The sequence below is a fragment of the Maritimibacter fusiformis genome (assembly GCF_008086115.1).
Lineage (GTDB): Bacteria > Pseudomonadota > Alphaproteobacteria > Rhodobacterales > Rhodobacteraceae > Muriiphilus > Muriiphilus fusiformis.
The window spans coordinates 224,784-281,151 of sequence record NZ_VSIY01000009.1 but is presented as its reverse complement, the minus strand read 5'-3'; the positions used below and the strand labels follow the sequence as shown (position 1 = coordinate 281,151).

Below are 56,368 nucleotides of genomic sequence, written 5' to 3'. Positions count from 1 at the left end.
CAAGGTCTATGTCGAAAGCGACACCAAGGTGACCTTTGCCGATGTCGCCGGGGTGGACGAAGCCAAGGCGGAATTGCAGGAGGTCATCGACTTTCTGCAAAACCCCAAGGAATACGGCAGCCTTGGCGCGCGGATGCCCAAGGGGATCTTGCTGGTTGGGCCGCCGGGCACCGGCAAGACGCTCTTGGCGCGCGCCGTGGCGGGCGAGGCGGGGGTGCCGTTCTATTCCATCTCGGGCTCCGAATTCGTCGAGATGTTCGTCGGCGTCGGGGCCGCGCGGGTGCGCGATCTGTTCGAACAGGCGCGCAAGGCGGCACCGGCCATCATCTTCATCGACGAGCTTGACGCGCTGGGCCGGGCGCGCGGCGCGGGCACGATCCAGGGCGGCAACGATGAGCGCGAGCAGACGCTGAACCAGCTTCTGTCCGAGCTTGACGGGTTCGACCCCAGCGAAGGCGTCGTGCTCCTGTCCGCAACCAACCGGCCCGAGATCCTCGATCCTGCGCTTTTACGCGCCGGGCGTTTCGACCGTCAGGTTCTGGTGGACCGCCCCGACCGCAAGGGCCGGGTGCAGATCCTCGAGGTGCACATCAGGAAGATCGTTCTGGAACCCGGTATCGAGCTGGACGAGATCGCCGCGCTGACCACCGGGTTTTCCGGCGCCGACCTGGCCAATCTGGTGAACGAGGCCGCTCTTCTTGCGACCCGCCGGCGTGGTGACGTCGTGACCATGGACGACTTTACTCACGCGATCGAGCGGATCGTCGCCGGCCTTGAAAAGCGCAACCGGCTGATCAACCCGCGCGAACGCAAGATCGTGGCCTATCACGAGATGGGTCATGCGCTGGTCTCGATGGCGCTGCCGGGGGCGGATACGGTGCACAAGGTTTCGATCATCCCGCGTGGCATCGGCGCGCTTGGCTATACCATCCAGCGCCCGACCGAGGACCGCTTCCTGATGACCGAGGACGAACTGCGCAACAAGATCGCGGTCCTGATGGGCGGGCGCGCGGCGGAAAAGCTGATCTTCGATCACCTCTCGACCGGCGCCGCCGACGATCTGGCGCGGGCGACGAATATCGCGCGATCGATGGTCGCGCGTTACGGCATGGATGCGCAGCTTGGAAGCGTCAGCTACGAGACCGAGCAAGGCAGTTTCCTGGGGGGCCGCACGCCCGGGTATTTCGAGCGCAGTTACAGCGAGGCGACGGCGGAAGCGATGGACGCCGCCGTGCGCGACGTGTTGCGCGAGGTGTCCGAGCAGGCGCTGGAAATCCTGTCGGAAAACCGCGATATTCTGGAGAAGGCCGCACGGCGCCTGCTTGAGGTCGAAACCCTGGACGAGGATGCCTTGCGCGACCTTGCCCGGGGTCTGCGCCGCGGCACGCCGGGCGAAACCGAGGTCGCAATGAATGAGTGATGATCCCTACAAGGTCCTTGGCGTGGCGCGCGACGCGTCACAGGCGGAGATCAAGAAGGCCTATCGCAAGCTGGTGAAGGAACTGCATCCCGATCTGCATCCGGGCGACAAGACCAAGGCGGACCGGTTTCAGGAGGTGTCCGCCGCCAACGACATCATCGGTGACGCGGAAACGCGCAAACGCTTCGACGCGGGCGAGATCGACGCAAGCGGGCAGGAACGGCCCGAGCGGCGGTATTACCGCGACTTTGCCGATGCCGATCCGCAGGGGCGCTACGATTCCGGTGCGGGTTATGGCGATTTCGAGGATCTGTCGGGGGTATTCTCCGACCTGTTCGGCGCGCGCGCGGGGGCCGGAACGGGCCGGGCGCAGGGTTTTTCCGCGCGTGGGGCCGATCTGCGCTATCACCTGGACGTGGACTTCATGGATGCCGTGCAGGGTGCCAAACGCGCCGTTCCCCTGCCGGACGGCAGCGCCATCGACCTGACCATTCCGGCCGGCGTGCGCGAGGGCCAGATCCTGCGACTGCGCGGCAAGGGGCAGCCGGGGCTGGGCGGCGGCCCGGCGGGTGACGCCTATGTCGAGATCGGCGTGCGCCCGCACCCGGTTTTCAAACGTGACGGAAACGACATCGAGGTCGAGGTGCCGATCTCATTCGACGAGGCCGTTCTGGGGGCCAAGGTCGAGGTTCCGACCCTGTCGGGCCGGGTGTCGATGGGCATTCCCAAGGGGGCGTCATCCGGCCAGCGCCTGCGACTGAAAGGCAAGGGGGTCCGGCCTGCGAAAGGGGCTGCGGGCGACCAGTATGTGCGCCTGAAGATCGTCACCCCTGCCAAAATCGACGCCGAGATGGAGGCGATTGCGCAGCGCTGGCGCGACCACGTGACCGAGGGCCCGCGCGCCGGGCTTTGGAGGGCTTTGTGATGCTGGATGAACACGATGTCGTGGCAACGGTTCGGCGCGTCGAGCTGCGCGAACTCAGGCTCTGGGTCCGGCAAGGCTGGATCAAGCCGGCGGTCAGCGAAAAGGGCCCGGTCTTCGACGATCTGGACGTGGCGCGTATCCGGCTGGTCTGCGACCTGCGCAAGGAAATGTCCCTGCCCACGGACGCGGTTCCGGTGGTCCTGTCGCTTGTCGACCAGATCCACAGCCTGCGCCGCGAACTGCGGGGCTTGACCGAGGTGATCGAGGCACAGCCCGATGAGACGCGGCAGGCGATCGTCGACGCCTATCGGACGCGCCGAAACGCGAACGGCTGACGGACGCGGAACTGTCGCGCCCCGGTCGCGGCGGAGACACCACCAGGGCGACGAGGGGCCGGGACCGTTCGGGTTTCGTGCTTCGGCGTGGAAACAGCGACGGTCCGCTGCGTCTTGACCGGCACGAAAGCGCGGGGGCGTCATTCCGCCCGCCCGGGGACTCAGTGATGATGCGCGGCACGATTAGGCGTTTATCGGCCGTGCACGTCAGGCGGCTTTATTAATCTCGGCGTCCGCCGTAAGCTGCCTGCCAGTGCGATCACTTTGAAAGGGGATTGGTATGACCGACGAAATCTTGAACAAGGGCAAGTGCCCGGTGTCATACCTGACAACCGCCTTCGGCGCCCCGGTCGTTGACAACCAGAACTCGATGACCGCCGGCAAGCGTGGGCCCGTGCTGGTTCAGGATGTCTGGCTGAACGAGAAACTGGCCAATTTCGTGCGCGAAGTCATCCCCGAGCGCCGCATGCACGCCAAGGGGTCCGGCGCGTTCGGCACCTTCACCGTGACCAATGACATCACCCGCTACACCCGCGCCCGGATATTCAGCGAGGTGGGCAAGAAGACCGAGATGTTCGCCCGCTTCAGCACCGTGGCCGGCGAGCGCGGCGCGGCGGATGCCGAGCGTGATATTCGGGGCTTTGCGCTCAAGTTCTACACCGAAGAGGGCAACTGGGACATGGTGGGCAACAACACGCCCGTGTTCTTCCTGCGCGATGCCAAGAAATTCCCCGACCTCAACAAGGCGGTGAAGCGCGATCCGCGCACCAACATGCGCTCGCCGACGAACAATTGGGACTTCTGGACGCTTCTGCCCGAAGCCCTGCACCAGGTCACCATCGTGATGTCGGATCGTGGCATCCCCAAAAGCTACCGGCACATGCACGGGTTCAGCAGCCATACCTACAGCTTCTGGAACGAGGACGGCGAGCGTTTCTGGGTGAAGCTCCACTTCAGGACGCAGCAGGGCATCGAGAACCTGACGGATGCCGAGGCTGCAGAACTTGTGGGCCACGACCGCGAGAGCCATCAGCGCGACCTTTTCGATGCGATTGAGCGTGGCGATTTCCCGCGCTGGAAGATGTATGTGCAGGTGATGCCCGAGGCCGAGGCCGAGAGCTATGGCGTTCATCCCTTCGACCTGACCAAGGTCTGGTACAAGGGAGACTACCCGCTCATCGAGGTTGGCGAGTTCGAATTGAACCGCAACCCGGAGAACTATCACATGGATGTCGAGCAGGCCGCCTTCTCGCCGGCCAACCTCGTGCCGGGCATCAGCGTTTCGCCCGACAAGATGCTGCAAACACGGCTCATCAACTATCCCGACTCGCAGCGCTATCGCCTCGGGGTGAATTATCATCAGGTTCCGGTGAATGCCGCGCGCTGTCCGGTCACCAGCAACCACCGCGATGGCCAGGGCCGGGTCGATGGCAACTTCGGCGGCTTGCCGCATTACCAGCCGAACAGCTTCGGCCAATGGGTCGACCAGCCCGAGTATGCGGAACCGCCGCTCAGGATCGACGGCGATGCGGCGATGTTCGATTTCCGCGAGGATGACGACGACTATTACAGCCAGCCGCGCAAGCTGTTCCAGTTGATGACACCGGCACAGCAGCAGGTTCTGTTTGAAAACACCGCACGAAACCTGGGGGATGCGCCGGATTTCATCAAGCAGCGCCACATCGACAACTGCACCCGGTGCGACCGTGCTTACGGTGAAGGAGTTGCCAAGGCCCTGGGAATGTCGGTCAAGTCACCTGACGAGTTGTCGCCCAAGCCCGAATTGGCAGAATGATACCCGCCGCGTGACGGGCCAAGGGGGCGCGGCGATCACGCCGGGCTGATGAACACCCGTTCGGACTGCTCCGGCGGCTGCCGGATGGCGCGGTAGGCGTGCCAGGTGCCGTGGCCGACCAGCGGGAAGACGATGATCAGGCCGAGAAGACCCGTCAGCACCGACAACGCGAACAGGCCCAGCACCAGCGCGCCCCAGACCAGCATCACGCCGAGGTTGTTCCATACCATCGCCATGCTGATCCCCATCGCCGACAGCGCATCCACGTCCTCGACCAGCAGCATCGGCACGGAAAACGCGCTGATCGCGAAGGCGAAGGCGGCGAAGAGCGCGCCGACCGCGCCGCCGACCAGCAGGATCGCCCAGCCGGTGGGCGTGAACAGCAGCATCGGCAGGAGTTCCTGCGTGCCGGGAAACGGTTTGATCCCGAAGAACAGGGCATAGATCAGAACCGCGGCCCTGATCCACAGGGTGAACAGCATCAGCAGCACCACCCCGAGAAACACCCCCTGATAGCGCGACCGCGGCCGCAGGAAGATCATCTGCCAGAACCGGGTTTTTTTGCCGCGCTCGATCCGGCGGCTTTTCACGTAGAGCCCGTTGGCCAGCACCGGCCCGACGACCAGAAAGCCTGCCAACCCCGGAAACAGGAAGTGATCCAGTTCGGTCCGGATCAGCCCGGCGACCACGGCAAGCGCCACGGCAAGGATCATCAGCCCATAGAGCAGACTGGGCAGCGGGTTGGTCCAGAGATCATTCCAACCGGCCCGCAGCCAATCCAGAGCCGCCCGCGCCTCAAGCCCGCGCGCATGGGGCTTGTCGCGTGGCAACGGGGGCACGACCCTGGGCAGGCCTTCGGGCGTGTCGGGAAGCGGATCGGGCTCGGCGGGAATGTCGCTCAGCATGACGGTTTCGCCGCGCGGAAGGTGGCGGCGCCTTCGGATGGCGTTTTCAGATGCGGCACGCAGGCCGGTTGGCTGTCGAAGGCGACAGCGAAGAGGTGGGCATTCGCCGCGACGAAGCCGCCGAGGATGGCGCTTGCCAGAAGGGCGCCCAGTAGGCGGCCCCGCGTCCAGAACGGTTGGCGGGCGGCTTCGGTCATTGCGCTTGCCCTTTCAGGTCTTGGATATAGGCGGCGAGGATCTTGCGGTCGGCCAGGTCGAGGCGGCCTTCCCAGGCTGGCATCCAACCTTCGCGCCCCCTGAGGATGGTGGTGAAGATCGCCGCGTCGTCGCCGCCATAGATCCAGTGATCGTCCGTCAGGTTCGGAGCGCCAAGGTCGGTGTTGCCGGTGGCCGCGTCGCCGTGGCACGAGGCGCAATTGTCCATGAACAGCACCTGTCCCTCGGCCAGCCGGTCCGGGTCGGCCCCGGTTTCCATACCCGAGAGGGACTGGACATAAGCGGCCACCGTCCTGATCTCGTCGCGCGACAGGATTCCGTCGAACGACAGCATCTGCGCGAACCGCGTGTCGGGGTGGTCGGCGTTGATGCCGACGCGCAGGGTCTCAAGCACCGCCTCGGCGTCGCCGCCCCAGAGCCAGGCGTCATCCACGAGGCTGGGGTAGCCCGGCCCACCTTGTCCCTGCGCACCGTGGCAGGCGGCGCAGTTGTCGCCAAACAGGGCCGGGCCGGTCTCGGCGACCTTGGCGGAAAGATCGGGGTCGGCGCGGATGTTCTCGACCGTCGCCGCGGCGATCCGATCCCGCCACGGCGCACGCGCCGCGCGCAGATCGGCCACCTGCCGCTCGACCCGCTCCTGCTGGTCGATGCCCAGGATGCCCTTGGTATAGCCGGTGATGCCCGGCCAGGCGGGCAACAACACCCAGGCGATCAGGGCATAGAGATGCGTCACCAGAATGAACCACCAGATCACGCGCGGCACGCGGGTGTTAAGCTCGGTGATCCCGTTCCACTCATGCCCTGTGGTCTGGTGGCCGGTCAGCGGATCGCGCTTCTTGACGCTCATCGCGGCTCCTCCCCGGTCAGCGGTCCGTCCTCATCCTCGAGGATCGCGTGTTTGGCGTGGGTGAAGCGCGCGCGGTTGCGCGGCCAGAAGGCATAGACGCAGATGCCCACCGACATCGCGATCAGGTAGAACAGCCCGAACGACTTGGCGATCGCGACCACGGCGTCATGTGACAGGCCCATCATTGCGCCGCCTCCATGTCGGCCTCGATCGCCGCGGTTTCGATCCGGCTGGCGGCGTCGGTCAGCTTGCCGAGGATCTGCAGATAGGCGACCAGCGCGTCCATCTCGGTCAGCCGCGCGGTGTCGCCATCGAAGGGTCGGATCTGGGTCGCCTCGCCGTAGCGTTCGGCCACGCCCCCGGCGTCGTCGCTGTCGGGGTTGGCCTGTCCGCGCGCGTCACGCTCGGCATTTTCGATCATCGCCGCGTCATACGGCACACCCACCTTGCCGAGCGCCGCCAGCCGCGCCGGCAGGCTTTCGGTCTCAAGCCGCCGCTGAGCCAGAAAGGCATAGTGCGGCATCACCGATTCCGGCACCACGGCGCGCGGGTCGATCAGGTGGGCGACGTGCCAGTCGTCGGAATACTTGCCGCCAAGGCGTGCAAGGTCCGGTCCGGTGCGCTTGGAGCCCCAGAGCATCGGGTGGTCGTATTTGCTTTCCACCGCCAGCGAATAGGCGCCGTAGCGGTCGACCTCGTCGACCAGCGTGCGGATCATCTGGCTGTGGCAGGCATAGCAGCCTTCGCGGATGTAGATGTCGCGCCCGGCCTGTTCGAGCGGCGTGTAGAGGCGCATGTCGGGCGCCTCCTCGACGGTTTCGTCGATGGTGAACAGCGGCGCGATCTCGACGAACCCACCGATCATCGCGGCGAAGATGATCGCCAGCGTCAGGCCGATCGAGTGCTTTTCCAGCCGGTAATGCCCGGCCTGGATCGGATAATAGAGTTTCTGAAGCCACCGAATCATGTCATCACTCCGCAACCGGAACCGCGGGCTCGCCCGCCTCGCTGTCGGTCGGCACGTCGCGGGCCTTGGCCTCGTGCCCGACCTCGCGGATCGTCATCCAGATGTTGTAGCTGCCGACCACCGCGCCGGTCAGGAACAGCAGGCCGCCGATGGCGCGCGCGATGTAGTAGGGGTGCATCGCCACCAGCGTATCGACAAAGGAATATTGCAGCGTCCCGGCCTCGTTATAGGTGCGCCACATCAGCCCCTGCACAATGCCCGAGTTCCACATCGCGAAGACGTAGATCATGGTCCCCGCCAAGGCGAGCCAGAAGTGCCACTCGACCAGTTTCCAGGAATACATCGTCTCGCGCCGCCAGATCATCGGCACCGCGGCATAGATCGCCCCGAAGGTGATCAGCGCCACCCAGCCCATCGCCCCGGCATGAACATGCGCCACCGTCCAGTCTGTGTAGTGGCTGAGCGAGTTGACCGGGCGGATCGCGAGGAACGAGCCTTCGAAGGTCGACAGGCCATAGAACACCGCCGCCACGAACATGAAGCGCAGCGTGGCGTCGTCGCGCACCTTGTGCCAGGCTCCGTTCAGCGTCATCAGCGCGTTGCCCGCGCTGGCCCAGCTTGGCACCAGCAGCATCACCGAGAACGTCATGCCAAGCGTCTGCACCCAATGCGGCAGGGCGGTGTAGTGCAGGTGGTGCGAGCCGACCCAGATATAGAAGAACGTGATGCCCCAGAACGACAGGATCGACAGCCGGTAGGAATAGATCGGCCGGTTGGCGCGCTTCGGCAGGTAGTAGTAGAGCATCCCCAGAAAGCCCGCGGTCAGGAAGAACGCGACCGCGTTGTGGCCATACCACCATTGCGTCATCGCATCCTGAACGCCCGAGAACAGCGAATAGCTTTTCGCCGCCGTCAGTGACGCGGGCATGGCCAGGTTGTTGATGATATGCAGCACCGCCACGACCAGAATGAAGGCGAGGTAATACCAGTTGGCGACATAGATATGCGGCTCATTCCGGCGCGCCAGCGTGCGGATGTAGAGCACGAAATAGGTGACCCAGACGATCACCAGCCAGATGTCGGCATACCATTCGGCCTCGGCGTATTCCTTGGACTGGGTGACGCCCATCAGATAGCCGCTGACCGCCATCACCACGAAAAGGTTGTAGCCGATGATCACGAACCACGGTGAAACCTGCCCCGCCATCCGCGCACGCGACGTGCGCTGCATCACATGCATCGAGGTGGCGATCAGCGCATTGCCGCCAAAGCCGAAGATCACCCCGGTCGTATGGACCGGGCGGACGCGCCCGAAGCTCGACCAGGCGGCATCGAAGCGCGCTTCGGGATAGGCCAGCATCCAGGCCACCCAGTCGCCCACGCCCATGCCGATCACCGCCCAGACCATCGCCAGAACAAGCCCCAGCTTGATCGGATCGTCGTAATAGGCGCGGCGGCGATCCTCGGTCGGTTCGGGTGCGAACAGCCCGCCGCCGACCACGAAGATCAGGCCAAGGCTGACGATCAGCACGATGAAGCCATGCACCCCCATCGCGTCCCCCGCGCCCAGAGCGGCCATCGCAAGCCCCGCCAGCGCCGTCAGCACCAGCAGCACCAGGGACCATTGCCGCTCGGCGACGGTGAATTTCGCTATCATCCGCACTCTCCCATCTGGTGCGCCCGAGGCTCAGCGGTAGCCAAGGCTCATCGCGTAGTCGCGCAGCAATTCCTCTTCGTGCCGGACCTCCTGCAACAAGGTCTGGAGCGCATCGCGGGCGTTCAGAACCCCCAGCGCCGCGCCGTTGCCGTCCAGCACGGGAAGGTTTTTCAGCCCCCGCTCACGCATCACCTGCCAGGCCTCGTTGAGCCACGCGCCGGGCGTGGTCGTGACCACGTCGCGCGTCATCGCGGCTTCGATCGGGGCGGTGCAGCTTGCGCCTGCGCAGCGCCCGGTCATGCGCACAACGTCGGTCTTGGTCACGATGCCGACCAGCCGATCCTCGCCCGGCGTGCACACCAGCACGATGTCGCGCTCGCCATCGAGCAGGCGCGCAGCCTCGAGCAGCGCGGCCTGCGGCGTGATGCAGGTCAGGCGCGCGCGGATCACGGGCAGGAGTTTTTCGACCAGCATCCATCACCTCCTATCGGGTCGACGTTGTTGCCATGTCCTCACCCCACATCGCCGCGCGTCGCCTTGCGAGGAGCCTCGAGACTGATCGCGATCGGGTCACTGGCCGGGAACGTGGCGTCGAGCGCGGCGTCGAGCAGGGCATCCAGCCGGGCCCGGTCGGCGGCGACGGTGTCGGCATCATTCTGCACCTGTTCGGGGCCGATATCGATTCGGGGGTCGGTCTGTAGCATCGCATTGTCCTCCGGCGCCCCTTCCGCGACGGGATAGGCGCATTTGGCGCCGCGCGGCGCCGGCGTGTTGGCACGTGAACGAATTGGTATTGCCAATGCCGATTAGGGTAGCGCGATCAAATTGACATTTCAAACTCGAATTTCATAGCCGCAGAAAAGCGCCCATCGGTCGCACGCCGATATTGTCATGGTTCTCGCAGGTGATCCGATTGCGAAGATGCCACGTAGACATAGCAAGAAGTTCGGCCGACATGATCTGCGCACCTTTTGTTTGACCTGGCAGATTGATCGCCGGGCCGGGCTCCGGAAGTGCCCAACCGTTTTGAAAGTCCTCGTCCAGATGTCTTCTTCCCGCCTCTATCTGCGTTTGCGCCGTCTTGCCGTTCTCGTGCTTCTCGTGGCCATCGCGGGCGGCTATGCGTGGTGGGCTAAGCCCTGGGTAACCAAGCCGGTGCAGATCACCGTCGAGACCGTGACGCCCGGACCCGCTTCGCAGGTGTTGGCGGTGAACGGCCAGATCGTTCCCGGCAACAAGGTCGACCTGGGCGCTCCCGTTGCAGGACAGGTGCTGGAAGTGCTGGTGAAGGAGGGCGACGCCGTGACGAAGGGGCAGGCGCTCGCCCGGCTGGACGATACCTCTGCCCGTGCCGCACTGGACCAGGCCCAGGCCTCGCTTGAATCGGCCCGGATCGACGCGCAGGCCGCGAAGACCAGCTACGAGCGGGCGCTGGCGTTGGCCGCAACCGTGTCGGCGCAGGCGCTCGATAGCGCGCGTTTCTCGTCCGAGGCCGCGGCGGCCAGGGTTCGCCAGCTCGAGGCGGCGCTTGCCCAGACCCGCCAGCAGCTTTCGCTCTATCAGGTCAAGTCGCCAATCGCCGGAACCGTCCTCGGCGTGGCTGCCGAGATGGGGCAGGTGGTCGGCACCGCCTCGGCGCTGTTCACCGTCGGCGACCTTGCGGCGCCGCTGGTCGAGACGGACGTGGACGAGGTGTATGGTGCCTTGATGAAGAGCGGGCTGGAGGCCCTTGTTGCCCCGGTCGGCAGTCAGGACGAGATGGCGGCGATGGTGTCTTTCGTCGCGCCCACGGTCAACCCCGACACTGGCGGGCGAACCGTCCGGTTGAGCTTCGACGCGCCGCTGCAAGACGTGCTGCCGAGCGGATTGACGATGTCGGTCAACATCGTGGTCGACACCTACGACGAGGCGATAGCCGTGCCACGCACGGCGATCCGCGACCTTTTCGGCAACCCCTATGTGATGCTCGATGACGCGGGCACTTCGCGCAGGGCGCCGGTCCAGGTGCGGATCTGGCCCTCTGATCGGCTGATCGTCACCGAGGGGCTGGCCGCCGGCGACCGGGTGATCACCGACCCGCAGGATGTGGGCGACGGGGTCGCGGTCGCGACCGAAACCGGCGCGTGAGGGCAGACCCGTGCTTTACCAATTCAAGATCGGATGGCGCTATCTGACCTCGAACCTGATCCAGACCGGGTTGCTGGTTCTGGGTGTCGCGGTTGGCGTTTTCGTGTTCGTTTTCATGAGCGCGCTGATCGGCGGGCTGGCAGTCTATCTCATTGACCAGACCGTTGGCGACATTTCGCACGTCACCGTCTCCGAGCCGCCGCTGGCCCCCGCCCAACTCTACCCGGAGAGCGCCGGGGCGCTTTACGCCATTGAAAACGCCACCGGGCGCGAAGCGACGTTGCGCAACACCACCGAGGTCATCGCGACACTGGCGCAACTGCCCGGGCTTGTTGCCGTTTCGCCGCAACTGGTGGGCAACGGCTTCGTGACCCGCGGCGCAGTCGTCAATCCTGTCACCGTGGTGGGGGTCGAGCCCGACAAGGTCTCGGCCATCGCCGATGTTGCCGCCAACCTCGTGGCAGGCCGCGCGGACCTGCCGACCGGGTCGGCACTGATCGGCCAGAAGCTCGCCACCGATCTCGGTGTCGACGCCGGCCAGGGGCTGAGGCTGCGTTCGGATCAGGGCGTGGACATGACAATGACCATCATCGGTGTGTTCGAGTTCGGGGTCGCCCCGCTCGACGAACGAACGGTTTACGTCAACGAAAAGACGGCGCGTGGCCTGTTCGACCTGCGCCACGGCGTAACCCGGATCGAACTGCGGATCGACGATCTGTGGGCCGCACCGAGCTTTGCCGCCGAAGTTGCGGCGGCGACCGGGCTCGAAGCCACGCCCTGGACCGAAAGCAACGGGCAGTTGATCTCGGGTCTCGACGCGCAGGCCCGGTCGGGCGACATCATCAAGGGGTTCGCGTTGGTTACGATCGTGATCGGGGTGGCCAGTGCGCTGCTCCTGTCGACGTATCGGCGCCGCTCGGAGATCGGCATCATGCGGGCGATGGGGGCGTCGAAAGGCTTTGTTGTGATGGTGTTTCTGACCCAGGGTGCCCTGATCGGCCTGGTCGGCGGGCTGTTCGGCGCCGGGCTTGCCTGGCTTGCGCTCTCGCCGTTTCCACCGCCGGGCCAGATCGAGGCCGGCGGCTTTCCGATCGACGTGTCGCAGGGCGGCTTCGGCCTCGCCGTGGGGCTCACGCTTGTGGGTGCATTGGTTGCGTCGATCCTGCCGGCCCGAGCGGCGGCCAAGGTCGATCCGGTCTCGGTGATCAGTCAATGAGCGCGCCCGAGGACATCGTGGTCATCGAAGGCATGACCAAGAATTTCGGCTCGGGCGACGCCACCCAGAAGGTGCTGAAAGGCATAGATCTGTCGTTGGCCAAGGGCAGCCTTGCGGCGCTGCAAGGCCGCTCCGGCTCGGGGAAATCCACGTTGCTCTCCATCCTCGGCACCCTGATGAAGCCGACGGCCGGACAGCATGAGATGCTTGGCCAGGATCTCGGACGGATATCGGAACGCGACCTGACCGAGTTTCGCAACCGCCACATCGGTTTCGTCTTTCAGTTCCACCATCTGTTTCCCGACCTGACCGCGCTGGAAAACGTGATGTTCCCGTCCGCGATGCACATGGGCCGCGAGACCCGGGCGGCGCGGCGGCGGGCGGCCGATCTGCTCGTGCGGGTTGGGCTTGAGGACCGGATCGGCTTTCGGGCCACGGCGCTTTCGGGCGGTCAAAAGCAGCGCGTCGCCATCGCGCGGGCGCTGATGAACACGCCGGAACTGGTGCTGGCCGATGAGCCCACCGGCAACCTCGACCGCGAATCCGCGGACCAGGTGATGGACCTCGTGCGCGAAATCAACGCCGAGGATCACACGACCTTCCTGATTTCGACACACGACGAAAAGATCGCCGACGGCTGCCGGCGCCAGATTCACCTGGACGATGGACAGATCGTGGCCAGCGCCCCGCCGGCAAAGTGATGTTCGGTTTCGAGAAAGACGCCGTGCTTGCAGAAGGCATCCGCCACGGCGCCCGCGTCACCCAAGCGCGTAGCCGGTGCCACGCACGGTGCGGATCGGGTCCGGGCCACCATGTTGCGCCAGTGCCTTGCGCAGCCGTGCAATGTGAACGTCGACCGTGCGCGCATCCACGAATATCGCGGGGCCCCAGACAAGATCGAGCAGTTGCGCGCGGCTGAAAACGCGACCCGGCTTTTCCATCAGCGTGAGCAGCAACCGGAACTCCGTTGGCCCCAGCTTCAGGTCCAGATCGGACCGACTGGCCCGATGGCGCTCGGGGTCGAGGGTGATGTCCCCGAATGTCAGGACCATGCCTGCGGCGGCCGGACGGGTGCGCCGCAACTGCGTGCGGACACGGGCCATCAGTTCGCGCAGGGAATAGGGCTTGATCACGTAATCATCCGCGCCGGTATCCAGGCCGCGCACCGCATCGACCTCTTCGGAACGCGCGGACAGCATGATGACCGGAATGTCGCGCGTGTCGGAGCGGGCCTTGAGTTGACGGCAGACTTCTATCCCGCTCATCCGAGGCATCATCCAATCCAGAATGACCAGATCGGGCATGACCTCTGCGATCGTCATCATGGCGTCTTCACCATTCTCGGCGCTGACCACCTCGAAACCTTCGGCCTCCAGATTGTAGGTCAGAAGCTCCCGCTGCGCGCGCTCGTCCTCGACCAGCAGGATCCTGGGCGGCATGAGGGACATCGTTCAAACCTCGGTTGCTGATGACGTGGTGTCGGCCTTCGGGCGCGGCTCGTCGGGGTGGTTGCCGGTTACCAGATAGGTGACCTGTTCGGCGATGGATGTCACGTGATCGCCCATCCGCTCCGTGTTCTTGGCGATGAAGTGCAGATGCATGCAGGCGGTGATGTTGCGCGGGTCTTCCATCATGAAGGTCAGCAATTCGCGAAACAGCGCGTTGTATATCTGGTCCACGTCTTCATCGCGCGCGATCACATCGGCCGCCAGGGCTGCGTCGCGCTGGACATAGGCGTCCAGCGCGTCTTTCAGCATCGCCTCGACCAGCCGGGTCATGCGCCGGATCGAGGCCCCGCTGTCACCGACCGGCGCCAACTGCGACAGCACACCGGTGCGTTTGGCCATGTTCTTGGCATAGTCGCCGATCCGCTCGAGGTTGCCGCTGATCTTGATCACGGTCAGGATCAGGCGCAGATCAACGGCGGTTGGCGCGCGCAGGGCGAGTATCCGCGCGGCGCGCTGGTTGATCTGGTGCTCGAGCTCGTCGATCGACCTGTCACGCTCACGCACATCGCGGGCCAGTTCCCCGTCGCGGGTTTCGAGTGATTTGGCAGCCAGGCGAATGGCCTCCTCCACCAGGCCACCCATCTTCATGATCTGCGCCTGCACCGCTTCGAGATCGCGATCGAAGACCGACGAGATGTGTTCCTCCTGCATGATCTACCCAATCCTTCCAGTGATGTAGTTTTCGGTCCGCGGATCTTCGGGTGAGGTGAATATCCGGTCGGTCTCACCGAATTCCACCAGACTTCCAAGGTGAAAAAAAGCTGTTTTCCGGCTGATCCTCGCGGCCTGCTGCATCGAATGGGTGACGATCACCACGCAATAGCTTTGCCGCAAATCGTCGATCAATTCCTCGATCTGGGCGGTGGCAACGGGGTCGAGGGCCGAACAGGGCTCGTCCATCAGCAGCACATCCGGCGCCGTGGCAATGGCGCGCGCGATGCACAGCCGCTGTTGCTGCCCCCCCGAGAGCCCGGTTCCCGGCGCGTCGAGCCGGTCCTTGACCTCGTCCCACAGTGCGGCCTTTCGCAACGCATCCTCGACGATGCCGCTCGTCTCTGCCCTGGTTCGGGCCAGACCGTGAATTTTCGGGCCGTAAGCGACATTGTCGTGGATCGATTTGGGAAACGGGTTGGGCTTCTGGAACACCATCCCGACCTTCGCGCGCAACTGCACCGGATCGACCTTGCGGTCATGGATATCCTCATCATCAATGCGGATGCCGCCCGAAACACGGCAGGTATCGATCGTGTCGTTCATCCGGTTCAGGCAGCGCAGAAAGGTGGATTTCCCACATCCCGACGGCCCGATGAATGCGGTGACCGAATTCGCGTCGATGTCGACGCTCACATCCTTGACGGCATGGGTTTCGCCATAGTGCACATTCACGTGCCGCGCCGATATTTTCAGTTGCGTCATGGTGTCGACGCGTTCCGCGAGATGGGTGTCTTTCATGTTCGGCTCCGTTCTTACCAGCGTCGTTCAAACCGACGGCGCAACAGGATGGCCGCCGCGTTCATGGCCAACAGGAACACCAGCAGCGTGATGATTGCGCCCGAGGCCCGCTCGACGAACCCGGGGTCTGCCCTTTGGGTCCAGTTGAAGACCTGCACCGGCAGCGCCGTCGCGGCCTCTGCGAACAGCCCGGCCTCATCGGTGTAGGCGGCCGGATAGTCGCGCACGAAGGCCACCATCCCGATCAGCAGCAGCGGCGCGGTTTCCCCCAGAGCCTGCGCAAGTCCGATGATGGTACCGGTCAGGATGCCGGGGGCGGCAAGTGGCAGGACATGGTGGAACACCGCCTGCATCCTGCTCGCCCCGACGGCCAGTGCGGCATCGCGGATCAAGGGCGGCACCGATTTCAGCGCCGCGCGCGACGAGATGATGATCGTCGGCAGCGTCATCAGCGTCAGCACCAACCCGCCAACCAGCGGCGAGGACTGCCGCAGCCCGGCGAAATTGATGAAGATCGCAAGCCCCAGGATACCGAAGACGATCGAGGGCACGGCGGCCAGATTGCTGATGTTCACCTCGACCAGGTCGGAAAGCCGGTTCCTCGGCGCGAACTCCTCGAGATAGATCGAAGTCGCAACCCCGATCGGCAGGGCCAGCACCAGCACCACCAGCATCATGTAGAGCGACCCCAGGATCGCGACGCCGAGGCCGGCCGCTTCCGGGCGCTGGTCGCTGGCGTCGGGTGCCGTCAGGAACCGCCGGTTGAGCCGCGTCTCGATCACGCCGGCATCCGCAAGACCTTGGGCAATCCGCAGCGCTTCCGGCGAGGTGTTGGCGTCCAGCGCCGCGCTTTCCAGTGTCACCCGGCCTTTGAAATACCCGTCGATGCGGCCTTCGGCCAGCACGTCCAGGGTGACGCTGCCGCCGATCAGATCGGGGTTGGCCAGGACATGATCGCGCAGGGTTGCGGCCGCCTCCTTGCTGATGATCTTGCCGACATCGGCGGCGGACAGGGATGTCGTGATCCCCGACTGCTCCATTGTGCGCAGCAGGGCATCCTGCAGCAGCGGGGCGTAGCCGAATGTCGTGACCTTCGCCATGACCTCGGGGTCGCGCGTACCGGACTTGTCCAGTTTCGCCTCGGGCAATGAGATTTCCAGCGTGATGTAGGTCTGGCGAAAGGCCCCGATCCCGCTGGAGACAACCGAGGACAGCAGCACCACCAGCGCCAGAGCCGCAACGCTGATCGCCCCCAGCCCATAGACGCGAAACCGCGCTTCGGCGGCGTTGCGTCGCCGGGTGCGCGCATCCTGCACCAGCAGGGAATGCGACCGCGCGGTCATTCGTAGTGCTCCCGGTATTTCCGCACGATCACCAGCGCCAGCACGTTCAAACCCAGCGTCAGGACGAACAGGGTGAGCCCGAGGGCGAAGGCGACCAGCGTTTCGGGGCTGGCAAATTCGGTGTCGCCGGTCAGTTGGCTGACGATCTTGACGGTGATCGTCGTCATCGCCTCGAAGGGATTCAGCGACAGGCGCGCGGCGGCTCCGGCCCCGAGCACGACGATCATGGTCTCGCCGATGGCGCGGCCGGCCGCCAGCAGGATGGCCCCGACGATGCCGGGCAGGGCGGCCGGGATGACCACATTGCGGATGGTCTCGGACCGGGTTGCGCCCAAGGCCAGCGAGCCGTCGCGCATCGCCTGCGGCACGGAATTGATGATGTCGTCCGACAGCGAGGATACGAACGGGATCAGCATGATGCCCATGACCAGCCCGGCGGTCATCACCGACGAGGCACTGTCGCCCAGCCCAAGGGGTTGGGCGAAATGATCGCGCAGCAGCGGACCCACGGTGATCAGGGCGAACAGCCCGTAGACGATCGTCGGAATTCCGGCAAGGATTTCGATCATCGGTTTGGCGACGCTTCGCATCCGTTGCCCGGCGTATTCCGACAGATAGATCGCCGCAAACAGACCCACCGGCACCGCGAAGGCAAGCGCGATGAAGCTGACGTAGAGGGTGCCCCAGAGAAGCGGCAGGATGCCAAGTGCGCTGTTGCCGCGAAAATTCGGGGCCCAGTCGGTGGAAAAGAGGAAATCGCGCCAGTCATACTGCCGAAAGAACTGTGTCGCTTCGAACAGCATCGACCACAGGATGCCGATGGTCGTCAGGATCGCGATGGCCGACGCGGCGATCAGCAACGATTTGATCCAGGCCTCGGAAGCCACGCGGGCACGGAAACCGGCCGAGGACCGCAGGATTGCGTCGATGCACCCGATTGCGGCAACGCTCAGTACCAGCCAGAAAATGGATCGGACCGAAAGTGTTTCAACGCCTTGCCGAAGGCCGATCGAGCGGACAAGAGACAAGGCGGCAAAGCTGCCAACCGCCGGGATGAGAACGCTGAAAAAAGCATTCGTTCCATGGGCGCGGGGCTGGGCTGCCAAGGTGCCGAAGTTGCTGCCTGCCGTAGCATGCGCCCGCGCGGTGGCGGCGACGTATCCGAGGATCGCCAGACCGACCACAAGCACGGGCAACGAAAAGATCGCGTCCAAAATCCACATCAAGGCAGCTTTCCTGTTGGTGAGGGCCGGGCCGGTCCGGTGCCGACCCGGCGTCCTTTTCTACATGCCGCCGAGCAGCGTGCGGTTCGCCACCGTCTCCTGGATTTCGGCGAGTTCCGGGTCAGAGACCAGGCCGTAGTCGGCCAGCGGCCCGTCCGGGCCCGCGATGTCGTCGCTGACGAAGAATGCCGCATAGTCCTGCAGGCCAGGTATCGTGTCCAGATGTGCCGCCTTGATGTAGAAAAAGAGCGGGCGGGACACCGGATAAGCACCGCTCGCGATGGTCTCGGTCGAGGGAGCGATGCCGGAAACGGTCGCGACCTTGAGCTTGTCGGCGTTGTTTTCGAAGAACGACAGGCCGAACACGCCGATGCCGTTCGCATCCGCGTCTATACGGGCCAGCGTTTCGGTGTAGTCGCCATCGATATCGACCGACAGGTCGTCGGTGCGCACCGCCATGCAACTGGCCTCGGCGGCATCTTCGTCGCGTCCGTTCATCTGCAGGATCGCGTCCAGGGCGCCACTGTCCTTGCAGCCCTGAAGCAGGATCTTTTCCTCGAAAACTTCGCGGGTGCCGTGCTTGGTGCCGGGAATGAACGCCCGGATCGGCTGATCGGGAAGGTCGGCGCGGACCGCATTCCAGGTGGTGTTGGGATTCGCGCGCATGGTTCCGTCAACCGGCAGTTCGGCGGCCAGCGCCAGATACCAGTCGGCAGGCGTGAACGCGAAGCTGTTGCCGTCGATGTCGCTGGCAAGGACGATGCCGTCAAAACCGATGCGCACCTCGATGATCTCGGTCACGCCGTTTTCGGCGCATACCTCGATTTCGGACGGTTTGATGGCACGGCTGGCATTCGCGATATCAATCGTGTGCTCGCCGACACCTTCACAGAACCGCTTGAGCCCTGCAGATGACCCTCCCGACTCGACGACCGGGGTCGGAAAGCCGAAATTTTCGCCGAACGCCTCGGCAACGATGGAGGCATAGGGAAGCACGGTTGAAGATCCTGCGATCTGCACATTATCCCGGGCAGCGGCTGTGGTGGAGGAGAGGGCTGCAATGGCCAGTGTGGACACCGTGAGGTCTGCAAGTGACATGGTGACTCCTGTCAGGTTCGGTTGGCTGACCACCTTGTCTGTGGTCCCGACCCCGGTTTAGACGCCCCGTGCTTCGCTTTTGTGACAGCTGCGTTACAGTTTCATGACACCCGGTTCCGGGTCTTCTGCTCACGTTTCGGGCTGAAGCAGCGGCAGAATCACAGTGAATTGCGCGCCCTGACCCGGCCGGCTGGTGGCTTTCAGACGGCCGCGATGACGGTTCAGAATATGTTTCACGATGGCCAATCCCAGACCGGTGCCGCCAAGCTCACGGCTGCGGTGGCTGTCGACGCGGTAGAACCGTTCGGTCAGGCGCGGCAGGTGGATCGGGTCGATGCCCGGGCCATGATCGGCAACAACGATCTGCAGGGCCGGGCCGCGCAGAACCGGGTCATGCACACCGGTCTGGGCGGTGATGTCGACGTATTGGTTTTCACCGCCATACTTGATCGCGTTCTCGATCAGATTGGTAAAGACCTGCAGCATCTGATCCGCATCCCCCAGAACACCGAGCGGCGCCGAACCCAGTTGCGGCCGCAATGTCACGCCGCTGTCTGCTGCCAACCGGTCGAGGTTCTGCACCGTGGTTTGCAGCACATCGCGCAGGTCGAGCCGCGTGGTGGGCCGCACCCGCTCGTCAGCCTCCACCCGGCTGAGCGACAACAGATCGCCCACAAGGCGGTTCATGCGCCCGGCCTCGTCCGCCATGATGTTCAGAAAGCGGTCGCGCGCGTCGACATCCTCGCGTGCTGGACCGCGCAGTGTCTCGATGAACCCGATCAGGGAGGCAAGCGGTGTGCGCAACTCGTGGCTGACATTGGCAACGAAGTCGCGGCGCATCCGCTCGGCCTGCGCCAGATCGGTCACGTTCTGAAAGCTCAGCAGCAACAGGCCCGTGTCCGCGATTGCCTGCAGGTGCACATCATAGAGGACATCGCTTCCGTTGACGGTGATCCGATAGGTGGTTCTGCGCGGGGTCCGATCGAGCAGGCATCGCTCCACCGCCTCAACCAGGTCAGGATGGCGAAGGGCCGCGGTAAAGATCTGCCCCACGACGTTCCGACCCAACAGCGTGTCCGCGGCACCATTCAGGGCCACAATTCTCTCCTCCTGGTCGATCACCAGCGTCGGCGCCGGCAGTGCCGAGATCAGATCTTGCACAAGCGTGCCATCGGTCAGGGGGGCGTCGGGCATGATTTTTCCTTCAGTTCACCGGCAGAATACCCCAACCGGCCGTTCGGGGGCAGATCTGGCGGAAGCCGGTGAAATGGGCGGATCGATGTAGCGGCAGTTGGCTGATCCACCGGTTCTCGCTCCGACGAAACATCGCACGGTCACGCGCACGCGATCTGCGCCAGGCGAAACACAGGCGACCGATAGCCTCCGCGCCGACCACGTCGACAGCTAGATGGTGGCTTCCATCGTTCAGTGCGAGCCGGGAACGCAAAGGCAGCGTGAGAACGGCGCAACCGGCAAGACGTGCCCGCTTGCCGCGCTCGCAGGTTTTGGCTTTCCTTCTCCATGCCTTGACCCCGCGGGTTGCAATGCCGAGACCACGGGAACGGTGCCCGCGTTTAACGCCAGGCTAGCGACCGGACCGAGGTCGGCTCGATCCATCGTGGACGATCCACACTGCGAAAATGGGCTTTAGCTTGGCTGATCTAATTCGAAAAGCCCTGATCACCGAAACCGCCTTTTTCTTTGGTTTTCAGCTGGCCAAACTACTTCTCGCGTAAGTGTTCGTGGTCCACGGGATTGAGGCGGAACCGGGCGCGAAGGCATGGTGCAAATAAATGGAAATTCAGAAGGGCGACACTCCGGCAACATGGACCGACGCCAGCCGACCGCGATGCCTTTAAGGCCATAGCCCGCAGACAAGCGTCGCGCGTTCCACGAGACCGAAAAAGTCTGAAGGACTTGGGGTGCGGTCGAAGTGTCGACGCTGCACCCGGTGGTTCGACCAAAACAAATGGTATCTGGTCTAGACCTGAAGCAGGACCCGGCGGCACTGATCCAGCCAAGTTACCAAAGATCCGACAAAATGGGACACACGTGCGGCACGGAGACTATTTCGCCACCGGCGTTTCACCTATTCGGTGTCCGTTCCTCACGAACGCGGTGCCCAGTGGCATTCGGGCTCCGCCGAGGCGCAAATGAAACGCCAATAGCATGACCAACAGGGGGCGCGATGGCGCGCCCGAAGCCTCGGCTTGGGTCCGCGTGTCGGTCATGGCGTCGGAATCCGGCGCAAAGCGATTCCGGGGTTCACAATCAGCGGCGCACCGCCGTATCTGGTGCTGCGTGGCTCGCTTCTGCCGGCAATGATGTTAAGGTGCGGGCAACGGTTGAAAACAGTGCTCACTCATAGACCTCTCACGTACCTCCGGTGTGGAAAATGCCCCTTTTCGGAGCCCGCAACAGGCTGATAAGCCTCGCGATCGCCGCTGCACTCGTGCCAGCGGCCGCGGTGCCGTTGGACCGCTTCGAGTTCGACGTGCAGGGCGGCGATGCAGAGCTGCAAGCCGCGCTGGAGCGCGCGTCGCTGGTGCGAACGGCCAGGGACGACGGCACCACCGACCCACGCGACCTGACCGCGGCGGCGCTGGCTGACTATGCGCGCCTGCTCGATGCGCTTTATGCCGAAGGCTATTACGGCGGGGTAATTCACATCCTGATCGACGGGCGCGAGGCGGCCAACCTGTCGCCGTTTTCCGCCCCGACCCGGATCGACCGCATCGCCATTCAGATCGACCCCGGACCGCAGTTCAGGTTCGCCACCGCCGAGGTCGCGCCGCTGCCGCCCGATGCGACCCTCGCGGCCGAGTTCCGCTCGGGGATGCCCGCGCGCAGCACCCTGATCCGGGGCGCGGTGGAGGCGGGCATTTCCGGCTGGCGCGACGCAGGATACGCGAAAGCCGATATCGCCGGTCAGTCGGTCATCGCCGACCACCGCGATGCAACCCTCGATGCCCGGATCGCGCTCGCGCCCGGCCCGTTGGTGCGGTTCGGCGCGTTGAACCAGACCACGCCCTCCGCCGTGCGCGCCACGCGGATCGCGCGCATCGCGGGCCTGCCCACTGGCAACACCTTTTCGCCGAAAACGCTGGACGAGGTCGCCGCGCGTCTGCGCCGGACCGGCGCGTTTGCCTCGGTCGCGCTGACCGAAGCCGAAACGCTGGGGCCGGGCGATACGATGGACATCGGCCTGGCCGTGACGGACGAAAAGCCCCGTCGTTTCGGTGCCGGGGCCGAGCTTTCTTCGCTCGACGGGCTGACGCTGTCGGCGTTCTGGCTGCACCGCAACCTTCTGGGCGGGGCCGAGCGGTTGCGCATCGACGGCGAGGTGTCGGACATCGACGGATCGTTCGCGGGTATGGACTTCTCGCTCGCCGCCCGGCTGGACATTCCGGCGGCGTTTGGCACCGACACCGGCGCCTATGTCACGGCACGCGCCGAGTATATCGACGACCCGGCCTTTCGCGCCATGCAGGGCGGCGCGGGCGCGGGGGTGAACCGGAGGTTTTCCGACACGCTGGACGGGGAAATCGGCCTCGCCTACCGCTATTCCGTCACCGACGACGACCTTGGACGGCGCTATTTTTCGCTGATCTCGGTGCCCGGCACGATCACCTGGGATCGCCGCGACGACCCGCTCGATGCCACCTCCGGCTTTTATGTCAGCGCGGATCTCGAGCCGTTCTATGACCTCTCCGGCGGTGCCTTCGGCGCGCGCGGCTGGGTAGACCTGCGCGCCTATCGTGCGTTTGCCGATGACTTCGTCATCGCCGGACGCGCGCTGGCAGGAAGCGTTGTCGGGGCAAACGCCGCCGAAGTGCCGCCCGACTACCTGTTCTTCTCGGGCGGCGGCGGCACGGTTCGGGGCTTTCCCTATCAATCGCTCGGTGTCGATATCGGCGGCGGCACGATCATCGGCGGCCGCTCGTTCCTCGGCGCGTCGGGCGAGCTTCGCTACAGCATTAACGACACCTTCGGCCTCGTCGGGTTTGCCGATGTCGGCTATGTCGGCGCGGACGCGTTTCTCGGGGCCGGTGGCGGCTTTCAGGTCGGCGCGGGCGTCGGGTTGCGCTACGACACCGGGATCGGGCCGGTCCGCCTCGACGTGGCCATGCCGGTCTATGGGTCGGGCGGCGACGGGGTCCAGTTCTATGTCGGAATCGGACAATCGTTTTGAAACGCCTCGCCGCCCTTCTCATGCTCCTCATCGCGCTTGCCGCCTTGCCGACGCGCGCGCAGGACGAAGCCTCCGACGACAAGACCTTCCTGGAGAACTGGCTGGAAACGAACCTCTCGTCTGCCGGGCGCGAAGTTCGCGTGACCGGGTTCGCAGGCGCGCTGTCCTCGCGCGCAACCATCGAAGAACTGACGATTGCCGATGATGACGGGGTCTGGCTTGCGCTGCGCGGGGTGCAGCTTGACTGGACGCGCACGGCCTTGCTGGCCGGGCGTCTTGCGGTTGACAACCTTTCGGCCAACGAGATCGAGATCAGCCGGCGTCCGGTCACAGAACCCGCGACACCGCAGGCGACCGCGTCGGAGTTTTCCCTGCCCGAACTGCCGGTCTCGATCGACATCGGCAAGATCGAAGCCGCGCGCGTGATCTTGGGCGAGCCGGTGCTTGGCGTGGCCGCCGAGGTGCGTCTGGAAGGCTCCGGCCAGCTTGAGGGCGGGGCGGGCGCGGCCAAGCTGGTGCTGGAGCGCATCGACGGGGCCGAGGGCGCGCTGACCTTTGCCGGCTCCTACAACAACGAAAGCCGCGTGCTGTCGCTGGATCTGGACCTGAGCGAAGGGCCGGACGGCATCGTCGCGACCCTGACCGGCCTGCCGGGCGGCGCTCCGCTTGGGCTGACGGTTGCGGGCGATGGGCCGCTTGAAGATTTCACCGCCGATGTTGCGCTGACCACCGACGGGGTGGACCGGCTGAGCGGGCAGGTTTTGCTCTCCGCCGACGCCCCCGCGACCGACGCCGCCCTGGGGTTTCGCGCCGACCTTGCGGGCGACCCAAGCCCGCTCTTCGCCGGGGAGTATGGCCGCTTTTTCGGCACCGACGTGCGGCTCGCGCTTGCGGGCGAACGGCACCCCGACGGGCGGCTTGATATCGAGGATTTCGAGATCGCGACCGAGGCGTTGGCGCTTGCTGGATCTGGCAGCCTCAACCCGAAGGGCTGGATCGAGCGGGCCAGCCTGTCGGGCACCATCGCCGCCGCCGATGGCGCGCCGGTGCTGCTGCCGCTGGGCGGCACCCCAACGCGCGTGGATCGGGCCGAGGTCGCGTTCGACTACGACAAGGCGCGCGGCGCCGGCTGGACCGGCACGCTGGTTGTCAACGGAGTCGCGCGCGATGATCTGGCGCTTGCCTCGGCCAGGATAGACGGGGCAGGGACGCTCTATCCGGGCGAAGACGACCAGGTGCCGCGCATCGCCGGACGTCTCGATTTCACCGCAACCGGCATCGCCCCGAGCGACGCCGATCTCGCCGCGGCCCTCGGCCCAACGCTCGCTGGTGGGCTGGACTTCGCGCGCGAGGAATCCGCGCCGCTCCGGCTGAGTGACATCAGCCTGGCCGGAACCGACTACGACCTTGCCGGGGCGACGACTCTGCGCGCCGACTGGAGCAAGCTCGATCTGGTCGCCAGCGGCGACCTTGCGGTCAACGCACGGGATCTGTCGCGCTTTTCCGGCCTTGCCGGGAAGGCGCTGGGCGGGGCCGCGCGGCTTCGGATCGCGGGCGACATGGCGGTTCCGGGCGGGCCGTTCGACCTGACCATCGAGGGCAGTGGCAAGGATCTGGCCATCGGACAGCCGTGGTTCGACCAGCCTTTCGCCGGGGCCAGCACCTTGTCCATCGCCGCCGCCCGCGACGAGACTGCGACCAGGATCGAGCGTTTTGCCATCGCCGCAGCAGGAGCCTCGGCGCGCGGCACCGCGACACTCGCGCCCGACGCCAGCCGGGTCGAGGCGCATGTCGAGGTGCCCGATGCGCGAGTGCTGCACGACGATCTGACCGGCGCGCTCACGCTGGACGGAACCGCGCACCAAACCGGCGAGAGCTGGCAGGTGGTGCTGGACGCCACCGCGCCGGGCGACACCACGGCGCGCCTGAACGGCGTGGTCGTGACGGCGCGATCCGACCCCATCACGATGAGCGGCGAGATCGACGCGCGCGTCGGCAGTCTGGCGCCCTATGGCGGGCTTGCCGGGCGGGCGCTTTCCGGCGGGGCGAGCGTGACCGCGAGCGGGACATTCGCGCCTGACAGCGGCGCCTTCACGCTCGAAGGGCTGGCGGATGGACAAGACCTCCGCTTCGGCCTTGGCGACCTTGACCGGCTGACAGGCGGGGCGAGCCGCGCGGATTTCTCCATTGCCCGTGACGGCGACGGCGATCTGCGCATCGAACGGCTGGTGGTCGAGACGCCGGAACTCACCGCCAGCCTGACCGACGCCAGCACCGACTCCGAGCAGCGCGTGAATGCGCGCGCCCGCTTGCGCGATCTGGGGCTGGTGGTGCCGCGTCTTACGGGGGCGTTCACAGGCGAAGGCAGCGCGGTGCTGAATGGCACCGGCTGGGAGGTTTCTGCAACCGGCGCCGGCCCCGGCGGCACCGAAGTTCGCGCCTCGGGGCAGATCGCGTCGGACGTTTCCCGCGCGACGCTGGCGCTGTCGGGTCGCGCGCCGCTGGCGTTGGCCAACGCATTCATCGCACCGCAACAGGCCGCCGGCATGGCGCGGTTCGACCTCGATCTGAACGGCCCCTTCGCGCTGGCGTCATTGTCGGGCACCGTCAGCACCGACGATGGCCGCCTCGCGGTGCCCGCCTTGCGGATCGCGCTGGAACCGATTTCGGCCACCGCGCGCATTTCAGGTGCGCAGGCAACGATTGACGCCGCCGCGAACGTCTCGTCGGGGGGGCGGATCACCATCACCGGGCCGATATCGCTGAGTGCGCCATACAATGCCGACCTCGCAGTGCGCGCCGAGGCGGTCGGGCTGACGGACCCGGCGCTCTATGACACGGTGGCGAACGGGACCGTCACCATCGCGGGGCCGCTGACCGGCGGCGCGACCCTGTCGGGCCGGATCGCCTTCGGCACCATTGAACTGCGCGTGCCGGAAACCGGTTTCGGCGTCGATGGCGGGTTGCCAGGGCTGCAGCATATCGCCGCGCCAGCCGCGGTGGCGGTGACGCGCCAGCGCGCCGGTCTGACCAATGGGCAATCGGGCAATGGCGGCAGATCCTACGCGCTCGACATCATGCTGTCCGCGCCTTCCCGGGTTTTCCTGCGCGGGCGCGGGCTTGACGCGGAAATGGGCGGGGTGTTGCACCTTGGCGGGACGACGCAGAACATGATCACCGACGGCGGCTTTCACCTGATCCGGGGGCGCCTCGATCTCCTGGGCAATCGGCTTGAACTGACCGAGGGCACCGCCACGCTTCAGGGCAGCCTTGACCCGTTCATCCGGCTGGTGGCCGAAACCCGCGCCGACGACGTGGTGGTGCGCATCACGCTGGAGGGGCTGGCCTCGGACCCGAACGTGACCTTCACCTCGACACCCGACCTGCCCGAGGACGAAATCCTCGCGCGGCTGGTGTTCGGACGCGGGCTCGACCAGATTTCGGCGTTCCAGGCGCTCAACCTCGCGTCGGCGGTGGCCACCTTGTCCGGGAAAGGCGGGGCCGGCGTGATCGGTCGCTTGCGCGACAGTCTCGGTCTTGATGATCTCGATGTGACAACCGATGCCGAGGGCGAGGTTGCGGTGCGCGCCGGAACCTACATTACCGACAATATCTACACCGATGTCACCGTCGGCGCGGATGGCCGATCCGAGATCAACCTGAACCTGTCGATCACGCCGAACATCACCGCGCGTGGGGGGGTGACCTCGGACGGCGACACCGGCATCGGCATCTTCTACGAGAAGGACTACTGAGCGCAGCACGGCCAGCGACGGGGTATCGACGCGCTTGGTGGATTCCGGGGGCAGATCCTTACCGAAACGCCTTCTTGTGCGGGAACTGACCTTCGGTGATGTATGCTTGCTCGGCGGCGGTCGATTTGCGGTTCAGGATTTCATTGCGATGCGGATGCCGGCCGAACGCGGCAATGACCTTGCGAACGTCGCGGGCCTGGTCGGCCAGCGAGGAATAGATCGCCCGCAAGGCGGTGGGCGCGCTGGCGGCAATGTCTTCTCGCAGGCGGATCAGCAGGTCGATGCGCTGCAGATGGTCGGGGCCTTCGCAATGGCCCAATGGCAGGCCGAAGACGATCTGGAACCAGGGCATCTCGAGCGCGGAATAGTGGCCGTTCGAAAGCCCATCCATCACCAGCGACAGCGCATGAGTATCCTGCGCGAACGCGCGCGCATCGTCGCGCCAGACCGAGCGGGAAAACTGGTCGAGAACGATGATCAGGGCGAGGCGTCCGTGCGGGTCCAGCGCCCAGTGCTCAAGCCCGGCCTGTGCCGCCCTGTCGGTGAGGTCGGAGAACCGCGCGATGATCTCATCATCCGCGCCGCCCTGCATCCGCCATCGCCAATGGGCGTGGTGAACCTGCGCCTCGACGCTCAAAAAGCGGCCCTCGGGAAACCAGAACTCGAGAACATCGTCCCATTCCCGACGGTCTTCTGGCGCTGTCATGCCAACTCGCCTTTCGCAATACCGGTTCGGTCTCATCCTTGCCGTTCGGGTGTGGTTTGCAAGGCGGAAGACCGGCTTTCTTCCCGCACGATGCGCCTCGCAGCATGACCCCACGTCGACCGGATATATATCCGCCTTTGTTGCCTGCCGCGACGGATAACGATCGGCCCTTGCGTGAAGCGATCCGCCTCTGGGCTTTCGCCTGCCGGATCGGATACAATGCGGGCAGACGCCGCCGCCAGGAGTCAGGCATGGTGCTGACAAAGCAGCTTGACACCACCCAACCCAGCGAAGGAACAAGCCCATGAGCATGGAATGTGATCCGGAGACCGGAGCCTGCCTTCTGCCGGATGCCGAGACCGCGCGCGACGAGACGGCCACCAGCACGCAGGCGCAGGTCTACTACGTTGGCGATCCGATGTGTTCCTGGTGCTGGGGCATGTCGCCGGAAATCGAGGTCCTGGCCGCGCATTGTGTCGAGCAGGGGTTGGGCTTTCGCCTCGTGATGGGCGGGTTGCGGGCCGGGGGTGGAGATCCCTGGAACGCCGCCTTTCGTGACTTTCTCAGGCAGGAATGGACGCATATCGCGGCGCGGACCGGCCAGCCTTTCGGCTTTCGCCTGCTGGAGCGCTCGGCGTTCTCCTATGACACCGAACCCGCCTGCCGCGCTGTTGTGACGGCCCGAGAGCTTTTCGGCGAGGCACCCGACGCGAGCCACCGGGAGCTGGCCTTTTTCGCGGCGGTTCAGCGCAAGATCTATGTCGAGGGCGAAGACCCCAAGGAACCGGGCTTTTACCGCGATATCTGCACCGCCACGGGCCTCGATCCGGCAGAGTTCGAAAAGAGCTTTTCCAGCCCCGAGGCCGTCGCCGCCACGCAGCGCGAGTTCCAGCTTGCCCGGCAGTTGGGGGTGCGGGGGTTTCCGACCGTGATGCTGCAGACCACGGCGGGTCTGCACGAAATCTCGGTCGGCTACGCGTCCTTCGCCACCCTGTCCAACCGGATTTCCAACCTCAAGGTCACCTGACGGGCACGACCGGGGGTCAGCCCGGGAACCGCGCCCGTGTCCGGTTCGCGATGGCGACGAGGCTCAGCATCACCGGCACCTCGACCAGCACGCCGACCACGGTGGCCAGCGCCGCGCCGGAGTTCAGCCCGAACAACCCGATCGCCACCGCCACCGCCAGTTCAAAGAAATTCGACGTGCCGATCAACGCGCAGGGGGCGGCGACCTTGTGCGGCACCCGCCAGGCCCAGGCCCAGGCGTAGGCGATGGCGAAGATGCCGTAGGACTGGACCAGGATCGGCGCCGCGATCAGCGCGATCAGGATCGGTTGTGCGAGGATCACCGGCCCCTGGAAACCGAACAGGAGCACCACGGTCAGCAGGAGCCCGACGATCGAGGCCGGCTTGATCCGCGCGGTGAACGCCGCCACCGCCGCCTCGCCACCCCGTGCGATCAGCGCGCGCCGGGTGAGCGCCCCCGCGATCAGCGGAATGACGACATAAAGCGCGACCGACAGGATCAGCGTCTCCCACGGCACGCTGATGTCGGTGACGCCCAGCAGAAAGGCCACGATCGGCGCGAAGGCCACCACCATGATCAGGTCGTTCACCGAGACCTGCACCAGCGTGTAGTTCGGATCGCCCCGGGTCAATTGCGACCAGACGAAAACCATCGCCGTGCAGGGGGCGGCCCCCAGGATGATCAGCCCCGCGATGTATTCGGGTGCGCGCTCGGGGTCGATCAGCCCGGCAAAGACATGGTCGAAGAACAGGACCGCAAGCGCGGCCATCGTGAACGGCTTGACCAGCCAGTTGATCACCAGCGTGATGATCAGACCCTTGGGGCGCTGTCCGACGGATTTCAATGAGCTGAAATCGACGGCGATCATCATCGGATAGACCATCGCCCAGATCAGGACGGCGACGACAAGGTTGACCGATGCGTATTCCAGCCCGGCCAGCGCGCCGAACACGCCGGGGGCGAGGGAGCCGAGAGCCAGCCCGGCCACGATGCACAACCCGACCCAAAGGCTCAGCCAGCGTTCGAACAGGCTCATGCGGTGTCCCTTTCATCCGGCACGTGACAGGCATCCCCGGCGGGCGGGGCCAGCGTATCGATGAATGCGACCAGCGGTGCCAGCGCGGCGGGGTTCAGCGCATAGCAGATGCGCGGGCCCGAGATCTCGCCGGTGATGACGCCTGCGGCCTTGAGGATGCGCAGATGCTCGGACACCGTGGATTGGGCCAGACCAACCGCCGCAACGATATCGCCGCCGATGCAGCCGGGGGTGGCCAGCAGAAGGCGAAGGATGCGCAGGCGGGCCGGATGCGCCAGCGCCCGTGCCAGTTCAGCGATGTCTTCATCTGTATCGCGCATCCGCAGCCCCTCTTTTCGTCAATCGTCGATAGACGGTCAAAGGCGTGTGTGCAATGGGTTTTCGCGACCGCGTGCAGGTGGCCAGGGGCGCGAGTTCGGCGCGGCAAGCGATCCACCCGCGCGGCGAAAACCCATACGGAGACGTATGGCCGTATTGCTCAGCCGTCAGTGTCCGGGTGCATGACCATGCGCCTGGCCCTGCAGTGCCATCACGACGGTATAGATCCCGAACAGAACGATCAGCAGGCCGCTCGCCTGACGGAGCAAGGGGTGGCGCACCCATTTGCGCAGTGCGCCTGCGAAGGTGCCGAAGGACAGGAGCGCGGGCAATGTGCCAAGGCCGAAGGCGGCCATGATCAGGGCGCCGCTGAAAGGTGACGCCGAGGCCATGGCTAGGGCCAGCGCCGAATAGACCAGCCCGCAGGGAAGCCAGCCCCAGATCAGCCCAAGCCCGAAGGCCTGCACCGTCGATGTGACCGGCAGGAAGCCGCGACCCAGCGGCTCGATCCTGTTCCACAGGCTCTGTCCGCCCTTTTCCAGCACGGTGATCGCCCGCCACCAGCCCGCCAGGTAGAGCCCCAGCGCGATCATCATCAACCCGGCGATCATCCGACCGATCGGCAGCGCGTTTCCGTAGCTGGCCGTGGCCGCGAGCGCACCGAGCAGACCCGCGATCACACCGGCAAAGGCATAGCTGGTGATCCGGCCGGCGTTGTAGCTCAGGTGAAACCGCATGCGCCCGCCCGCGCGCAACGGTTTCGGGTCGATGCCGACATCCAGGGCGCCCACGATGCCGCCGCACATGCCCAGGCAATGGGTCAGGCCGAACAGACCGATCATGAACGCGGTAGCGAGGTCGAATTGCATGCAGGTGGGCTACCTTCGTGGCTATAGCCGGGCGAGTCTCGCCTTGTTGCGGGTGGAGTCGGCGGGCGGTTCGGCAGTCAGGATCGTCGCGGGCTTGGGCAGGCCGCGGGTCGAATTCCAGACCACCAGCAGGCTGCTCGATGACATGGCCAGCGCCGCGAACAGCGGGTTCAACAGCCCCAGCACGGCCAGCGGAATGGCGGTCGCGTTATAAAGCAATGCCCAGCCGAGGTTCTGCTTGATCCGGCGGCGCGTGACTGCGGCGAGCATGAACGCGTCGGGGATCGAGTTCAGGTCATCGCCCGGAATGACGATATCGGCGGCCTCGGCGGCCAGGGCGGTCGGCGTGCCGAAGGCGACGCTCAGATCGGCCTCGGCCAGTGCCGGGGCGTCGTTCGAGCCGTCACCGATCATCGCGACGGTCCCTTCGCCCCGGTAGTGGCGCACGATGGCGGCCTTCGCCTCGGGCGGCACGCCCAGATGCACCTCGTCAAAGGCATCCTCGTAGCCATGCGCGTGTTCCGCCCCGGACAGCAGCACGACACGGGTGTTGCGGCGCGCCCGCTCGACGATGTCGCGCCAGCCCGCCCGCTCGGTATCGCGCGTCTTGAAGGCGCCGTGCGCGCGGCCCTCCCAGCCGACGAAGGACACGACATCCTCGCCGGGCTTGTCGCCGGAAATCGCGGCGCGCAGCGCGTCGGGGATCTCCCAGCCGAGGTTGGCGAACAACTGCCGGCTTCCCACCGCGACGCGCACGCCGTCGACCGACGCGACGACGCCGCGGCCTGGGTGCGGCTCGATCTCGGTGGCTTCGAGCGACTGGTCCAGCCGGGCAATGGCTTCGGCGATGGGGTGGCGCGAGCGCCGCTCGACAGCGGCGGCCCGCGCAATCGCCTCGGGCGGGCCGACATGGCTGACCACCGACATCTCGCCCGTGGACAGCGTGCCGGTCTTGTCGAAGATGATCGTGTCGAACATGCGCGGTCGGTCGAAAATGTCGGCACTGGTGAAGATGATGCCGCGCCTCAGCGCCGCCGAAACACCGGCGGCGGTGGCCAGTGGAGTTGCCAGACCGAAGGTGCAGGGGCAGGACACGATCAGCGTGGTCAGCCCGATCAGCACCGCCGCGCGCAGCCCGCCGCCCGAAGCGAACACCCAGATCGACACGGTCGCCGCCAGCATCAGCACCGCCGGCACGAAGGCCCGTGCCACCCGGTCGGCAAAGCCGCGCGCCCCGACGGTCGAGCTTTGCACGTCCCACAGGATGCGGGTGAGCGCTTCGAGCTGGCTTTCCGCCTCGGCATCCGCGACCAGGGTGATTTCGCCCTCGACCACGATGGTCCCGCCCTGGGCGCGGTCGCCGACGCCAAGGCGGACCGGGAAGGGCTCGCCGGTCAGGAGCGAGGCATCCACGGCGGCGCTGCCGCGCTGGATGATCCCGTCCAGTGGGATCGCCTCGCCCGGTCCCACCGAAAACGGCTCGCCGGGGTGCAACTCGTCCAGCGGCACGATCTTCTGGCGACCGTCACGGGTGACGCGGGCCACCGGCGTCCAGGCGTCCATCAGCGCTTCGAGCTCGTGCGAGGCGGTCTCGCGCGCGCCGGCTTCGAAATAGCGCCCGACGGTCACGACCGTCAGGATCGCGGCGGCAACGTCGAAATACAACTCGTCCAGATTGCCGCGGAAATACTGGATCGAGGAATAGGCATAGGCGGACAGGATCGCGATGGCCAAGAGGTTGTCCATGTTCAGAACGCCCGCACGCAGCCCCACGAGCGCACCGCGGTAGATCGGCAATCCGACATAGCCGACCATCACGCTTGTCAGCACGAAGATGGCCAGCGGGGCCGCGACATAGGCCAGCCAATGCACCGGCTCCAGATCGGCGGCGTCGACCAGGCCCAGGTGCGAGGGATAGAAAAAGGCCAGGTTGAGCATCATCACCACGGAGGCCAGCGACGTGACCGCGACCACCCGCAAGAGCGCAAGGTTGCTGTCGCGGGCCGCGCGTGGTTGCGAGCGTGGCGTCACCTTGTAGCCCGCCGTGCTGAGCAGTTCCGGCAGATCGGCGGCATTGACCTTTTCGGGGTCATAGCTCACCCGCGCCGTCGAGGTCGCGTAGCTTGATCGCACCTCGTGAATGCCGTCGATTCTTTCCGCCATGTGGTCGATAAGCACTTCGCAGGACGAACAATGCATCCCCTCGATGCGCAGAAACGCCTCGGCACCCTCGACCTTTTCGCCGGGCTCGGCGCGGTCGGTCGCCTTGCGATTGGCCAGGATATCCTCGCCAAAACTCAGAAAAACCTGACGACAACCCGGGCAGCAGAAGATTTTTCCATCCGCCTCGAAGGGCGGCGATGGTGTAGGTAATCCGCAAAGCTGGCAGGTCATGGGTCAGTCACTACCAAATAGCTTGATTTGACGTAAACAAGATACGTATGATCACCATACGATAACGAATTGCAAGAGATGAGAATATGTCAGTCACCCGAGCGCTGAACATCGTTCGCGCCGTCGCCAAGGCCGAAGGCCCCCTGACCCCGACCGAGATCGCGGAACGGATCGGCGTGCCGCGCGCCAGCGTCTATCGCCTGATCAAGTCGCTGGAAGAGGAAAACGTCCTGTCCCGCTCGGCGGACGGGGCCACGATCGAGGTGACATCGGCCTTCCTGCGCACGATGATCGCCGGGGCCAGCACCAACCAGATCATCGCCGGTTTCCAGGAAACCCTGGCCTGCACCGCCAATACCTGGGGGGCATCGGCGTTCCTGGCGCGGCTTGACGGCACATCGGTCGAGGTCGTGCATTCGGTGGCGCCCTGCGATACGAAATCGGGCTATGTCCATCCCGGCAGCGGCGTGCGCCCCGCCCACGCGTGTTCGGCCTCGCGCGCAATCCTGGCGTTCTTGCCGGAGGCGAAGGCGGCGGCGATCATGGGTGACGACTTCGAGGCGTTCACCGACAAGACGCTGGTCGACAAGGATGCGATCCAACGCGAACTCGCCCTGACGCGCGAACGCGGCTACGCGATCTGCGACGAGGAAATCGACCCCGGCATCACCAGTATCGCGGCACCCGTTATCGTGGGCCGCGCGGGTGTCGTCTATTCACTGGGTATCGTGTCGTTCAGCAAGCACATCCACACGCACGGTTTTCCGACCGTGGGCGAATACCTTCACGCCAAGGCAAAAGGCGCGGTGCTGAACGCCACCCAGAACCTCTTCGAATTCGCCGCATGAGCGCGGCGGCGCAAGCAATGACAGACAAGGAGGATACATGACGCTCGACTGACACGACATTCGGCCACCGGGGAGAAAAGAGCTGAAATGGCCGTCCCGGTCGCTTTGACCTACACAACAAGGAGGGACTACCGTGCTTGATTTCGTCTATCAATCTGGATGGGGCGCATTTGGCGTGCTGCTTCTGTTCCAGATCCCGTTTCTCGTGGTTTTCCTGACGATCGTTTTCCGCAAGGCCTACGTCAACACCGCGCCCAGTGCCATTTCCGACAGCAGCGTCGCGAGATGGCGCAGCAGTTGGCTTGCGCTGGCGATCGCGCTTTTTCTGATCATCAACCTGGCATCCATCAAGTTCTTTCCGGCCGTCTACAGCGCGCGCGCTGCCGCGAGCGGCGTTGCGGTTACCGATGTCACCGTCGACGCGCAGTCCTGGTATTACGACATGTCGGCCCAGGAATTCGAGGCCGGCAAGCCGGTGCGCTTCAATGCGCAGAGCCTGGACACGGTGCACGGGTTCGCGGTGTATCACCCCGACGGACACATTCTGTTCACCATGATGCTGATCCCGGGCGTGGGCCGGTCGTCGCTGATCTACACCTTCGACGAGCCGGGCACCTACAAGGTGCGCTGTCTGGAATATTGCGGCATGTCGCATCACGAAATGAGTGACGAGATCATCGTCACCGCGTCCGCAAGCTAAGGGAACAGGGAGGAAACGAAATGTCGATGGCATCCACAATGGTAGCCAGCGTTCCGGTATTTGGACGCATGTTCAAGCTCGAAGGCGAACCCGAGCTGCACGATATCAACGCATGGCCAGCGGCCATGATCATGGCCTCTTTCATCTGGTTCTCGGTCGCGGTGCTTCTGGGCATCTCGATGCCGCTGACCCAGATGCTGGGGCTGGACGCCAGCCTGTTCTACACGGCGGTCACCGCCCACGGGGCGGCGATGGCCTTTCCGTATGTGTTCCAACTGATGATGGGCGTCGGACTTCACCGCGCGGCGGGGTGCCTTGGCAAACCGCTCACCGGATGGCTTCCCGCGGCTGCGTTCTGGTGCATGAACATCGGCGGCATTCTTTTCACCATCGCCATCCTTATGGGCCTGAAGATCAGCTATGCCGTGATGTATCCGCTGCCGATCGTCGGTGTCGAAACCGGCCAGTGGAGCATGACCTCGGTGGTGATCGGTTTCACCGGCATCGCGGGCATCCTGCTGACGGTGATCCTTCTGTACCCGGTGCTGACCATCAAGCTGATGTTCTTCGGCAAAGAGCGCGAAGAGCTGGTTCTCAGCCGGCGCACGCTTGGCGATCCGGGAATGCTGGGCATGGCGATGGCAGCCTTCGTGCTGCTGATCATGGGCATGCCCCTGTTGATCGTGGCAAGCGCGGTTCTGCTGGCGCTGTATCACATCATCCCGTTTGCCTGGGTCGGATGGGCCACGGACCCGCTGGTCTTCCAGTTCGTGTTCTACATCTTCGCGCACAACCTGATGGAAGCCATGGCGATCATGGTCATCTCGGCGGTCTATGCGACGCTGCCGCTGTATCTGGCGGACGGCACCCGCAAGCTTTACAGCACCAAGGCGGCCAACCTCGCGCTGTGGATCCTGCTGCTGACCTCGGTCACATCGTTCTTCCACCACTTCTACACGATGTTCCCAGCCCTGCCATCGGCGCTGAGTTACCACGGCAACATCATGAGTTGGGGCACCGCGATCGGTGCGGCGATCACGATCTTTACCGTGGCGATGACGATCATCAAGCATGGGCTGCGTCCCGAAGCCGGCATTATGGCTGTGCTGATGGGGTTCACGCTCTACATCCTTGACGGCGCCAGCGCGATCGTGACCTCGAACGTCGCGTTCTCGTTCCAGCTTCACGGCACGATGTGGCAGGCCGGCCATACGATGGCGGTTCTGATTGCCATGTCGATGATGTGGATGGGCGTCCTGCTGCACCACTACCCGGTGCTCACCGGGCGGGTGCTGGACCCGATGCGCGGCAAATGGTTCGTGATCCTGTTCACGGTCGGTGCCATCGGCGTCAGCTATGCCTTCCTGGCCGCCGGCGCCGCCGGGATGCCCCGCCGCTTTGCCTCGTGGAACCAGGAGGGCTGGATGATCTACGGCTATCTCATCCTGTTCTTCGGTCTGTGCCTGGCGCTGTCGATGGTGATCTTCCTGATCGACGTGTCCAAGGCACGCCGCATCGGAGAGGGCGTGGTGGCCTCGCCGCCGAAGGCCGCCCCGGCCGAATAGGCCGGCATAGCCCTTTCGGGCTCCAGCGGAGGCGCCATGCCGGTGCCTCCGAAAGTCATGCGTGATCGCGCGCAGATATCCGGCTCGCGTTCGGCAATGCCAGCGCCGGAAATGCCGGCGCGGGATTATCGCAGAATGGATTTCGGTCTCAAAATGTGATAAGGATTCGGGCAGGATCGGAGGCCCGATCCGGGGGGAATTCAATGCATACACGTGCCGCCGCCGCTGTCGCCGCGGGCAATCTGCCTGTGCGGGTGGACCTGACCGCGGTTGGCCTGAACGTCCCGGGTCCGACCTCACGTCACAAGACACGTTCACCCCGACCGTGGCGATCCATTGATTTCATGACCAGATACTAACCAGGGAGATATGGAATGGCCGGCACGATCAAACTTCACCCCTCCATCGACAACGGTCTGGTGGCCGGAAGCAAGGACTTCCAGGGCGGCACCCTCAGCTGCAAATGCGCAAAAGACCCCGTGACCGTGCGGGTCGACAGCCAGTGCCTGCACAACCATGCCTGCGGCTGCACCAAATGCTGGAAACCCGAGGGCGCGATCTTTTCGGTCGTGGCGGTCGTGCCGCGCGACAAGGTCAGCGTGACCGCCAATGGCGACAAGCTGAAGATCGTCGACGACAAGGCAACGATCCAGCGCCACGCCTGCAGGGACTGCGGCGTCCACCTGTTCGGGCGGATCGAGGACCAGGGCCATGCGTTCCACGGGCTTGATTTCATCCACGTCGAACTGAGCAAGGACAAGGGCTGGGCCGCACCGGAGTTCGCGGCCTTCGTGTCCTCGGTCATCGAGGGCGGCACCAAACCCGACGCGATGGACGGCATCCGGGCCCAGTTGAAGAAGATCGGGCTCGAACCCTACGACTGTCTGTCGCCTGCCTTGATGGATGCGCTTGCGACACACGCGGCCAAGAAGTCGGGCGTGCTGCAAGCCTGAGATCTGGCGCGCGGCGCTGGTCTCGTCAGGACAGGTCGGTGTCGGTCAGCAAGGCCCCAAGAAGCGCGCTGTCGTGCCCCAGGCTGGCCGGCACGACCTCGACCCGGAACAGGGGCGGCTCCGCCGCAAGGTGGGCCCGGACCCTGGGAAGGTAGCCTTCGGCCAGCCCGACACCGCCGCCGATGGCGACACGGTCCAGCCCGAAGATGCTGGTGAGATCGGCGCAGAGCCGCGCGACGGCGGCGGCGGAGCGGTCGATAGCGGTGCGCGCGCGGTCGGTGTCGGCGGCAAAGGCGGCCCTGGCGTCCGCGGTGCCGGCAGCCGCCGCGATGGCGCGGCCCGAGGCGGTGGATTCAACCGTCCCCCGCCGACCCGATCCGCAGCGATCGTCGCCAAGCGGGGACGAGACGAAACCGACATGGCCAGCCAGTCCGTTGCGGCTGGCAAGCAGGCGGTCGCCCAGCACCACCCCGCCGCCAACGCCGGTCGAGACGGTGAGATAGGCGAAGTGTTCGACGCCCTTGCCCGCGCCCAGCCGTGCCTCGGCCAGGGCGGCGGCGGCGGCGTCGTTGCCGACTGTGATGTCGCCGCCAAAGCGGTCGCGCAGCCGGTCCAGAAGCGGCACGCCCCCGATCCCCGGCAGGGTCGCGGCATTCACCGCCTGCCAGCGTCCCTCGGCATCGACGCGGCCGGCCACCACCACGCCCAGCCGGTCGCCGGGCGCATAGCCCAGTTGCGCCAGCAGGTCCGCCATGGCCGCGATCTGAGCGTCGAGACCGGCCTTGCCATCGGTATCGGCCTGATGCCGCTGCACGATCCGTCCGTCCTCGATGCGCGCGGCGGCGATCTTGGTGCCGCCGAGGTCGACCGCGAACCCCCGGCTCATTTCGCGTCCCGCACAGCGTGGGCAAAACGGCCTGTGACGATTTCCAGCCGCGTCAGCGCGCTGCCCACGGTGACCGCATCGGCCCCGGCGCGCATGGCCTGGGCGGCAAGCTCCGGCGTGTCGATGCGTCCCTCGGCCATGACGAAACCGCCTAGGTCGCGAAAGGCGCGGATCAGGTCGAGATCGGGGCCGTCACCCTTGCCTTCGGTCTCGGCGGTGTAGCCTGACAGGGTCGTGCCCACGATCGCCGCCCCGCCCGCCAGCGCGGCTTCCGCGTCGGCGCGGGTCGCGCAATCGGCCATGGCAAGCGCGCCTCCGGCGATGATCGCCGCGAGGATGTCGTCGCGCGCGTCGGTGCGCGGGCGCGGGGTGGCGTCATAGGCGACGATATCGGCCCCGGCCTCGATCAGCGCCCGGGCGTCCGCGATGGTGGTGGTGATGCGCACCGGGCTGTCGGGCAGGTCACGCTTGACGATGGCGATGATCGGCACATCGACATGCGGCCTTGTTGCACGCAGGTTCTCGACCCCCTCGATCCGCAACCCCGCCGCGCCCCCGGCGACCGCCGCCTGAGCCATCGCGGCGACGATCTCGGGGCGGTCCATCGGCCCATCGTCGACAGGCTGGCAGGATGCGACCAGACCGCCGCGCAGACGTTCGAGCAGGTTCATGTCGTCACCTCCGGCAACTGGTTGGCAGGGCAGGGCGCGCCCGGGTCAGAGAATATCCTCGCGTATGCAGGCGCGGGTGTGGCCCGGCGCAATCTCGCGCAGGGCGGGCACTTCGGCGGCACAGGCGTCGATGGCAAAGGGGCAGCGGGTGCGGAACACGCAGCCGGACGGCGGGTTCGACGGGCTGGGAATGTCGCCGGTGAGTTTCTGACGCTCGACCTTCCGTTCCAGATTTGTCGAGGGCGCCGCCGACAACAGTGCGCGCGTATAGGGGTGCGCCGGGCTGGCATAAAGCTCCGCCGCCGGGGCCATTTCCATGATCCGGCCAAGGTAGAGCACGATGACCACGTCGCAGATGTATTCGACCACCGCCAGATCGTGCGAGATGAACAGCATCGTGAGGTTCAGGCGCTGCTGGAGGTCGCGGATCAGATTGATCACCTGCGCCTGGATCGAAACGTCCAGCGCCGAAACCGGCTCGTCCGCGACGATGAAATCGGGGTCGAACACCAGCGCGCGGGCGATGCCGATCCGCTGACGCTGACCGCCTGAAAACTCGTGCGCATAGCGGTCGTAGGCATCGACCGGCAGGTCGACCGCTGCCAGCGCGTCGCGGGCGCGCGCGCGGCGCTCGGCGGCGGTGCCGATGCGTTGGATCTCGAGCCCTTCGGTCAGGATCTGGCCGATGCTCATCCGCGGCGACAGGCTGCTGTAGGGGTCCTGAAAAATATACTGCATCTTGCGCCGCTGCTTGCGCAACTCGCGCGCCGACAGAGCGGTAACGTCGACGCCCCCCATCGTCACGCGGCCCGCGGTCGGCTCGATCAGACGCAGGATCGAGCGGCCAATGGTGGTCTTGCCCGAGCCGGATTCACCGACCAGCCCGACAACCTGCCCATGCATCATCTGAAACGAGATGTCGCGCAGCACCTTCACGTCCGGCGCCCTCGAGAACGCGCCCGAGCTGAACTGTTTGGACAGGTGTTCGACGGAAAGATAGGGTTGGGTGTCGGTCATAGCTCTTCCCATCTGATGCAGCGGCTGCGCCGCCCCGGGGCCACGTCGATCAGCGGCGGCACCGCCTCGCGGCAGGCGTCGGTGACGAAGTCGCAGCGGTTGGCGAACGAACAGCCCTTCGGCAGGTCGCTCAGCGCCGGGACGCTGCCGGGAATGGTCGGAAGCGGCGTGCCCGCCTCGCGGAGTTCGCCGCCCCGGCCAAGCTGCGGCACCGAGCGCAGCAGCCCGGCGGTATAGGGATGGCGGGGGTGGGCGAAAATCTCGGTGACCGGTCCGGTCTCGACGATCCGGCCCGCATACATCACCGCCACCCGGTCGGCGATTTCCGCGACCACGCCCAGGTCGTGGGTGACGAACAGAATGCCCATCCCGCGTTCCTTCTGGATCGCGGCCAGAAGATCGAGGATCTGCGCCTGGATGGTCACGTCCAGTGCCGTGGTCGGCTCATCCGCGATCAGAAGCTGCGGATTGCAGGCCAGCGCCATCGCGATGGTGACGCGCTGGCGCATCCCGCCGGACAATTCGTGCGGATACTGGCGCGCGCGCCGGTCGGGGTCGGGAATGCCCACATCCTCGAGCAGCCGGACCGCGTGGGCGGCCGCCTCGCGGCGGGAATAGCCAAGGTGGATGCGCATCGGCTCGGCGATCTGTTCGCCGACGGAATAGACCGGGTTGAGCGAGGTCATCGGCTCCTGAAAGATCATGCCGATCTCGTTGCCGCGTATCCGGCGCAGCGCCTCCGGCTCGATCGCGGTCAGATCGACCACCTCTCCCGAGCGGCGTTTCAGCAGGATGCGTCCCCGGTCGATCCGCCCGATCCCGCGTGGAAGCAAGCCCATCACCGACAGGCTTGTCACCGATTTGCCGCACCCCGACTCGCCGACCAGCGCCACAGTCTCGCCGGGGCCGACCGTCAGGTCGAGGCCGCGCACCGCCGCCACCTCCTTGCCGCCGGAGCGAAACACCGGCCGCAAATCGGTTATTTCGAGGATCGGGGTTTCCATGGCCTAGCCGATCAGCCCGGAGGCACCGAGAATGGCGCGGATCTTCGCGGTTTCGTCGTCGTTCAGCAGGCGTGCCGGACGGGCCATGGTGTTGGTGGCGATGATCCCCATCTCGCGCATCGCGGTCTTGAACGACCCGACGCCCGCGGCCCCGGCGCTGGTGCGCCCGGCGGCGATCCAGACGATCTCGAACAGGCGGCACAGGCGCTCCTGAACCTGCCGCGCGCCGGTCAGGTCACCGGCCTGCACCTTGTTCCACAGCTCGACATAGCCATGCGGATCGACGTTGGCGAGGCCGGGCACGACCCCGTGCGCGCCCATCGACAGCGCGGTGTCCACCATGATCTCCGACCCGGTCATGCCGAAGAACCCGTCGAGATCCTTGAGGTCCGACAGCACGTAGCGCAGCGCCGCGTCGTCGCCCGACGAATCCTTGAGCCCCGCCAACGTGCCGTCGCGCGCCAGCGTGTTGATGGTATCACGGGTCAGCTTCATCCCGACGCAGACCGGGATGTCATAGCCGACCACGGGCAGGTCGACCGCTTCCCTGACATAATGGAAATGGTCGATGGTCTCGGCCTGGTTGGTGCGGGTGTAGAACGGCGCGGTGACCACGACAGCATCGGCGCCGGCAGAGGCGGCGGTGCGGGCATGGCTAATCACACGGTCGGTGGTCATGTCGATGGCGCCGACCAGCACCGGCACCCGGCCCGCGACGGTCTTGATCGCATGGTCGATGATGCGCGCCCGGATCTCGGCGTCGTGGAACACCACTTCGCCGGTCGATCCGAGGACGAAAACACCATGCACACCGGCGTCGACCAGGTGATTGAGCGCGGCCTCGAACGACGCGAAGTCGACGGTGAAATCGGGGTTGAGGGGGGTGACGACGGGCGGCACCACGCCAGTGAACAAAGGCATTCGGAACTCCTGTTTCAGTTCTGGTTGGCGCGCGGGTCGAATGCGTCGCGCAACCCGTCACCGATGAAGTTGATGGCCAGCACGGTCAGGACCAGTGCCGCGCCGGGGAACATCCATTGCCACGGATACTGCTCGAGAACGACCGTGGAGCGGGCCAGGTTCAGCATGTTGCCCCAGCTTGCTTCGGGCGGGGCGATGCCGAGGCCCAGAAACGACAGCCCGGCCTCCAGCAGGATCGCGTTGGCGACCTGGAGGGTGGCATAGACGACGAGGATGTCGATCGAGTTGGGGAGGCCGTGGCGGAAAAGAAGATGCCCCATCCCGGCCCCCATGCCGCGTGATGCGACGACGAAATCACGCTCGCGAAGCTCCAGCAGGCGCGCGCGCACCATCCGCGACAGCACCGGCCAGGACAAAAGCGAGATCACACCGATGGTCGGCCAGATGCCGGTGCCCGCAATCGAGGCCAGCACCAGCAGGAAGATCACCGGCGGCAGCGTCATCGCAAGGTCGACAAACCGCATCAGCCCGCCGTCGACCAGCTTGCCGCTGAACGCCGCGAGCGAGCCGACCAGGTAGCCGATCACCAGCGAGATCGCGACCGACACCACGGCCACGATCATCGACACGCGCCCGCCCTGCAGCAGCCGCGCCATCACGTCGCGCCCGACCCCGTCGCTGCCCAGCCAATGCGCCGCGGACGGACCCTGGTTGATGGACAGAAGGTCGATGTCGTTGGGGGCGTGCGGCCACCACAACTCGTAGGTCGAGACCGCCACGATGATCGGCACGAAGATGAACAGCCCGGCCATCGCCGCCCGGTTGGCCGTGAAGCGCGCGATCGAGCGCGCCATCGGTCCGCGGCTGGGCGGCTTCTTGGCTTTGCCGGGTATGGTTGCGTCGGTCATGTCAGCCTACCTTCACACGCGGGTCGATGGCCGCATAAACGAGGTCCGTCAGCAGGTTCACCGCGATCACGAACGCGCCGATGATCAGGGTCGCGCACATGATCACCGGGTAATCGCGCGCCTTGACCGCGTTGACCAGGAGCAGGCCCATGCCGGGCCAGTTGAACACCGATTCCAGAAAGATCGCGCCGCCGATCGCCATGCCGATGGACGACCCGATCAGCGTGACCACCGGCAACAGCGCATTGCGCGCGGCGTGTTTGACGATCACCCAGAATTCGCGGACGCCCTTGGCGCGCGCGGTGCGCACGTAGTCCTGGTTGAGCACTTCCAGCATCGACGAGCGCATGTAGCGCATGATCAGCGCGCCGTGGGTCAGCGACAGCAGGAAGGCGGGAAGGATCAGGTGCGCCAGCAGGTCGGCCACCGAGAACGGAACGCCCGGCGTCAGCATCCCGCCCGACGGGGCCCAGCGCAGTTGCACCGAAAAGACGTAGAGCCCGACCAGCGCGGTCACGAAGGGCGGGCTGGAGATTGCGAGGAACGACCCGACCGACAGGCCGACATCCATCGCCGAGTTGCGCCTGACCGCGCTGAGCGTGCCGGCGGCAAGGCCCACCACGATGGCAATCGCCAGGCCCGAGGCCATCAGGATCACGGTCGGCCCGACCCGCGAGAGCACCAGCGGCAGCACCGGCTGGCCCGCGCTCTGGATCGAATAGCCGAAGTCGCCCGATATCGCGGCGGCGGCCCATCCGAAATACTGCAGCGGCAGCGGATCGTTCAGGCCCAGACGCTCGCGCAGGGCGGCAAGCTCATCCAGTGACAGGGGGGCCGAGGGGTTGATATAGGCGTCCACCGGATCGCCCGGCGCAAGGCGCAGCAGCACGAAGATCAGGACGCTCAGCGCGACCAGCATGAGCAGGCCAACCGCGGTTCGGCGCGCAACGTAAAAGCCCATGGATGTGCCCCCGGTGTTGTGGACCCGCGCGGCGATCTGGCGCCGCGCGGGGTAGGGTTGATCCGGCCTGGCCGGGATCAGTTCTGCGCGATGTCCCAAAGTTCGGGATGGGCCGCGTAGGGGCCACCGGCCGGCGCCGGGGTCCAGACGAAGTCGACCAGGTCGTCCGATGCCACGCCGTAGCGGCTCGAGACCCACATCGGCGCCCAGGGCAGGGTCTGGTTCATCTCGGCGCAAACCTCCTGCCATTTGCCCTCGGCGGCGGCGGGGTCGGTCTCGCTCATCGCGGCGTCGAAGGCGGCGGTGAGGTCGTCGAACTCGACCCGCATGATGTTGGCGCCGTTCGGCGGCAGCTGCGCGCTGTTGAGGCCGATGTTGATTGACGCCGGGTCCGGCCCGTTACGGATACCGGCATAGATCAGCGGGAACTGGTCCCAGCCGGCGTCGTCGTTGGAATAGACGATGCCGTTGTAGGTCGGCACGTCGACCACGCGCGGCACCACGTTGATCCCGACCTGGCCCAGCATCGCCTGCACGGCGGCCATGACGTTCGCGGCCTGCGGCGAGGTGTAGTAGGTCAGCCAGGTGATCGGCGCGTCGCCGTTGATGTCGCCCCAGCCGGCCTCGTCCAGAAGCGCGCGCGCCTTGTCCGGGTCGTGGCTGTATTCGGTGATCCCGTCGGGCACCAGGTGCGGCGCGACATAGCCGCACTGCGCCACGGTGGCCGCACCGCCATAAAGCGCGGTGATGATCGCCTCGCGGTCGATGGCATAGAGGAAAGCCTGGCGCACGCGCACGTCTTTCCACAGGTCGACACGCTGGTTGAAGCCGACGTAGTTGACGACGTAGGAGTTGCCCTCGATCACCCGCACGCCCTCGGTGTCACGCAAGGTGGCGACGTCATCCGGCTCGACATAGGTGAACTGGATCTCGCCCGAACGCAGCGCGGCAACGGCCGCGGCGGGGTTGTCGAAATAGCGGTTGATGATGCGGTCGACCTTCGGGGTGCCGCGGCGATAGTCCTCGTCCGCGGACAGGGCGACATACTGGTCGGTGACGTATTCATCGAACTTGAACGGCCCGGTGCCGATCGGCGCCTCGGACCACCAGGTGCTGGTCGCGAGCTCGGCCGGGGCAACATCGCCCAGCGCGTGCTGCGGCATGATCATCAGCTGGGTGAGGTCGGCCAGAAGCGCGCTGTTGGGCTGCGACAGGGTCAGCTTGACGGTGCGTGCATCGACCACTTCGACGCTTTCGATGTCCGAGAGGCGGCTGGCGAACACGCTGCCGGTGTCGGGGTTCTGGGCCAGGTCGATGGTGAATTTCACGTCCTCGGCATCGAACGCCTCGCCATCGTGCCAGGTCTCTTCGGCCAGGTGGAAGGTATAGGTCTTCTGGTCTTCGCTGACCTCGAAGCTGTCGGCCAGCGCGCCCTCGATGACGCTGAGGTCGGCGGCGTAGGTCACCAGAGGCTCAAAGTAGATGCTGAACCAGGTGAAACCGCCGGTCGCGGCCAGCGGGTTGAATTTCTTGGGAAAACCGCCGGGGCCGGTGTCGAAGGCGCCGGTGATGGTCTTGCCGTCCTGCGCGACGGCGAACGGCACGGGCATGACCGCGCCGGCCAGCAGTGTGCTCGCGGCAAGAGCGCGGGCCAGGTTTGAGAATTTCATGGATTTCCTCCCTTGGGGTTGCGGTGTCAAAAAGTTCGGAGCTTTGCCGGTTCGGGCGTTAGCCCGGGTTCGGGGAATAGCGCGCGATGACGCGGGCCAGCCCCTCGTAATGCTCGTCGAGTCTTCGGCGGGCGTCTTCGGCGTCGCGTCGGGCGATGGCCTCGACGATGGCGTGATGATCGGCCCAGGTAGCCAGCGGATCGTCGTTGTCCATGCCGTGAAACTGCGAGGCCTTGGCGAAGGCCGACCAGAAAATGTCGATCAGCGCGTTCAGCATCCGGTTGTTCTGGCAGCGAAACAGAAGCTGGTGGAACTCCTGGTCCTCGGCGGCGAAGCTCTCGTGCTTTTCGGCGCGGGCCTTCATCCGGGCGGTAACGTCGCGCAGGGCGGCGATGTCGTCGTCGCCGATCACCTCGATCGTCTGCCCGATCAGGCCGGTCTCCAGCACCCGCCGGATCTCGCGCAATTCGCCCACGTCACGCAGCGAGTCGCGCATTCCGAAGGCCAGGTTGTCGAGTAGGGGGGCGAAGGAAAACTCCTTCACGAACACGCCGATACCACGGCGCGTTTCCAGAATGCCAAGGGATTCCAGCGCCTTGATTGCCTCGCGCACCGAATTCCGACCGACCCCGAGTTGACGCGCCAGGAACGATTCCGATGGCATCGCCTGTCCCGGGCGCATGTCGTTCGCTTCGATGTAGTCCTTCAGGCTTTGCTGCACGGCGACGTGAATCAGCGGCGGACGGGGCATCGATTCAAGCGGCGTGGAGGTCGGAGAATCAGAAGTCATTCGCTCAGGCATCCCATGTGTGCCTTGTTGAATACCAACTTGTAGGATATCCTGCAACACATTATTGGGATATCCTACAAGTAGCTGGCAGAAGGTAAAGAATCATGCGGATCGCGCTTTTCGGTGTCGGCCATTGGCATTCCGCCATGCATCTGGATGCGGCGCAGGCCGCCCGGGCGGATGTGGTCGGGGTGTGGGACGAAAACCCCGACGTGGCCGCCGAGTTTGCCCGCGCGCATGGCCAGACGCATCTGCCGACGATCGAGGCCGGGTTGGCGCAGGCGCCCGACGTGGTGGTCTTGATGGGCCATCCGGCGACGCTGCCGGCGCAGGCCGAACGACTGATCGCGGCGAAGGTGCCGCTGATCCTCGAAAAGCCCGTCGGCGACATCGACACCATCGCCCGGCTGGCCGATCAGGCGCGTGCGGGCGGGTGCCACGTGGCCGTGCCGCTGGCCAATCGTTTCGGACCGGCCCAGGGCGAACTGGCGCGGCTGGCGGAAATCTCGCGTGCCGGTCGGCTGGTGCGCGCCGGGTTCCGGCTGGTGAACGGGCCGCCGCAACGCTACCGCGATGACGGGGTGGGCTGGCTGCTCGACCCGGCGGTGGGCGGCGGCGGGGCGCTTCGCAATCTCGGCATCCACGGGATCGACGCGGCGCTGGACCTCGCCGAAGGGCCGCTGACGATCCTTTCGTCGAGCGTCGGCAACCTGATCCACGCCACCGATGTCGAGGACCACGCACTCGTCGTCATGCGGGATGCCGCCGGCACGCTGTTCACGGTCGAGGCCGGTTATACCTTCGCGTCGATGAGGCCGGGGGGCGAGTTCGAATGGCGGCTGGTCAGCGCCAATGCCACCCTGACCGACCTGGGCGACAGCGCAACCGTCGCCACGCTGGACGACAACCAGATGCGCAACCTGCGCCCGGAACCCACCGCCACCAGATACCGGCTGTTCATGGCCGACGCGCTGGCCCGGCTTGGGCAGGGGCGCCCGCCTTCGGTGTCGCTCGACGACTACCTCGCCGCGATGCGCCTGATCGACGCGGCCTATCTGGCGGCGGGGCGAAACACCGACGGAACCATCGCGACCACACCCGGAAAGGACAAGACATGATCGGAATAGGCATCATCGGGGCCGGGCATTTCGGCGCCGTCCACGCGCGCGCCATTGCCGATGTCGAGGGCATCCGCCTTGCCGCCAGTTGCCGTGGCGAGGGCGCGCAGCGCCTGGCGCAGGAGTTCGGCGGCACCGCCCATGCCGACTGGCCCGACCTGCTGGCCGACCCGTCGGTCGATGCCGTGGTGATCGCGACGCCGCATGACACCCACGAGGAGATTGCCATCGCCGCCGCCAACGCCGGCAAGCACATCCTGATGGAAAAGCCGATGGCCCCGACCCCCGAGGCCTGCGACGCGATCATCGCCGCGGCGGATCGCACTGGGGTGGCGCTGATGGCCGGTCACGTGATGCATTTCTCGCAGCCCTGTCTGGTGGCCCGCGACATCATCGCATCCGGCGACCTCGGCCGCCCGATCCTGGGCACAAGCGCGATGATCAAGTTCTGGATGGAAAGCAACCGGAGCGAATGGCACACCCGGTTCGAAACCGGCGGCGGAATGCTGATGACGGCGGGCATCCACGCGCTGGATCGTCTGGTTTTCCTGATGGGCGACCGGGTGGCCGGGGTGAACGCCCTTTATGGCACCTTCTTTCACGACCAGCCGGCCGACGACACCGCGCTTCTGAGCCTGCGGTTCGCAAATGGCGGTTTCGGGCAGGTGCAGAGCGTCGGCTACCGCGACGGCAAGATGATTTCGGCCACCACCCTTGTCTGCGAACACGGGATGCTTGCGCTCGATTTCGTGAACGGCGTGTCGGTGGGGCGGGGCGAAAGCTGGGAACAGGTGCCCGGCTCGATCGAACCCGACTGGATGCACCGGGCGATGCTGCGAGAATGGGACGCGATGCGCGAGGCGATTGCCGGTGCCGCGCCGAAGGTGCCGAACGCCCACGCCCGCCACGTGGTCGATATCATCGCGGCATCGCGACGCGCCGACGCCGAGCGGCGCGAGATCGCGCTTGCGGAAGGGGCCGACTGAGGCGGGCCGCATTCCGAATAATGAATGGCAAAGCCGGTCAGTTTTCCGGGAAGTAGCAGGCGACCTTGTGGCTGTCGCCCTCCAGCGGCGGGCGGTCGAGGCGGCATTTGTCCTGGGCTTTCCAGCAGCGCGGCGCGAAGGGGCAGCCATCGGGAATCGCCAGCGGTGAGGGCAACTCGCCCGCGAGCTTGATCCTCTTGCGGTCGGGGTGTGGTTCGGTCGAGGGCGTCGCCGACAACAGCGCCTTGGTATAGGGGTGGCGCGGGCTGGCGAAAACGTCTTCCTTGGCACCGAACTCGACCGGGCGACCGAGATACATCACGATCACCTCGTCGGCCACGTGGCGCACCACGCTCAGGTCATGCGAGATGAACAGATAGGCCAGTTGCAGGCGTTCCTGCAGGTCCAGCAGCAGGTTCAGAACCTGGCTCTGGATCGACACGTCGAGCGCCGAGACCGGTTCATCCAGAACCATCAGCTTGGGTTCGAGCATCAAGGCGCGGGCGACCGCGATGCGCTGCCTCTGGCCGCCCGAGAACATGTGCGGAAAGCGGTCGTAGAATTCGGGCCGCAACCCGACCAGGTCCATCATTTCGCGTGCCTTCTCCCGGCGCTGGGCGGCGGTGAGGTTGGGGCGATTGATCTTGAGCGGCTCTTCGAGGATGGTGCCGACCCGGTGGCGCAGGTTGAGCGAGCCGTAGGGGTCCTGGAACACGATCTGCACGCTGTCGCGCAGCCGCGCCCAGTTGTCGGGCGTCGCCGGGATGCCGCCGATCTCGAATGTTCCGGCGGTCGGTTCCTCGATCAGGGTGACGAGACGGGCCAGAGTAGACTTGCCGCAGCCCGATTCCCCCACGACCGCCAGCGTCTTGCCCGGCGCGATGGAAAAGCTGGCCTCCGACAATGCGCGCACCACCCGAGGCTTGGCGAACAGGCCGCCGCCGACTTCGTAATGCTTGGCCAGGTGTTCGGCGATGATGACGGGCTCGGTCATGACGTCGCCTCCTTGGCCGGGGTCGCGATCGGGTAGTGGCAGCGCGCAAAGCCCATGTCCTCGCCCTGCACCGGCGGGTCGACCTTGCGGCAAGTGTCGTCGGCAAAGGCGCAGCGCGGGCTGAAAAGGCAGCCCTGGGGCCGGTCGAACTGGCCCGGCACCACGCCCGGAATGGTCGGCAGCCGACGCTCGGTCGCGCGCTCGGGCAGGGCGGACAGAAGCGCCGCCGTGTAGGGGTGATGCGGGCTTTGAAACAGCGAGCGCACCGGCTGTTCCTCGACCTTCTGACCGGCATACTGCACCTGCACCCGCTGCGCGGTCTCGGCCACCACGCCCATGTCGTGGGTGATCAGGATCAGCGCCATGCCGGTGTCGCGTTGCAGGTCGCTGAGCAGGTCGAGGATCTGCGCCTGGATGGTCACGTCCAGCGCCGTCGTCGGCTCGTCCGCGATCAGAAGGCGCGGGTTGCATGACAGCGCCATGGCGATCATCACGCGCTGGCTCATGCCGCCCGACAATTGGTGCGGGAACGCCTTGAGGCGGGTTTCCGGGTCGGGGATGCCCACGAGGTCGAGCAGTTCCAGTGCACGGGTATGGCGTTCGGCCCGGCTCAGGTCGAGGTGCTGGCGCAGCGCCTCCTTGATCTGGAAACCCACGGTGAAACAGGGGTTGAGCGAGGACATCGGCTCCTGAAAGATCATCGCCATGTCGCGGCCGATCACCTTGCGCCGCTCGCGCGCGCCAAGATTGCGCAGGTCGCGGCCATCAAAGCTCATCCGGTCGGCGGTGATGGTCGCGGTCCAGGGCAACAGCCCCATCATCGCCAGCATCGACACCGATTTGCCCGAGCCGGATTCACCGACGATGGCCAGCACGTCGCCCTGGTCGACCGTGGCATCGACCCCGTCGACGGCGCGAAACGGGCCGGCGGCAGTGGTGAATTCGACGGTGAGGTTGCGGATTTCCAGGAGCGGCACGGTCAGCTCCTTTTCAGTTTCGGGTCGAGCGCGTCGCGCAGCCCGTCGCCCATCAGGTTGATGGCGAGCACTGTGATCAGGATGGCAAGCCCGGGGAAGGTCACGACCCACCAGGCGCGCAGGATGAATTCGCGCGCCTCGGCCAGCATGGTGCCCCATTCCGGCGTCGGCGGCTGCGCGCCCATGCCCAGAAAGCCCAGCGCGGCCACGTCGAGGATGGCGTTGGAAAAGCTTAGCGCCGCTTGCACGATGATCGGGGCAAGGCAGTTGGGCAGCACCGTGATGAACATCAGCCGCGGCAGCTTGGCGCCCGCGACCTTGGCCGAGATCACGTAATCCTTGGCCCGCTCGGTCATCACCGCGGCCCGGGTCAGGCGCACGTAGTGCGGCTGCAGCACGATCGCGATGGCGATCATCGCGTTGACCAGCGACGGCCCCAGGATCGCCACCAGCACCAGCGCCAGCAGAAGCGACGGGAACGACAGAATGATGTCCATGATCCGCATGATGATGGTATCGAGCCATTTCGGCGCGAAACCGGCGATCAGCCCGATCAGGATGCCGCTGGTCGAGGCGATGATGACCACCACCAGGCCGACGAAGAACGAGAACCGCGCGCCGAACAGCAGCCGCGAGAGCATGTCGCGCCCCAGCGGGTCGGTGCCCAAGGGATAGGCCCAGTCGCCGCCCTCCTGCCAGGCCGGCGGCAGCAGCGTCGCCGCGCGGTTCTGCACGGTCGGGTCATAGGGGGCGATGAAGTTGGCGAACAGCGCCAGCGCCACGAAGGCGGCAAAGACGTAAAGCCCGATCACCGCGCCGCGGTTCTCGCGGAAATAGCGCCAGAATTCCCTGAGCCGGCCGGGGCGCGCCGGGACGGTGGCGGAGAGGGTGGTGTCGGCCATGTCAGCGTTTCCGGATCTTGGGGTTGATGAGGCCGTAGAGCAGATCGACGATCAGGTTGACCACCATCACCATGACGGCGACCAGAAGCAGCCCGCCCTGCACCACCGGATAGTCGCGGCGGAAGATCGAATCGACCATCCACTTGCCGATACCGGGCCAGGAAAAGATCGTCTCGGTCAGGATCGCGCCGGCCAGCAGCGTGCCGACCATCAGGCCGATCACCGTGACCACAGGGATCATGGCGTTTCTCAGCGCGTGCAGCCCGTTGACGCGCGCCGGGGCCAGCCCCTTGGCGCGAGCGGTGCGGATATAGTCCTCGGACAGCACCTCGAGCATCGCCGAGCGGGTTTGCCGTGCGATCACCGCCAGCGGGATCGTCGCCAGCACGATCGACGGCAGGATCAGGTGTTTGACCGCAGAGCCGAAGGCGCCGGACTGGCCCGAAAGCAGGCTGTCGATCAGCATGAACCCCGTGACGTTCGGGAAATAGTAGAGCAGGTCGATCCGGCCCGAAACCGGCGTCCAGCCGAGGTTGCCGGAGAACACGATGATGAGCAGCAGCGCCCACCAGAAAATCGGCATCGAATAGCCCACGAGCGCAGACGACATCAACAGTCGGTCAAACAGCTTGCCGCGGTGGGTGGCCGCGATCACGCCCGCCGGCAGGCCCAGCACGACGGCCAGGATGATGGCGCAGGTCGACAGCTCCAGCGTGGCGGGAAACAGCGTGAAGAACTCGTCCCAGACCGGCTTGCGGGTGACGAAGCTCTGCCCCAGGTCACCCTGCAGCACGCCGGTGAAATAATCCCAGAACTGCACGATCAGCGGGCGATCGAAGCCGAATTGCTCCTGCAACTCGGCATAGCGCTCGGGTGTGACCCCGCGCTCGCCTGCCATGGCGATGATCGGATCGCCCGGCAGCACCCGGATGAAGGCAAAGGAAATCAGCGTGACGCCAAGAAAGGTCGGCACGAAGGTCAACAGGCGGGACAGGAAATATCGGAGCATCGGCCCTCGGGTCTTGATCTGCCGTATCGTCCGGCGGTGTCAGGTCAGGGCGGCGCCATGACATAAAAGGGCGGGGCCCCGCAAGGCCCCGCCCGGTTTTTCTGGTTATTCGGCCAGGCCGACCTCGGTGAAGATGTGACCGCCCAGCGGGTGCATCACGTAGCCTTCGACCTCGGGGCGCATCGGCATGAACACGACCGAATGCGCGATGGTGGCCCAGGGCGCCTGGTCCTTGAAGATCACCTGCGCCTCTTCGTAGAGGCGGGTGCGCTCGGCCGGGTCGGACACGATCTTGGCCTGCTGGACCAGGTCGTCGAACGGCTCATGGCACCACTGCGCGCGGTTCGAACCGCCCACGGCGTCACAGCCAAGCAGCACGGCCAGGAAGTTGTCCGGGTCGCCGTTGTCGCCGGTCCAGCCCAGAAGCACCGCGCCGTCACGGTCGAGGTCCTTCGAACGCTCGAGGTATTCGCCCCATTCGTAGGACACGATCTCGACCGTCACGCCGATCTTGGAGAAGTCCTCCTGAAGCAGTTCGGCCATCCGGCGTGCGTTCGGGTTGTAGGGACGCTGCACCGGCATCGCCCAGATCTTCATCGACAGGTCGGTCACGCCGGCCTCTTCGAGCATCGCGCGCGCGGCTTCCGGATCGTAGGGATCGTCTTCGATCGCGTCGTTATAGGACCACATGGTCGGCGGGATCGGGTTCTTGGCCGCCTGGCCCGAGCCCTGGAACACCACGTCGATGATCGCGGCCTTGTCGATGGCCATGTTCAGCGCGCGGCGCACCGCCGGGTTGTCGAACGGCGCCATCTGGGTGTTGTAGGCGAGGTAGCCGACGTTCAGGCCTTCCTGCTCCATCACGTTGATGTCGTCGCTGTCCTTCATCGCCTGGATGTCGGCCGGGTTCGGATAGGGCATGACATGGCATTCGCCGGCCTGAAGCTTCTGATAGCGCACCGAGTTGTCGGGCGTGATCGCGAAGACCAGGTTGTCGACCTTGGGCAGGCCCTCTTTCCAGTAGTCCGGGTTGGCGGCGTAACGGATCACCGCGTCCTTCTGGTAGGCCACGAACTCGAACGGGCCGGTGCCGATCGGCTGCTGGTTCATCATTTCCGGCGTGCCGGCTTCGGCCATTGCGTCGGCGTATTCGGCCGAGTGGATCGAGGCGAAGTCCATCGCGAGGTTGGCGATGAAGGGCGCTTCGGGCCGGGTCAGCACGAACTTGACGGTCATGTCGTCGACCTTCTCGATCGACTCGATCAGGTCGGGCATCGACATGGCGTTGAAGTATTCCCAGGTGCCGCCGGAAACCGTGTGATACGGGTTTTCGGGGTCGGCCTGGCGCATGAACGAGAAGATCACGTCATCGGCGTTGAAGTCGCGCGACGGGGTGAAATAGTCGGTGGTGTGGAACTTGACACCGGGACGCAGGTGGAAGGTGTATTCCTTGCCGTCCTCGGAGGCTTCCCAGCTTTCGGCCAGCCCGGGGATGACCTCGGTGGTGCCGGTCTTGAACTCGACCAGGCGGTTGTAGATCGGGTGCGACGAGGCGTCGAAGGTGGTGCCCGAGGTATAGAGGGCGGGGTCGAAGCCTTCGGGCGACCCTTCGGAACAATAGACCAGCGTCTGCTGGGCCGTGGCTGCGCCTGCCATCGACAGCACGAGGCTCGTCGCGGTCAGGAGGGTGCGTAGTGACATGGAGTAACTCCCTTACATTGTGTCTCGCTCTGCGGTTGCCCGCGTGCCTTCTACTGCCTCGCCCGCCGAGCACCCGAGGTTCGGGGCGGTGCGGACATTCCTGCACGTTGCCACCCCGTTGCCTTTCGGCCCGGCGGTGAACATCGCGAATTTTCGGAGGCCATAGGACGGTCTCCCTGTGTCTGGGGATCTGTCGCCCCCTGCGGATGATCAAATCCCGAATCCCGCTGCGAAGCAAGGGATGCCTCTACGGAAATTTGACCATTTTGTCAGAAAGATGCGATCAGGGGTGCGAAACGGCGGGAAAACCCGCCGCCCGCCCTGACCCGCCATCAATCCGACAGCGAGCCTTCGGTGTCGCGCCGCGCATGCATCCGCGCCTTGACCACCCGGCCGACGAAGATCGGCAGCACGAAGCCGACGATGGCCACCGTCCACAGCCCGATCGACAGGGGGCTGTCGATCAGCGTGCCGTAGTCGCCGTTCGAGATCGTCACGGCGCGGCGCAGGTTGTTCTCCATCGTGTTGCCCAGCAGCGTGCCCAGGATCACCGGCACCAGCGGCACGTCGAGCTTGCGCAACACCCAGCCCATCACCCCGAAGGCGATCATCACCAGAAGGTCGAAGCTCGACCCGGAAATGCCGTAGATGCCGACGAAGCTGACCATCGCCACCACCGGCATCAGGATGCGCGGCGGCACCATCAGCACGCGGGTGAACAGGCCCACCATCGGGATGTTCATCGCCAGAAGGATGAAGTTGGCGATGAACAGCGCCGCGATCAGGCCCCAGACCACATCGGGGTTGTTCTGAAACAGAAGCGGCCCCGGCGTGATGTTGAGCGACAGGAGCACCGCCAGCAGCACCGCCGTGGTGCCCGACCCCGGAACGCCCAGCGCCAGCATCGGCACCAGCGCGCCCCCGGCGGCGGCGTTGTTGCCGGCCTCGGGGGCGGCCACGCCGCGCGGGTCGCCCTTGCCGAATGTGCCCTTGCGGTCGACCAGGCGTTTCTCCATCGAATACGAGATGAACGAGCCCAGCGAGGCCCCGGCACCGGGCAGCACGCCCGCGACGAACCCCAGCAGCGACGAACGCAGCATCGTCGGGGTGCAGGCTTTCAACACCGAAAACGATGGCGTGAGCCGCCCGATCACGATCTTCTTGCCCTCGGCGTCCGCCGCACCGTGGCGGTGTTCGAGAAAGATGAACACTTCCGACAGCGCGAACAGCCCGACGATGGCGACGAGGAAATCGAGGCCGTCGTAAAGATGCACCTCGCCGAAGGTCAGCCGTGGCACCCCGGTCTGGGTATCAACCCCCACGACCGCCAGCCCAAGCCCCAGCATCGCGGCAAAGGCCGATTTCGCCTGATTGGTCGAGGACACGCCGCCCAGCGTGGCAAAGGCCAGCGCGAACAGCGCGAAATACTCCGCCGGGCCGAACAGCAGCGCGAATTTCACCAGTTGCGGGGCCAGAAAGATCAGCCCCCAGGTGGCGAAGAAGGCGCCCACGAACGAGGCCACGCCCGACAGCGACAGCGCCTCGCCGGCGCGGCCCTGCTGGGCCATCGGATAGCCGTCGAGACAGGTCATCATCGCCGGTTCGTCGCCGGGAATGTTCAGAAGGATCGAACTGATCCGCCCGCCATACATCGCGCCGTAATAAACGCTGGTCAGCAGGATCATGCTTGGCGTCGGGCCAAGCCCCAGGGTGAAGGCCAGCGGGATCAGGATGGCGACGCCGTTCGAGGGGCCGAGGCCGGGCAGGGCGCCCATGATGGTGCCCAGAAAACAGCCCAGGATGGCCAGAACCAGGTTCTGCCAGGTCAGCGCGATGACGAAACCGTCACCGAGTGAGGAAAAGATTTCCATGATGCGCGCCCCTCAGAAACCCAGCGGCCCGCGCGCCAGCGACAGACCGAGGACAAGGTGGAAAATGACATAGATGCCCAGCGAGGTGCCGACGCCGATGATCACCGACTGCAGAGGGGATGACCCCAGACGCCAGGTCAGGTAGGCCGCCGCGAAGGCCGTGGCGATGACGAATCCCGCGATCGGCAGGAACTCGGCATAGAGGATCATCACCACGACAGCGGCGGCGATCTCGGCCAGACGGGCCAGGGGCGGCCACTGCGGCTCGTCGTCGGGCTTGAGAAAGATCACGATGGACGACAGGCCCAGGATCGCCGCGATGCCCAGCGGAAAGGTCTTTGGACCGACCGCATCCGACATGAAGCTTTCTTCGATCTGCAAGGTCGCCCAGGCATAGAACAGCGCCAGCAACAGCCCGACGGCCCCGAAAATCCGGTCGCTCATGGTATCCTCCCCGAAGTTGCGCGCGCGGCGACGCCAGGCCGCCGCGCGCCGTGGCGCAAGCCTATTTGATGATCCCGATCTCGCGCGAGATATCCTGGATCTGCTTGACCGAATTGGCCACGAACGCCTCGAATTCGGCGC

The 56,368-nt window shown here is 65.6% G+C and carries 53 protein-coding genes (2 of these 53 only partly in view); 16 read left to right on the top strand and 37 right to left on the bottom strand.

Features of this window, described 5'->3' with window-relative positions; genetic code table 11:
* From ftsH to FVF75_RS11930, 4 genes are all read left to right on the top strand, one after another.
* Positions 1–1,420, top strand: partial view of an ATP-dependent zinc metalloprotease FtsH gene (ftsH, locus tag FVF75_RS11945; RefSeq protein ID WP_148378205.1) — the 3' portion only. Its footprint begins 428 nt before the window's first position; the window shows 1,420 of its 1,848 coding nt (coding positions 429–1,848); its start codon lies beyond the left edge, outside the window; the stop codon is at positions 1,418–1,420.
* On the top strand, positions 1,413–2,345 hold the full coding sequence (locus tag FVF75_RS11940; protein ID WP_148378204.1) for a DnaJ C-terminal domain-containing protein: 933 nt from the start codon (positions 1,413–1,415) through the stop codon (positions 2,343–2,345). The genes ftsH and FVF75_RS11940 overlap by 8 nt, the downstream gene beginning before the upstream one ends.
* Positions 2,345–2,680, top strand: coding sequence for a chaperone modulator CbpM (locus FVF75_RS11935; RefSeq protein WP_148378203.1), 336 nt, complete (start codon positions 2,345–2,347; stop codon positions 2,678–2,680). Before FVF75_RS11940 ends, FVF75_RS11935 begins: the two co-directional genes overlap by 1 nt.
* A 280-nt stretch (positions 2,681–2,960) precedes the next feature.
* Positions 2,961–4,475 (top strand): catalase, encoded by a 1,515-nt coding sequence (locus FVF75_RS11930; protein ID WP_148378202.1) that lies wholly within the window; start codon positions 2,961–2,963, stop codon positions 4,473–4,475.
* Between the two features lie 35 nt (positions 4,476–4,510).
* On the opposite strand, the gene FVF75_RS11925 is transcribed toward FVF75_RS11930, so the two are convergent.
* The 8 genes from FVF75_RS11925 to FVF75_RS11890 are packed head-to-tail and all read right to left on the bottom strand — an operon-like array spanning position 4,511 to position 9,771.
* Positions 4,511–5,380 carry a DUF2189 domain-containing protein gene (locus tag FVF75_RS11925; protein WP_148378201.1) on the bottom strand — a complete coding sequence of 290 codons (870 nt, stop codon included), beginning with the start codon at positions 5,378–5,380 and terminating at the stop codon, positions 4,511–4,513.
* A complete protein-coding gene (locus tag FVF75_RS11920) occupies positions 5,374–5,577 on the bottom strand; it encodes a hypothetical protein (protein ID WP_148378200.1) in 204 nt (67 codons plus the stop codon). Before FVF75_RS11920 ends, FVF75_RS11925 begins: the two co-directional genes overlap by 7 nt.
* The gene (gene ccoP, locus FVF75_RS11915) at positions 5,574–6,443 is read right to left on the bottom strand and encodes a cytochrome-c oxidase, cbb3-type subunit III (RefSeq protein WP_148378199.1); all 870 of its coding nucleotides are present in this window, start codon (positions 6,441–6,443) and stop codon (positions 5,574–5,576) included. Before ccoP ends, FVF75_RS11920 begins: the two co-directional genes overlap by 4 nt.
* The gene (locus FVF75_RS11910) at positions 6,440–6,628 is read right to left on the bottom strand and encodes a cbb3-type cytochrome c oxidase subunit 3 (protein WP_222861225.1); all 189 of its coding nucleotides are present in this window, start codon (positions 6,626–6,628) and stop codon (positions 6,440–6,442) included. Before FVF75_RS11910 ends, ccoP begins: the two co-directional genes overlap by 4 nt.
* Positions 6,625–7,410: a cytochrome-c oxidase, cbb3-type subunit II gene (ccoO, locus tag FVF75_RS11905; protein WP_148378198.1), complete on the bottom strand. Its 786-nt coding sequence runs from the start codon at positions 7,408–7,410 to the stop codon at positions 6,625–6,627. Before ccoO ends, FVF75_RS11910 begins: the two co-directional genes overlap by 4 nt.
* 4 nt (positions 7,411–7,414) lie before the next feature.
* Positions 7,415–9,067, bottom strand: coding sequence for a cytochrome-c oxidase, cbb3-type subunit I (gene ccoN / locus FVF75_RS11900; RefSeq protein WP_148378197.1), 1,653 nt, complete (start codon positions 9,065–9,067; stop codon positions 7,415–7,417).
* Positions 9,068–9,097: 30 nt separating this feature from the next.
* Positions 9,098–9,541, bottom strand: a complete 444-nt coding sequence (locus FVF75_RS11895; protein ID WP_148378196.1) for a CBS domain-containing protein — start codon at positions 9,539–9,541, stop codon at positions 9,098–9,100.
* Positions 9,542–9,579: 38 nt separating this feature from the next.
* Positions 9,580–9,771, bottom strand: a complete 192-nt coding sequence (locus tag FVF75_RS11890) for a hypothetical protein (protein WP_148378195.1) — start codon at positions 9,769–9,771, stop codon at positions 9,580–9,582.
* Between the two features lie 340 nt (positions 9,772–10,111).
* On the opposite strand from FVF75_RS11890, the gene FVF75_RS11885 reads away from it, so the two are divergent.
* The 3 genes from FVF75_RS11885 to FVF75_RS11875 are packed head-to-tail and all read left to right on the top strand — an operon-like array spanning position 10,112 to position 13,111.
* A complete protein-coding gene (locus FVF75_RS11885; RefSeq protein WP_187393053.1) occupies positions 10,112–11,194 on the top strand; it encodes an efflux RND transporter periplasmic adaptor subunit in 1,083 nt (360 codons plus the stop codon).
* Between the two features lie 10 nt (positions 11,195–11,204).
* Positions 11,205–12,410, top strand: coding sequence for an ABC transporter permease (locus FVF75_RS11880; protein ID WP_148378193.1), 1,206 nt, complete (start codon positions 11,205–11,207; stop codon positions 12,408–12,410).
* Positions 12,407–13,111, top strand: a complete 705-nt coding sequence (locus tag FVF75_RS11875) for an ABC transporter ATP-binding protein (protein WP_148378192.1) — start codon at positions 12,407–12,409, stop codon at positions 13,109–13,111. Before FVF75_RS11880 ends, FVF75_RS11875 begins: the two co-directional genes overlap by 4 nt.
* A gap of 57 nt (positions 13,112–13,168) precedes the next feature.
* Here the strand turns inward: FVF75_RS11875 and phoB are convergent, their stop codons facing one another.
* The 7 genes from phoB to FVF75_RS11840 all read right to left on the bottom strand — a co-directional run bounded on the left by phoB (position 13,169) and on the right by FVF75_RS11840 (position 20,228).
* Positions 13,169–13,858, bottom strand: coding sequence for a phosphate regulon transcriptional regulator PhoB (gene phoB / locus FVF75_RS11870; RefSeq protein ID WP_148378191.1), 690 nt, complete (start codon positions 13,856–13,858; stop codon positions 13,169–13,171).
* A 3-nt stretch (positions 13,859–13,861) separates the two neighbouring features.
* The gene (phoU, locus tag FVF75_RS11865; RefSeq protein WP_148378190.1) at positions 13,862–14,569 is read right to left on the bottom strand and encodes a phosphate signaling complex protein PhoU; all 708 of its coding nucleotides are present in this window, start codon (positions 14,567–14,569) and stop codon (positions 13,862–13,864) included.
* 3 nt (positions 14,570–14,572) lie between these two features.
* Positions 14,573–15,334 (bottom strand): phosphate ABC transporter ATP-binding protein PstB, encoded by a 762-nt coding sequence (gene pstB / locus FVF75_RS11860; RefSeq protein WP_217353182.1) that lies wholly within the window; start codon positions 15,332–15,334, stop codon positions 14,573–14,575.
* Positions 15,335–15,384: 50 nt separating this feature from the next.
* Positions 15,385–16,713, bottom strand: a complete 1,329-nt coding sequence (gene pstA / locus FVF75_RS11855; protein WP_148378188.1) for a phosphate ABC transporter permease PstA — start codon at positions 16,711–16,713, stop codon at positions 15,385–15,387.
* On the bottom strand, positions 16,710–17,936 hold the full coding sequence (pstC, locus tag FVF75_RS11850) for a phosphate ABC transporter permease subunit PstC (protein ID WP_148378187.1): 1,227 nt from the start codon (positions 17,934–17,936) through the stop codon (positions 16,710–16,712). Before pstC ends, pstA begins: the two co-directional genes overlap by 4 nt.
* A gap of 60 nt (positions 17,937–17,996) precedes the next feature.
* Positions 17,997–19,034, bottom strand: a complete 1,038-nt coding sequence (locus FVF75_RS11845; RefSeq protein WP_148378186.1) for a substrate-binding domain-containing protein — start codon at positions 19,032–19,034, stop codon at positions 17,997–17,999.
* Between the two features lie 129 nt (positions 19,035–19,163).
* A complete protein-coding gene (locus tag FVF75_RS11840; RefSeq protein WP_148378185.1) occupies positions 19,164–20,228 on the bottom strand; it encodes an ATP-binding protein in 1,065 nt (354 codons plus the stop codon).
* Positions 20,229–21,501: 1,273 nt separating this feature from the next.
* Between FVF75_RS11840 and FVF75_RS11835 the strand changes: the two genes are divergently transcribed.
* A complete protein-coding gene (locus FVF75_RS11835; protein ID WP_246138069.1) occupies positions 21,502–23,226 on the top strand; it encodes an autotransporter assembly complex protein TamA in 1,725 nt (574 codons plus the stop codon).
* Between the two features lie 20 nt (positions 23,227–23,246).
* Positions 23,247–26,981, top strand: a complete 3,735-nt coding sequence (locus FVF75_RS11830; RefSeq protein ID WP_148378183.1) for a translocation/assembly module TamB domain-containing protein — start codon at positions 23,247–23,249, stop codon at positions 26,979–26,981.
* 58 nt (positions 26,982–27,039) lie between these two features.
* Here the strand turns inward: FVF75_RS11830 and FVF75_RS11825 are convergent, their stop codons facing one another.
* Positions 27,040–27,687 (bottom strand): DUF924 family protein, encoded by a 648-nt coding sequence (locus tag FVF75_RS11825; RefSeq protein WP_148378182.1) that lies wholly within the window; start codon positions 27,685–27,687, stop codon positions 27,040–27,042.
* Positions 27,688–27,991: 304 nt separating this feature from the next.
* Here FVF75_RS11825 and FVF75_RS11820 point away from each other — a divergent pair, with 304 nt between their 5' ends.
* Complete coding sequence (locus FVF75_RS11820) at positions 27,992–28,714, top strand: DsbA family protein (protein ID WP_222861224.1); 723 nt, start codon at positions 27,992–27,994, stop codon at positions 28,712–28,714.
* Between the two features lie 16 nt (positions 28,715–28,730).
* Here FVF75_RS11820 and arsB read toward each other — a convergent pair whose 3' ends face one another.
* The 4 genes from arsB to FVF75_RS11800 all read right to left on the bottom strand — a co-directional run bounded on the left by arsB (position 28,731) and on the right by FVF75_RS11800 (position 33,331).
* Positions 28,731–29,750: an ACR3 family arsenite efflux transporter gene (gene arsB, locus FVF75_RS11815; RefSeq protein ID WP_148378181.1), complete on the bottom strand. Its 1,020-nt coding sequence runs from the start codon at positions 29,748–29,750 to the stop codon at positions 28,731–28,733.
* Positions 29,747–30,070 (bottom strand): ArsR/SmtB family transcription factor, encoded by a 324-nt coding sequence (locus tag FVF75_RS11810; RefSeq protein WP_148378180.1) that lies wholly within the window; start codon positions 30,068–30,070, stop codon positions 29,747–29,749. Before FVF75_RS11810 ends, arsB begins: the two co-directional genes overlap by 4 nt.
* A gap of 165 nt (positions 30,071–30,235) precedes the next feature.
* Positions 30,236–30,937 carry a sulfite exporter TauE/SafE family protein gene (locus FVF75_RS11805; RefSeq protein WP_148378179.1) on the bottom strand — a complete coding sequence of 234 codons (702 nt, stop codon included), beginning with the start codon at positions 30,935–30,937 and terminating at the stop codon, positions 30,236–30,238.
* Between the two features lie 21 nt (positions 30,938–30,958).
* Positions 30,959–33,331 carry a heavy metal translocating P-type ATPase gene (locus tag FVF75_RS11800; protein ID WP_148378178.1) on the bottom strand — a complete coding sequence of 791 codons (2,373 nt, stop codon included), beginning with the start codon at positions 33,329–33,331 and terminating at the stop codon, positions 30,959–30,961.
* A gap of 86 nt (positions 33,332–33,417) precedes the next feature.
* Between FVF75_RS11800 and FVF75_RS11795 the strand changes: the two genes are divergently transcribed.
* The 4 genes from FVF75_RS11795 to gfa all read left to right on the top strand — a co-directional run bounded on the left by FVF75_RS11795 (position 33,418) and on the right by gfa (position 37,397).
* Positions 33,418–34,179, top strand: coding sequence for an IclR family transcriptional regulator (locus tag FVF75_RS11795; RefSeq protein WP_148378177.1), 762 nt, complete (start codon positions 33,418–33,420; stop codon positions 34,177–34,179).
* Between the two features lie 133 nt (positions 34,180–34,312).
* The gene (locus FVF75_RS11790) at positions 34,313–34,879 is read left to right on the top strand and encodes a cupredoxin domain-containing protein (protein WP_148378176.1); all 567 of its coding nucleotides are present in this window, start codon (positions 34,313–34,315) and stop codon (positions 34,877–34,879) included.
* A gap of 26 nt (positions 34,880–34,905) precedes the next feature.
* Positions 34,906–36,444 (top strand): cbb3-type cytochrome c oxidase subunit I, encoded by a 1,539-nt coding sequence (locus FVF75_RS11785; RefSeq protein ID WP_187393052.1) that lies wholly within the window; start codon positions 34,906–34,908, stop codon positions 36,442–36,444.
* A gap of 374 nt (positions 36,445–36,818) precedes the next feature.
* A complete protein-coding gene (gene gfa, locus FVF75_RS11780) occupies positions 36,819–37,397 on the top strand; it encodes an S-(hydroxymethyl)glutathione synthase (RefSeq protein WP_148378174.1) in 579 nt (192 codons plus the stop codon).
* A 25-nt stretch (positions 37,398–37,422) separates the two neighbouring features.
* Here gfa and FVF75_RS11775 read toward each other — a convergent pair whose 3' ends face one another.
* From FVF75_RS11775 to FVF75_RS11735, 9 genes are all read right to left on the bottom strand, one after another.
* A complete protein-coding gene (locus FVF75_RS11775; RefSeq protein WP_148378173.1) occupies positions 37,423–38,283 on the bottom strand; it encodes an ROK family protein in 861 nt (286 codons plus the stop codon).
* On the bottom strand, positions 38,280–38,954 hold the full coding sequence (locus FVF75_RS11770; RefSeq protein ID WP_148378172.1) for an N-acetylmannosamine-6-phosphate 2-epimerase: 675 nt from the start codon (positions 38,952–38,954) through the stop codon (positions 38,280–38,282). The genes FVF75_RS11775 and FVF75_RS11770 overlap by 4 nt, the downstream gene beginning before the upstream one ends.
* A gap of 45 nt (positions 38,955–38,999) precedes the next feature.
* Positions 39,000–39,971, bottom strand: coding sequence for an ABC transporter ATP-binding protein (locus FVF75_RS11765; RefSeq protein ID WP_148378171.1), 972 nt, complete (start codon positions 39,969–39,971; stop codon positions 39,000–39,002).
* The gene (locus FVF75_RS11760; protein ID WP_148378170.1) at positions 39,968–40,975 is read right to left on the bottom strand and encodes an ABC transporter ATP-binding protein; all 1,008 of its coding nucleotides are present in this window, start codon (positions 40,973–40,975) and stop codon (positions 39,968–39,970) included. The genes FVF75_RS11765 and FVF75_RS11760 overlap by 4 nt, the downstream gene beginning before the upstream one ends.
* A gap of 3 nt (positions 40,976–40,978) precedes the next feature.
* On the bottom strand, positions 40,979–41,896 hold the full coding sequence (locus FVF75_RS11755; protein ID WP_148378169.1) for a dihydrodipicolinate synthase family protein: 918 nt from the start codon (positions 41,894–41,896) through the stop codon (positions 40,979–40,981).
* Between the two features lie 14 nt (positions 41,897–41,910).
* The gene (locus tag FVF75_RS11750; RefSeq protein ID WP_148378168.1) at positions 41,911–42,804 is read right to left on the bottom strand and encodes an ABC transporter permease; all 894 of its coding nucleotides are present in this window, start codon (positions 42,802–42,804) and stop codon (positions 41,911–41,913) included.
* Between the two features lies 1 nt (position 42,805).
* The gene (locus FVF75_RS11745; RefSeq protein ID WP_148378167.1) at positions 42,806–43,765 is read right to left on the bottom strand and encodes an ABC transporter permease; all 960 of its coding nucleotides are present in this window, start codon (positions 43,763–43,765) and stop codon (positions 42,806–42,808) included.
* Positions 43,766–43,842: 77 nt separating this feature from the next.
* Positions 43,843–45,435, bottom strand: coding sequence for an ABC transporter substrate-binding protein (locus FVF75_RS11740; protein ID WP_148378166.1), 1,593 nt, complete (start codon positions 45,433–45,435; stop codon positions 43,843–43,845).
* A 58-nt stretch (positions 45,436–45,493) separates the two neighbouring features.
* On the bottom strand, positions 45,494–46,186 hold the full coding sequence (locus FVF75_RS11735; RefSeq protein WP_222861223.1) for a FadR/GntR family transcriptional regulator: 693 nt from the start codon (positions 46,184–46,186) through the stop codon (positions 45,494–45,496).
* Positions 46,187–46,329: 143 nt separating this feature from the next.
* Between FVF75_RS11735 and FVF75_RS11730 the strand changes: the two genes are divergently transcribed.
* Positions 46,330–47,343: a Gfo/Idh/MocA family protein gene (locus FVF75_RS11730; protein ID WP_148378164.1), complete on the top strand. Its 1,014-nt coding sequence runs from the start codon at positions 46,330–46,332 to the stop codon at positions 47,341–47,343.
* Positions 47,340–48,329, top strand: coding sequence for a Gfo/Idh/MocA family protein (locus FVF75_RS11725; RefSeq protein ID WP_148378163.1), 990 nt, complete (start codon positions 47,340–47,342; stop codon positions 48,327–48,329). The genes FVF75_RS11730 and FVF75_RS11725 overlap by 4 nt, the downstream gene beginning before the upstream one ends.
* Positions 48,330–48,366: 37 nt before the next feature.
* On the opposite strand, the gene FVF75_RS11720 is transcribed toward FVF75_RS11725, so the two are convergent.
* From FVF75_RS11720 to FVF75_RS11685, 8 genes are all read right to left on the bottom strand, one after another.
* Positions 48,367–49,323 carry an ABC transporter ATP-binding protein gene (locus tag FVF75_RS11720; protein ID WP_148378162.1) on the bottom strand — a complete coding sequence of 319 codons (957 nt, stop codon included), beginning with the start codon at positions 49,321–49,323 and terminating at the stop codon, positions 48,367–48,369.
* A complete protein-coding gene (locus FVF75_RS11715; protein WP_148378161.1) occupies positions 49,320–50,300 on the bottom strand; it encodes an ABC transporter ATP-binding protein in 981 nt (326 codons plus the stop codon). The genes FVF75_RS11720 and FVF75_RS11715 overlap by 4 nt, the downstream gene beginning before the upstream one ends.
* Before the next feature lie 2 nt (positions 50,301–50,302).
* A complete protein-coding gene (locus tag FVF75_RS11710; protein ID WP_148378160.1) occupies positions 50,303–51,202 on the bottom strand; it encodes an ABC transporter permease subunit in 900 nt (299 codons plus the stop codon).
* A gap of 1 nt (position 51,203) precedes the next feature.
* Entirely contained in the window at positions 51,204–52,211 is a 1,008-nt protein-coding gene (locus FVF75_RS11705; protein ID WP_148378159.1) for an ABC transporter permease subunit, read from the bottom strand.
* A 105-nt stretch (positions 52,212–52,316) separates the two neighbouring features.
* Positions 52,317–53,912 carry an ABC transporter substrate-binding protein gene (locus tag FVF75_RS11700; RefSeq protein WP_148378158.1) on the bottom strand — a complete coding sequence of 532 codons (1,596 nt, stop codon included), beginning with the start codon at positions 53,910–53,912 and terminating at the stop codon, positions 52,317–52,319.
* Between the two features lie 332 nt (positions 53,913–54,244).
* Positions 54,245–55,783, bottom strand: coding sequence for a tripartite tricarboxylate transporter permease (locus FVF75_RS11695; protein WP_148378157.1), 1,539 nt, complete (start codon positions 55,781–55,783; stop codon positions 54,245–54,247).
* 12 nt (positions 55,784–55,795) lie between these two features.
* Positions 55,796–56,227 carry a tripartite tricarboxylate transporter TctB family protein gene (locus FVF75_RS11690; RefSeq protein WP_148378156.1) on the bottom strand — a complete coding sequence of 144 codons (432 nt, stop codon included), beginning with the start codon at positions 56,225–56,227 and terminating at the stop codon, positions 55,796–55,798.
* A 61-nt stretch (positions 56,228–56,288) separates the two neighbouring features.
* Positions 56,289–56,368, bottom strand: the end of a protein-coding gene (locus FVF75_RS11685; RefSeq protein WP_148378155.1) for a Bug family tripartite tricarboxylate transporter substrate binding protein. It continues 919 nt past the right edge of the window; 80 of the gene's 999 nt are visible here — the last part of the coding sequence; the start codon falls outside the window, past its right edge; it ends in the stop codon at positions 56,289–56,291.

Excerpts from the sequence above, each read along its gene's own strand:
- FVF75_RS11940 (WP_148378204.1), top strand. The coding sequence starts at position 1,413 with ATGAGTGATGATCCCTACAAGGTCCTTGGCGTGGCGCGCGACGCGTCA.
- FVF75_RS11935 (WP_148378203.1), top strand. The coding sequence starts at position 2,345 with ATGCTGGATGAACACGATGTCGTGGCAACGGTTCGGCGCGTCGAGCTG.
- FVF75_RS11930 (WP_148378202.1), top strand. The coding sequence starts at position 2,961 with ATGACCGACGAAATCTTGAACAAGGGCAAGTGCCCGGTGTCATACCTG.
- FVF75_RS11925 (WP_148378201.1), bottom strand. The coding sequence starts at position 5,380 with ATGCTGAGCGACATTCCCGCCGAGCCCGATCCGCTTCCCGACACGCCC.
- FVF75_RS11920 (WP_148378200.1), bottom strand. The coding sequence starts at position 5,577 with ATGACCGAAGCCGCCCGCCAACCGTTCTGGACGCGGGGCCGCCTACTG.
- ccoP (WP_148378199.1), bottom strand. The coding sequence starts at position 6,443 with ATGAGCGTCAAGAAGCGCGATCCGCTGACCGGCCACCAGACCACAGGG.
- FVF75_RS11910 (WP_222861225.1), bottom strand. The coding sequence starts at position 6,628 with ATGATGGGCCTGTCACATGACGCCGTGGTCGCGATCGCCAAGTCGTTC.
- ccoO (WP_148378198.1), bottom strand. The coding sequence starts at position 7,410 with ATGATTCGGTGGCTTCAGAAACTCTATTATCCGATCCAGGCCGGGCAT.
- ccoN (WP_148378197.1), bottom strand. The coding sequence starts at position 9,067 with ATGATAGCGAAATTCACCGTCGCCGAGCGGCAATGGTCCCTGGTGCTG.
- FVF75_RS11895 (WP_148378196.1), bottom strand. The coding sequence starts at position 9,541 with ATGCTGGTCGAAAAACTCCTGCCCGTGATCCGCGCGCGCCTGACCTGC.
- FVF75_RS11890 (WP_148378195.1), bottom strand. The coding sequence starts at position 9,771 with ATGCTACAGACCGACCCCCGAATCGATATCGGCCCCGAACAGGTGCAG.
- FVF75_RS11885 (WP_187393053.1), top strand. The coding sequence starts at position 10,112 with ATGTCTTCTTCCCGCCTCTATCTGCGTTTGCGCCGTCTTGCCGTTCTC.
- FVF75_RS11875 (WP_148378192.1), top strand. The coding sequence starts at position 12,407 with ATGAGCGCGCCCGAGGACATCGTGGTCATCGAAGGCATGACCAAGAAT.
- phoB (WP_148378191.1), bottom strand. The coding sequence starts at position 13,858 with ATGTCCCTCATGCCGCCCAGGATCCTGCTGGTCGAGGACGAGCGCGCG.
- phoU (WP_148378190.1), bottom strand. The coding sequence starts at position 14,569 with ATGCAGGAGGAACACATCTCGTCGGTCTTCGATCGCGATCTCGAAGCG.
- pstB (WP_217353182.1), bottom strand. The coding sequence starts at position 15,334 with ATGACGCAACTGAAAATATCGGCGCGGCACGTGAATGTGCACTATGGC.
- pstA (WP_148378188.1), bottom strand. The coding sequence starts at position 16,713 with ATGACCGCGCGGTCGCATTCCCTGCTGGTGCAGGATGCGCGCACCCGG.
- pstC (WP_148378187.1), bottom strand. The coding sequence starts at position 17,936 with ATGTGGATTTTGGACGCGATCTTTTCGTTGCCCGTGCTTGTGGTCGGT.
- FVF75_RS11845 (WP_148378186.1), bottom strand. The coding sequence starts at position 19,034 with ATGTCACTTGCAGACCTCACGGTGTCCACACTGGCCATTGCAGCCCTC.
- FVF75_RS11840 (WP_148378185.1), bottom strand. The coding sequence starts at position 20,228 with ATGCCCGACGCCCCCCTGACCGATGGCACGCTTGTGCAAGATCTGATC.
- FVF75_RS11830 (WP_148378183.1), top strand. The coding sequence starts at position 23,247 with ATGCTCCTCATCGCGCTTGCCGCCTTGCCGACGCGCGCGCAGGACGAA.
- FVF75_RS11825 (WP_148378182.1), bottom strand. The coding sequence starts at position 27,687 with ATGACAGCGCCAGAAGACCGTCGGGAATGGGACGATGTTCTCGAGTTC.
- FVF75_RS11820 (WP_222861224.1), top strand. The coding sequence starts at position 27,992 with ATGAGCATGGAATGTGATCCGGAGACCGGAGCCTGCCTTCTGCCGGAT.
- arsB (WP_148378181.1), bottom strand. The coding sequence starts at position 29,750 with ATGAGCCTGTTCGAACGCTGGCTGAGCCTTTGGGTCGGGTTGTGCATC.
- FVF75_RS11810 (WP_148378180.1), bottom strand. The coding sequence starts at position 30,070 with ATGCGCGATACAGATGAAGACATCGCTGAACTGGCACGGGCGCTGGCG.
- FVF75_RS11805 (WP_148378179.1), bottom strand. The coding sequence starts at position 30,937 with ATGCAATTCGACCTCGCTACCGCGTTCATGATCGGTCTGTTCGGCCTG.
- FVF75_RS11800 (WP_148378178.1), bottom strand. The coding sequence starts at position 33,331 with ATGACCTGCCAGCTTTGCGGATTACCTACACCATCGCCGCCCTTCGAG.
- FVF75_RS11795 (WP_148378177.1), top strand. The coding sequence starts at position 33,418 with ATGTCAGTCACCCGAGCGCTGAACATCGTTCGCGCCGTCGCCAAGGCC.
- FVF75_RS11785 (WP_187393052.1), top strand. The coding sequence starts at position 34,906 with ATGGCATCCACAATGGTAGCCAGCGTTCCGGTATTTGGACGCATGTTC.
- gfa (WP_148378174.1), top strand. The coding sequence starts at position 36,819 with ATGGCCGGCACGATCAAACTTCACCCCTCCATCGACAACGGTCTGGTG.
- FVF75_RS11775 (WP_148378173.1), bottom strand. The coding sequence starts at position 38,283 with ATGAGCCGGGGGTTCGCGGTCGACCTCGGCGGCACCAAGATCGCCGCC.
- FVF75_RS11770 (WP_148378172.1), bottom strand. The coding sequence starts at position 38,954 with ATGAACCTGCTCGAACGTCTGCGCGGCGGTCTGGTCGCATCCTGCCAG.
- FVF75_RS11765 (WP_148378171.1), bottom strand. The coding sequence starts at position 39,971 with ATGACCGACACCCAACCCTATCTTTCCGTCGAACACCTGTCCAAACAG.
- FVF75_RS11760 (WP_148378170.1), bottom strand. The coding sequence starts at position 40,975 with ATGGAAACCCCGATCCTCGAAATAACCGATTTGCGGCCGGTGTTTCGC.
- FVF75_RS11755 (WP_148378169.1), bottom strand. The coding sequence starts at position 41,896 with ATGCCTTTGTTCACTGGCGTGGTGCCGCCCGTCGTCACCCCCCTCAAC.
- FVF75_RS11750 (WP_148378168.1), bottom strand. The coding sequence starts at position 42,804 with ATGACCGACGCAACCATACCCGGCAAAGCCAAGAAGCCGCCCAGCCGC.
- FVF75_RS11745 (WP_148378167.1), bottom strand. The coding sequence starts at position 43,765 with ATGGGCTTTTACGTTGCGCGCCGAACCGCGGTTGGCCTGCTCATGCTG.
- FVF75_RS11740 (WP_148378166.1), bottom strand. The coding sequence starts at position 45,435 with ATGAAATTCTCAAACCTGGCCCGCGCTCTTGCCGCGAGCACACTGCTG.
- FVF75_RS11735 (WP_222861223.1), bottom strand. The coding sequence starts at position 46,186 with ATGCCCCGTCCGCCGCTGATTCACGTCGCCGTGCAGCAAAGCCTGAAG.
- FVF75_RS11730 (WP_148378164.1), top strand. The coding sequence starts at position 46,330 with ATGCGGATCGCGCTTTTCGGTGTCGGCCATTGGCATTCCGCCATGCAT.
- FVF75_RS11725 (WP_148378163.1), top strand. The coding sequence starts at position 47,340 with ATGATCGGAATAGGCATCATCGGGGCCGGGCATTTCGGCGCCGTCCAC.
- FVF75_RS11720 (WP_148378162.1), bottom strand. The coding sequence starts at position 49,323 with ATGACCGAGCCCGTCATCATCGCCGAACACCTGGCCAAGCATTACGAA.
- FVF75_RS11710 (WP_148378160.1), bottom strand. The coding sequence starts at position 51,202 with ATGGCCGACACCACCCTCTCCGCCACCGTCCCGGCGCGCCCCGGCCGG.
- FVF75_RS11705 (WP_148378159.1), bottom strand. The coding sequence starts at position 52,211 with ATGCTCCGATATTTCCTGTCCCGCCTGTTGACCTTCGTGCCGACCTTT.
- FVF75_RS11700 (WP_148378158.1), bottom strand. The coding sequence starts at position 53,912 with ATGTCACTACGCACCCTCCTGACCGCGACGAGCCTCGTGCTGTCGATG.
- FVF75_RS11695 (WP_148378157.1), bottom strand. The coding sequence starts at position 55,783 with ATGGAAATCTTTTCCTCACTCGGTGACGGTTTCGTCATCGCGCTGACC.
- FVF75_RS11690 (WP_148378156.1), bottom strand. The coding sequence starts at position 56,227 with ATGAGCGACCGGATTTTCGGGGCCGTCGGGCTGTTGCTGGCGCTGTTC.